Consider the following 57,671-nt stretch of genomic DNA (forward strand, 5'->3'; position numbering starts at 1 on the left):
ATTTGCTGTTTGCAACTCGAGAAACTGTAGAGACATCCATACCTATGGTATCTGCAATGTCCTTAAGTATCATTGGGCGCAGTTTGCGCTCATCTCCACTGAGGAAGTATTCATGCTGGTAATGCATGATGGCATTCATGGTTACCAGTAAGGTTTGTTGTCGCTGTCTGATGGCTTCAATGAACCACTTAGCGGCATCTAGTTTTTGTTTGATAAAGAGCACCGCATCTTTTTGAGATTTGGTCTTCTCTTTCGCGGCCTTATAGCCTTTGAGCATATCAGAATACTCTTTTGAAACGTGTAGTTCTGGTGCATTTCGGCCGTTTAAAGAGAGTTCTAATTCTCCATCTACAATGCGAATGGTAAAATCTGGAACTACATGCTCTACCATGCGGGTACTTGAAGAGTACGTCCCACCTGGTTTTGGGTTGAGGCCTTCTATTTCATGTATAGCATTGCGCAGCTCATCTTCAGTGATATTGAATTTGTGCTGCAGCTTGCTGTAGTGTTTTTTGCTGAAGAGTTCAAAGGCGTCTTCAATGATGTCAATGGCCAATTGCACTTCTGCGGTGGGAGACTTGCGTTCCAATTGTAAAAGCAAGCATTCCTGTAGGTTTCTTGCGCCTACGCCTGCTGGATCCAACTGTTGAACCAGTTCCAGAACCTCTTCGATCTTTTCCTCTGTGGTGTATACGTTTTGGGTAAAGGCTAGATCGTCCATGATGTCAATAATCGGACGTCTGATATAGCCGCTCTCATCGACACTTCCCACCAAGAATTCAGCGATCTCTGACTGCTCTTCATCCAAGCGGAAGGTATTGAGCTGGTTCATCAAAAACTGGGTGAAGGACGTCCCAGAGGCATAAGGCACCTGTTTGTCTTCATCGTCACTGCTGTAGTTGTTTGCAGAGAGCTTATAAGACGGAATCTCGTCATCGCTCAGATAGTCGTCAATATTGATCTCTGTTTCGATCTTCTCTGCGTCCGACTCGTATTCTTGCTCTCCTTCATAGGAATCTTCCCGCTCTTCACTGCGGTCCTTACCGCCTTCCAGTGCTGGATTTTCCTGCATCTCTTGAGCAATACGCTGTTCAAAAGCCTGGGTAGGCAATTGAATGAGCTTCATCAGCTGAATCTGCTGAGGAGATAGCTTTTGAGAGAGTCTAAAATTGAGTTGTTGTTTTAACATCTAAGCGAGTTGTACATAAAGTTAAAAAAAACGATCTTAAAAAGTAGTTAAGATCGTTTTCTATTAGCTTTTTCAGGGTCTAAAATTCGGCGTTCTTCGGCGTTCTAGGGTAAGGAATTACATCTCTAATGTTGCCCATTCCCGTAACAAACTGAACCAGACGTTCAAAGCCCAATCCGAATCCTGAGTGTACCGCTGTACCAAACTTACGCAGGTCTAAGTACCACCAAAGTTCTTTTTCATCGATCCCTAGATCAGCGATCTTTTGTTTGAGGACATCATAACGCTCTTCACGTTGCGATCCACCAACGATCTCTCCAATTCCCGGGAATAACACATCCATAGCGCGTACGGTCTTCTCATCTTCGTTCAGACGCATATAGAATGCTTTGATATTGGCTGGGTAATCAAACAAGATTACTGGGCATTTGAAATGCTTCTCCACCAAATAGCGCTCGTGTTCGCTTTGAAGATCTGCGCCCCATTCATCAATAGGGTATTGGAATTTCTTCTTTTTGTTCGGCTTGGAGTTCTTGAGAATATCAATGGCTTCCGTATAGCTCACGCGCTTGAATTGGTTGTTCAATACAAAGTCCAACTTCTCGCGCAGTGGCATTGGGCTGCGTTGATCTGCAGGTTTCATAGACTCTTCTTTGGTCAATCTTTCTTCCAAGAAGGCCAAGTCATCTTGACAGTTTTCTACCGCGTATTTGATCACGTATTTGATAAAATCCTCTGCCAGATCCATGTTACCGTCCAAATCACAGAAAGCAACCTCTGGCTCAATCATCCAGAATTCAGCTAGGTGACGCGAAGTATTTGAGTTCTCCGCTCTAAAGGTTGGACCAAAAGTATACACTTTGCTGAGTCCCATAGCATAGGTTTCTGCTTCCAACTGACCACTCACGGTCAAGTTAGATTCCTTGCCAAAAAAGTCTTCTTTGTAATCCACATCACCGTCCTCGGTTAGCGGTGGATTCTTAGGATCTAAAGTACTCACGCGGAACATTTCTCCTGCTCCTTCTGCATCACTCCCGGTAATGATAGGAGCGTGCATATAGTAATAACCATTGGTTTGAAAATACTCGTGAACTGCAAAGGCCAATTTAGAACGCAAACGCATAACCGCACCAAAGGTGTTGGTACGCACACGCAAGTGTGCCTGCTCACGCAACTTCTCTAAGGTGTGGCGTTTTGGAGAAAGTACCGTCAGTTTAACCTCTTCCGGATCAGCATCTCCTAAAATCTCCACTTTAGAAACAGCAACTTCAACAGCTTGTCCGCTACCTTGACTGGCCACTAGGTTTCCAGTTACGGCAATTGCAGATCCAGTCGTGATGCGTTTGAGTAATGCCTCGTCAAAATTTTCAAAATCAACGACACATTGAATATTTTTAATAGTAGACCCATCATTCAGGGCAATAAAGCGGTTAGAACGGAAGGATTTCACCCAACCGCGTACGGTAAATTCTTGTAAGGAAGGCTCGCTTTGGAGCAACTCTAATACTTCTTTATAGCTCATAACTTTCGCTTTATACGGGGCAAATATAGATGTTCGTCAAGACACCGACAAGCCCGCCTTTACTTATCCTTTAGGGATTCAATTTCTTCTTTGTCCAAGATGATTCTCAGCGATGGTTTTCGCATCGTATCCTGGTTGGCAATGCTGCGCTCCAAGGAAAGCAACAAAGAGGGGAGTAGCATGAGGTTAGACAGCATGGCAAAGAGCAAAGTGGCCGAAACCAATCCGCCTAAAGCCACCGTACCTCCAAAGCTGGAGATCATAAACACTGAAAAACCAAAGAACAGCACAATGGAGGTGTAGAACATACTTACACCGGTTTCACGAAGCGCTGCATAAACTGATCTGGAGATCTTCCATTTTTTGGCGATGAGTTCTTGCCTGTACTTGGCTAAAAAGTGAATGGTATCATCCACAGAAATACCAAAGGCTATACTGAATACCAAAATGGTTGAAGGCTTGATAGGAATACCAATGAATCCCATCATTCCTGCTGTTACCAATAGCGGCAGCAGGTTCGGTAAAAGGGATACCAAGATCATTTTTACACTGCGGAACATCCAGGCCATGAATAAGGCGATCAGCAAAATGGCCAAAGACAGGGAGATGATCAGGTTGCGAACCAAATAGCTTGTTCCTTTTTGGAATACCAAAGCCTTCCCGGTTAGGGTAACTTCATAGCGTTCCTCGGGGAAAATCTTGCCGATCTCCTCCAACAAGTCGCTTTCAATTTCATTCATCCTTTCAGTAGGCGTGTCTTTAATGAAAGTTGTGATGCGCGCATATTGACCAGTGGTGTCCACATAACTTTTCATCAGGTCTGTACTCTCTGAAGAGTTTTTCGCGTAGGATAGAATAAAGGTACGTTCCTGAGAATTCGGCAATTGATAGAACTCCGGATTGTTATTGTAGTAAGCCTGTTTAGAATACTTAACCAAGTTAACCACGGAAACTGGGTTGGAGAATTCTGGGATCTCTTCAATGATGGTGTGTAGCTTATCCATCCGTTTGATGGTAGCCAATTTCATTACCCCTTCTTCACGTTTGGTGTCGATGAGGATCTCTAAAGGCATTAAGCCCTCATACTCCTTTTCATAAAAGCGAATGTCTTGAAAGAAGTCGGCGCTTTTGGGCATATCTTCAATAAGACTTCCTGAGATCTCGATCTTGTAGATTCCAATGATACTCGCCGTTAAAAGAATGACCGAAACTGCATAAATCGCTACGCGGTGATGCTTCACCATATTTTCCATCCAGGATACAAAACTGCCTATCCAGCGTTTGTTTAAGTGCTTTAAGTGCTTGTATTTGGGGATCGCCATATAACTGTATACGATCGGGATGATACACAGGCAAAGCAAAAAGATCGCGATGATACAGATCGAGGCAACCGTACCAAACTCCTTAAGCAATTGGCTTTTGGTCAAAATAAAAGTCGCAAAACCGGAAGCCGTAGTCACATTGGTCATCAAGGTTGCGTTTCCAACTTTGGTGATCACACGTTGCAACGACTTGGCTTGGTTCCCGTGGGATTTAATTTCCTGCTGATATTTATTAATTAAAAAGATACAGTTCGGAATTCCGATCACAATGATCAAAGGTGGAATCAGTGCCGTGAGCACTGTAATTTCATAATGCAGCAAGCCCAAAATACCAAAGGCCCACATCACTCCAATGATCACGGTGATCATGGATATGAAAGTCGCTCTAAAGGATCTAAAGAAAAAGAAGAAGATCAGCGAGGTCACCAGCAGCGCGGCTCCAATGAATAACCCAATCTCATCAATGATGTTCTGAGAGTTTAGGGTTCGGATATACGGCATCCCCGATGTATAGACGGTAATGTCATAAGTGTTCTCAAACTTTTCGATCTCCGGGATCAGGTCGTTGATTATAAAATCGCGGCGGGCCGGTGTATTGACCAATTCCTTCTTGAGATAGATCCCTGTTCGAATCGATTGCTTGTTCGGACTGTATAAAAGGCCTTTGTAAAAAGGGAGTTTCTCAAAAAGACGGTATTTGTACCAGGCTAACTGCTCTGCTGTTGGAATGGAGTCCGTGATAAAGGGTTCCAAATCAAAACGCTCCTCGTCTTGATTCTTGTTCAAGACTTGTAGGTCACCAACGGACAAGGTCAGCTCAATTTCCGGGTATTGTCGAATTTTTTTAGAAAGTGCATCCCAGGCCAAGAAGTTTTCCGGTTGAAAGATCGCGGTGTCTTTCACCCCGATCACGATCAAATTACCCTCTTCTCCAAAAGTCTCTAAGAAATTGTTGTAGGCCATGTTGACTTCATGCTCGTCCGGGAGTAGGTTGGCTTCCGTATAGGTGAAACGCATATGTTTCCATTGCAGTCCCATAAAGACCGTCATCCCTGCAATCACCAATAGCATGAGCAGGCGATTGCGCAAAATGAAACGGGCTACGGCGCCCCAAAATCCTATACTGAAAAGTTTATCCACTACGACAGCTTACAATGCGCGCAAAGGTACTAAAATAAGAGGCAAAGCAGAGGATTTGCTGGGTTAATTAAATACTAAGGTAGAAGGTGAATTTTAAGGCGAGGTTGTCTTCGAATTCAGGCAGGTGGTAGGCACCATAACGGTAGGCAAAACTCAGTCCAAATCCGGAGAAAATCTTGTTGAGTTCCATCCCAATTTCATTATAACCTTGCTCTAAGGTGTCAAAGTCCAAACCGAGGTGTCTTTCCCGTTGAACTAAAGATCCTAAAGCATGTCGCGTTATAAATACCAACTCGGGTTTGATTCGATCTGAAATATAAAAACGACGCAGTGCGTGACGCACTTGTAATGAGATCAGCTTATCCGAGAAGAATTCTCCAAAATACATGGTCTCAAAACTCTGTCGTCCAGCAACAGAGAAGCGCTGCAGAATTCGATCTCGCGTCGGACTGTTTGGGAAGGCGTGGAACAAGTGGGTCAAAGGGATATCGCCAATTCCCAGCTTTCCTTCCAAAAGGATGTTGGTACTGGACAGATCCGTTCGTTTTAGGTAGTAGTCTAGTTTAAGGCCCAGCTTGATGTATTCAAAATCACCATCAAAGAAACTGCGCAGTCCTTGTGAAACCTGAGCCGTGATCTTTGGAAATCCGTCAAAGTATTCGATCTCTCCGTCTTCACTTAAAAAGAAGTTCGTTTTAGGACTAAACCTAAAAGAGGCTGTGGCCTCTGCAATTACGTAGTTAGAAAAGACCTCATTACCTATCTCAAATTGATAGTCTTCAATTTGGGTGATATTGCTTCGCGAGAGTTTGAATTCCGCCAATATCTTTGGAGTCAGCTGTTGCTGATAGTTGGTACGCCAAGTGCGGTGTTTGTAAAACTGTGAGATGTTCACCAAGCGTGGTTCAAAAACATTGTACACTCGGGCATCAGTCAAATAAAAGAAACTCCCCAGTTCTGAGATATCGTCTACATAGGTCAAACTAAGCCAAGACTTGGGTTCTTCTGCAAGTCGTACACTACCACCAAAACTAAACTTCCAGGCTTGGTCCTTAAAACCACGGGCAAAATAGCCACCAAACTTCAAGCTCTCAAAAAGCTTGTCGTTTGTGGTTCCTCCCATCCCCAAACGGATGCCTTCATAATTGTTGTATTTGACCAAATAACGCAGGTCAAAGTCAAAAAAAGAAAGCGGATAGAAGCCGGTTTTAAAGACTGAAGGTGGTTTCTCCGGGATGCTGTCTTGGGTAGTCACCACGGGTTGCTGAGCTATGGCCAGGGTAGTGGTCAGCAAAAACAACAGTATAAACGCGGCGGACTTTTGCAAATGAGGTATTAAAAAAGGCCCTTGCGGGCCTGTATTGACGAGGGCTTACACCGTCATGATCTCCTGCTCCTTCTTATCGAGGATAGAGTCGATCAAGGCAATGTGTTTATCGGTCATTTCTTGAATGTCAATCTCTAGATTCTTTTTCAAATCCTCAGAGATATCCAATCCTTTAAGGTCGTTATTGGCTGATTTTCTATCGTTACGAACTCCAATCTTAGCTTCTTCGGCTTCTGATCTGGCTTGTTTGGCCAATTCCTTTCTGCGCTCCTCTGTAAGTGGCGGTACATTGATGATCACGCTTTCCCCGTTGTTCATCGGGTTGAAGCCAAGATTTGCCATTTGAATTCCTTTCTCGATTTCCGGAATCAAAGATTTTTCCCAAGGCTGAATGGAAATGGTCATTCCGTCTGGGGTGTTTACGTTAGCCACCTGACTCAATGGAGTTGGTGTGCCGTAGTATTCCACCATCACGCTTCCTACCATAGAAGGTGAGGCTTTTCCAGCACGGATGTTGATCAGCTTCTTTTTAAGGTGATCTATAGATTTTTGCATCCCTTCTCGGGCTGCGTCAATAATAAAGTCTACTTCTTCGTCCATAAAACCAAATTTATATTGGGGATGTCAAATATCAGGCCAAAAATTCGTTAAATATTCACCTTGGTTCCGATCTTCTCTCCACTGATCACTTTATAGAGATTTCCTTGCGTATTCATATCAAATACAATGATTGGAAGCTCGTTTTCCTGACTCAAAGTGAAGGCGGTGGTGTCCATAACCTTAAGGCCTTTCTTGATAACATCGTCAAAGGAAATATAGTCAAATTTTGTGGCGTCGGAATCTTTTTCAGGATCGCTGGTGTAAATTCCATCTACGCGAGTACCTTTTAAGATCACATCGGCTCCGATTTCAATAGCACGTAGAACGGCCGCTGAATCTGTGGTGAAATACGGATTACCGGTTCCTCCACCGAAAATAACTACACGCCCTTTTTCTAAATGACGGATCGCCTTTCTACGGATAAACGGTTCGGCTACTTCATTTATTTTAATAGCGCTTTGTAAGCGCGTCGGAACCTGATTGTCTTCTAAGGCGCTTTGCAAGGCTAAACCATTAATCACAGTAGCCAACATGCCCATGTGATCACCTTGAACGCGGTCCATGCCTCGGGAAGCTCCCGCAACACCTCTAAAGATGTTTCCGCCACCGATAACAATGGCTACTTGTACCCCTAAATCCGTGATTTTTTTGATCTCTCTAGCGTAGTCGTCTAAACGCTCTGGATCGATACCATATTGGCGATTTCCCATTAGGGCTTCTCCGGATAATTTGAGTAAAATTCTGTTGTATTTCATGCCTTAGCGCGGGTTTGTGCAAATATAGTCAGAAAAAGTAATTTTTTATTTTGTTGAACGTTCGTATACTTGACCTCCGATGAAAAAAATCGGGAGATTAAATTCATCAAATCAAATAATACTATCTTTAGAAAAAATTAATTATGCAAAAGTTTCTATCTCTAGCTCTATTAGCAGCTCTAGTTTTTACAGGCTGTTCGAGCGACGACGACAACAACAACACTGACGATGGTGGAGGAGAAGGCGACAATCCGGTAACTGCCACTTACCGAGTCACCTTTAACCCGAATTGGACTGAAGCTCAGTTCCCAACAGATTATCCAGCCAATGCTGCATTTTCTAATATTTTGGTAGCGGTTCACGCACCAGGGAACAATGTTTTCAGGTTGGGTCAACAAGCAAGTGCCGGATTACAGGTATTTGCAGAGACTGGAGACAGTAGTGCTCTGGCCACGGAACTTACTAGTTCAGGTTCTGAAGACAGCGTTGATTTCTTTGTGACATCTTCTGCTGCCGGAGGAGGTCCAACAGCGGCACAGTCCGTAAACGTAACTGTAGATCCTGAAAAGACTTCGATTAGCTTTGTGGTTTCCATGACGCCGAGTCCTGACTGGTTTGCAGGAGTTGACAGTTTCTCTATTGTTTTGCCAAGCGATGCTTTGGTGAGCGAGGAGACTTTGACGCTTTCTGTGCTTGATGCTGGAACCGACAGTGGAGATACGTATAACGCTGCAGACAATCCAACGAGTCCTCAAGGCAATATCAGTATTGTCAATACGCCACCAATTGGAACCTCTGGAGGATTGACACCAGCTATCGGATCAATCACCATTACGCGTACTGATTTGTAAGCAAAGAAAAAAAGACCATAAAAAAACCCGCTTCCTTGGAAGCGGGTTTTTTATTTTATATCGTTGAATGCTTATGCAAGAGCAACGCGCTCAAAAGAAACAACGTCTACATCACCAATAGTCTTCACGTATTGGCTAACGCTTTGTTTGTTGTCTTTGATGAAAGCTTGGTTAACCAAAGTGTTGTCTTTAAAGAAACGCTTTAGTTTTCCTTTAGCGATGTTGTCCAACATCTCTTCTGGCTTTCCTTCTTGACGCAATTGATCTTTAGCGATCTCGATCTCTTTTTCAATGGTTGCCTGATCAACTCCAGACTCATCTAGAGCAACAGGGTTCATTGCAGCGGCTTGCATTGCAACATCTTTTGCTACAACATCAGCACCGTCAACATCAGCAGAAAGACCTGTAAGAACAGCGATCTTGTTTCCTGCGTGGATGTAAGAACCTACGAAAGGAGCTTCCAATACGCGGAAATCACCGATCTCGATCTTCTCACCGATAACACCAGTTTGCTCAGTCAATTTATCTTGAACAGAGATACCGTTGAAATCTGCAGCCAAGAACTCGTCTTTAGAACTGCTCGCCAATGCTAATTCAGCAAGGTCGTGAGCCAAAGAAACGAAAGAATCGTTCTTAGCAACGAAGTCAGTTTCACAGTTCAAAGAAACGATCACTCCTTTAGAAGCACCATCGTTTACCTTTGCAATAACAGCTCCCTCGCTAGAGTCACGATCAGCACGCTTTGCAGCTACTTTTTGACCTTTTTTACGAAGAATCTCGATAGCCTTGTCGAAGTCACCATCGGCCTCAACCAAAGCTTTTTTACAATCCATCATCCCCGCTCCAGTTGCTTTACGCAATTTGTTTACATCTGCGGCTGTGATATTTGCCATTTGTTTGTGTTTTAAGTGTTGAAAAACTCAAGCGGAAATCCGCTCGAATAAATTTATTCTTCTTCTTGTTTTGCAGCTGCTTCAGCTTTTGGGGCTGGTGCTGCTTTTGGAGCTGCTTCAGCCTTTGGAGCTGCTTTAGCTTCTCCTTCTTTAGAGGCTTTACGCTCTTCCAATCCTTCAATGATTGCCTCAGAAACTTGAGAAACGATCTTGTCGATACTCTTAGAAGCATCGTCGTTAGATGGGATTACGTAATCAACTTCACGAGGATCACTGTTGGTATCAACCATAGCGAAGATCGGGATGTTCAATTTTTGTGCCTCTTTTACGGCGATGTGCTCACGAGTCGTATCCACGATGAACAATGCACCTGGCAAACGGCTCATGTCAGAGATAGAACCTAAGTTCTTTTCCAACTTAGCACGTAAACGGTTTACTTGAAGCTTTTCTTTCTTAGAAAGAGAGTCAAAAGTACCGTCTTGCTTCATGCGATCAATAGATGACATCTTCTTAACCGCCTTACGGATAGTTACGAAGTTAGTCAACATACCTCCTGGCCAACGCTCAGTGATATAAGGCATGTTTGCTTTGCTCGCTTTGTCAGCAACGATATCTTTCGCTTGCTTCTTAGTAGCTACGAACAAAATCTTGCGTCCGCTAGCGGCGATCTTTTTAAGCGCCTCGTTAGCTTCGTCAATTTTTGCAGCAGTCTTGTAAAGGTTGATGATGTGGATTCCGTTACGCTCCATATAGATATAAGGAGCCATGTTTGGATTCCATTTACGGGTGAGGTGCCCAAAGTGCACCCCGGCGTCGAGTAATTCTTTTACTTCGATTTTCTTTGCCATTTTGTTTTAGTTTACGTTCTGTCTAGATAGCAACGCACCCATTGGGGTGGTTTAGATGCTAAACTAACTTCCTGCACTTAGGCAGAAATAACAGCTGTTTCAATAATAAATGAACGGATGGCACTTGCCTCAAGCGGCAAGTGCGGCCAATTAACGTTTAGAGAACTGGAATTTCTTACGCGCTTTCTTCTGTCCGAATTTCTTGCGCTCTACCATTCTTGGATCTCTAGTCAACAAGCCTTCTGGTTTAAGATTTGCACGGTACTCCTCGTTCACTTCGCACAAAGCTCTTGAGATCGCCAAACGAACAGCTTCTGCTTGTCCGGTGATTCCACCTCCGTATACATTAACGTTAACATCGTAGCTTCCTTCGTTGTCAGTTAACATGAACGGTTGGTTCACTTTGTAACGTAGTGCGTCTGTAGTAAAGTATTCATTCAATGAACGCTTGTTTACAGTGATGTTTCCTTTTCCTTGAGAAACATAAACGCGAGCAACGGCAGTCTTTCTTCTACCAATCTTGTGAATAACTTCCATTACTTTTCGTTAAAGATTAATTGTTTTTGGTTTTTGTGCTTCCTGTCCGTGTTCAGCTCCAGCATAAACTTTTAGGTTTCTAAATAATTGGGCACCTAGTTTGTTTTTTGGGAGCATGCCTTTTACAGCTTTCTCAACAACACCTGCAGGATTCTTTTCTTTCAACTCTTGAGCAGTAAGTGAACGCTGTCCACCTGGATAACCCGTATGACGGATATACGTTTTATCGGCCCATTTGTTTCCAGTAAGTACTACCTTTTCTGCGTTGGTGATGATCACGTTGTCACCACAATCCACGTGAGGGGTGTAGCTAGGCTTGTGCTTTCCTCGTAGCAATTTTGCAACTTCAGAAGCCAAACGACCTAACGTCTGTCCTTCAGCATCAACGTGCAACCACTCTTTTTTTACAGTGCTTTTGTTTGCAGATGCTGTTTTATAACTTAATGTATCCACCCTTTTAATTTTTTGTATTAAACATTCCTTATTTGGACAAAATCGGGGTGCAAATGTACTATTATTTATTTGAATAACAAGCAATGAAGACTTAAAATCCAAAGCCCGTTTTAGCGGGTGGTTGATGTTAAACTTCTATTAAAAAAATCTTAAAAACTGTCACGTTCGTAACTATTGACTGTCCTTTATTCAAACTAACTAACAATGTTGCGTACCCTATCACTAACCGCAGCCCTTTCTTTATTGGCTGTAAGCGCTCTTTTTGCGCAGGATACTACCTATCCCAAACGCTCATACACCACAACCTCTATCGGGGATACTGCTGCTCCTAAGATCGACGGTCTTATAGACGATCCAGCTTGGGATCTGGTAGAGTGGACCACAGATTATGTGGAATTCCAACCAGATGTCGGTACGCCGCCAACTGAGCAGACTAAAATGAAGATCGTTTACGATCAGAAGAATTTATACGTAGCCTTTAAGTGTTATCAAGAAGATCCCGCTACCATTGAGCGCCGTATGGGACGTCGTGATGATTTCCCGGGAGATTGGGTAGAGATCAACTTGGATAGCTTTGGAGATGATCGCTCCGGATTTAGTTTTACCATTTCTGCCAGTGGGGTAAAAGGGGACGAGTTCATTTCAGAGAACGGTAACTTTGACGATAGTTGGAATCCTATTTGGTACACCGATGTCAATGTAGATGATGAAGGATGGACTGCAGAGATTCGTATCCCGCTGAGTCAACTCCGCTTTGGAAACGACCACGAACAGGTTTGGGGCCTGCAATCCACGCGTCGCTACTTTAATAATGAAGAGCGTTCCCTATGGCAGCCATTACCAGCCAATCCTCCGGGATGGGTTAGTGAATTTGGAGAATTGCGAGGCCTGATCGGACTCACTCCGCAGAAACAATTAGAGATACAACCTTATACGCTTGCACAGTTAGACACCTATGAACCTGAGCAGGGGAACCCGTTCCGTGATGGCCAAGACACCAAGTTTACCGGTGGTTTGGATGCGAAGATCGGGGTGACCAATGATCTTACCTTAGACCTTACCATCAATCCAGATTTTGGGCAAGTAGATGCGGACCCTGGAGCTATCGCTTTAGATGGATTTGAGATCTTCTTTCAAGAACGTAGACCCTTCTTTGTAGAGAACAAGAATGTCTTTGACTTTAGATTGGGAGGAGGAGCAGACAATGTGTTTTTCTCTCGTCGGATTGGTCGCAGCCCGCAGGGCGGAACTACAGCGAGAGCTTCCAGAGGGGAATTTGTCGATGTGCCGATCAACTCAACCATATTAGGAGCTGCCAAGTTCAGTGGGAAGACCAAGGACGGCTGGGCCATTGGAATCTTAGAAAGTGTCACTGCACGATCCGTGGCAGAGATCACCTTGACGGATGATGAGGATGTTTTGGCCAGTATTGATGAGCTAGGAGAGGAGCGCGAAGAGGTCGTGGAACCCTTGACCAACTATTTTGTAGGGCGTATGCAAAAGGACTTTAATGATCGTAATTCTTATATAGGAGGAATCTTTACGGCGACGCATCGCAATATGGAAGATCGTTTAAACTTTCTGCATTCTCATGCCTATTCCGGCGGATTGGACTTTAAGCACAATTGGAAAGACAGAAAGTATTATGTAGAAGGAAGCGCTGTAGTGAGTACGGTGCGTGGAAGTAAGGAAGCCATTACCAGAACGCAACGCTCTTTAACGCACCTTTTTCAACGAGTTGATGCCGGACACGTAGCTGTCGATACCTCGAGAACCAGCCTTAGTGGAACTTCAGGTCGATTTGAGATCGGGCGTCAAAGTGGAGACTGGCGTTATAATTTTGGTGGAAACTTTCGTTCTCCAGAACTGGAACTCAATGATATTGGATTTTTACGTCAGGCGGATGATATTCGTCAATACGCGAACGTACGCCGCTTTTGGAACCGACCCACCTCTTGGTTTCGCGAGGCGAACCTTGGGGTAAATCAATTCACTTCTTATGATTTTGAAGGGAACTACAACCGTATTCAATACGAGATCAACGGATTTGTGAATTGGAAGAACAACTGGTTTACAGAAGTGGGTGCCGCTCATAAGCCGCGCATCTTTACCAATACTTTTTTACGCGGAGGGCCACGTTGGCGTTTTTCTGATGAGAACTTCTTCTTTATTTTCTCCGGAACTGATCAGCGGAAAAGACTCAGCGGGACTTTAGGTTATGTGCATTCAGACGCAGACAATCTGGATTTCCAGTTTAGACGCTATGTTTTGCGTTTGCGCTATCAGCCCATAAACTCTCTCAGTGCGTCTTTGAATGTGGAGTACGAACAAAACCCCAACAAAACGCAGTATGTGACTCAAACCTCCTTTGGTGAGACACCGCGTTACATTCTGGGAGAGATCGATAATGAATCTTTGAGTACGACTTTAAGAGTCAATTACAACATCAATCCAAACTTAACGATACAGTACTACGGACAGCCGTTTATCTTCAAGGCGAGTTTTACCAATTTCAACTATGTAAACGATGCTACGGCAGAAGACCTCAGCCAACGTGTGACTTGGTTTGATGAGCAGCAGATCTCCTTTGCAGACGGTTTGTATTCTGTGGATGAAGACCGTGACGGCACTACAGATTACGCCTTTGGCGATCCCGACTTTGCCTTTGTGCAGTTTAGATCGAACCTAGTATTGCGTTGGGAATATATTCCCGGCTCGGAGATCTTTTTAGTGTGGTCTCAAGGGATTACCGGCTTGGGTGATCCAAGCAATGATTTCAATACCATTATTGACAATCAACTGCTGCAGCAAAGACCGCAGAACACCTTTTTGATCAAAGCGACGTACCGCTTTGTACTTTAAGACTTAGTGGGCTTCGAGCCAGTTTTGGCCGAGGCCCATATCTACTACCAAAGGAACCGCTAATTTATAAGCAGCTTCCATTTCTGTGCGGATCATGGCGCTGACCTTTTCCAGTTCGGGTTTGTATACATCAAACACCAATTCATCGTGCACTTGGAGCAGCATTTTGGTCTTATAATTGTCTGCTTCTAGTTTTTTGTGGATGTTGATCATCGCTATTTTGATGATATCCGCTGCGCTTCCTTGAATAGGCGCATTCACTGCGTTACGTTCAGCGGCACCGCGAACCACAGCATTGCGGCTATTGATGTCTTTTAAGTATCTACGACGACCCAATACCGTTTGCACATAGCCGTTGTCGCGTGCAAAATCCACTTGGGCGCCCATATAGTCTCTGAGCTTTGGATAGGTCTTGTAATAGGTTTCAATGAGTTCTTTGGCTTCCGTTCTGTTAAGATCGGTCTGATTGCTCAACCCAAAAGCAGAAACTCCGTAGATGATTCCAAAGTTTACCGTCTTGGCGTTGGAACGTTGTTCGCGTGTCACTTCACTGGGGTCAACGCCAAAGACCTTAGCCGCTGTTGAGGTGTGAATATCCTCGCCTTTATTAAAGGCTTCAATCATATTGTCCTCCTCGCTCAAAGCGGCAATGATTCTCAGTTCAATTTGCGAGTAATCCGCTGCGAGTAGCACGTGCTCCTCATCTCTCGGGACAAACGCCTTTCGCACTTCACGGCCGCGTTCGGTGCGGATCGGAATGTTTTGCAGGTTTGGATTGTTACTGCTCAGACGACCAGTAGCGGCAACGGTCTGCATATAGTCCGTATGTACCCGTCCGCTTACCTCTGAAACCTGTAGCGGCAGCGCATCCACATAAGTGCTTTTGAGTTTGGTGAGTCCACGGTAGCTCAAAACATCACGAATGATCTTGTGATCTTTGGCCAGATAAGAGAGTACATCTTCTGCGGTAGAATACTGACCGGTTTTGGTCTTTTTAGGTTTGTCAACCAATTGCATTTTTCCAAAGAGGATCTCGCCTAATTGACGGGGCGAGGCAATGTTGAATTCTTCTCCAGCAGCTTCGTAAATGTCTGCTTCTAACTTTTTGATATCTGTATCTAAGGCTCCGGACAGTTGCGCCAGAAAGTCTTTGTTGAGATTAATCCCTTCCAATTCCATAGAAGCGAGTACACGCAAGAGTGGCAACTCAATATCTTTAAAGAGTTTTTGAGTATTGGCCTCATCGAGCTCTTTTACAAAATGCTCTTTGAGTTGCAAGGTGATGTCGGCGTCCTCTACGGCGTATTCGGTCTGTTTGTTTAAAGGAACGTCTCGCATAGAAAGTTGATTCTTTCCTTTTTTTCCGATGAGTTCCTCGATCTTGATCGGGGTGTAGTTCAAATAGGTCTCAGACAGCACGTCCATATTGTGGCGCATGTCTGGATTGATCAAATAATGCGCGAGCATGGTGTCAAAAAGAGGCCCGAGCACAGGCATATCATACTTGGCCAGTACCTTGATATCATACTTCAAGTTTTGCCCGATCTTTTCTATCCCTTCGGATTCGAAAAACGGACGGAATCGCTCCAATAAGGCTTTGCATTCCTTTTGGTCTGCCGGGAAAGGAACGTAAAAGCCCTTGCCTACTTCCCAGGAGAACGCAATTCCAACCAACTCGGCAATCAATGGGTCCAAACCGGTGGTTTCGGTATCAAAGCAAACACTCTGTTGCTTGAGGAGTTTATCTATCAAAAGGGAAACTCCTAATTCTGTGTCTACGCTTTGGTAAAAGTGATCGGCCACAGCCGCGGTTTGTCTGCTTGAACCAGTTGCTGCCGCTGCTGGAGCATCTCCTTGAGCATCAAATAGTGAGAACTGACCAGCTCCTGCAGTTTTGCTTGCTGAGGCAGTTGTAGCTGCCTTTGGCGCCTCTGTACCCGATGGTGTTTCTGTAGCTTGCTGATTGAAGGTCTTTAAAAAATTGTCGATCAAGCGTCTGAACTCCAGCTCTTCAAAAATTGCTTTCACTGCTTCGGTGTCGGGTTCTGACATTTCAAAGTCTTCAGCGTCAAATTCCACAGGAACGTCCAATAAGATCTTGGCCAATTCTTTAGACATCAGGCCTAATTCTTTGGCACCTTCAACCTTCTCTTTCATTTTTCCTTTAAGCTGATCGGTATTGGCCAAAAGTCCTTCCATAGAGCCGAATTGCTTAATGAATTTCTTGGCTGTTTTGTCACCCACTCCCGGAAGCCCAGGAATGTTATCTGCACTGTCTCCCATCATCCCCAAATAATCAATGACTTGTAAGGGGTCATCTACTTCAAACTTTGCTTTTACCTCTTCAACGCCCCAAGTCTCATATCCACCACCAAATACGGGGCGGTACATAAAAATATTTTCACTTACCAATTGGGCAAAATCCTTATCTGGGGTCACCATAAAGGTTTGGTAACCTTCTTTTTCTGCTTTTTTGGCTAGGGTTCCAATGACGTCGTCTGCCTCAAATCCTTGCTTGACCATAATGGGAATATGCATGGCTTCCAAGATTCTGTAGATATAGGGTACGGCAAACAAGATCGGCTCCGGAGTTTCATCCCGATTGGCCTTGTAGTCTGCAAACATTTCATTGCGAACGTCACTACCACCCTTGTCAAAACAAACCGCCAAATGGTCCGGGCGTTCGCGTTTGATCACATCCAAAAGGGAATTCATAAAGCCCATAATGGCAGAGGTGTTTTCTCCCTTGGAATTTACACGAGGATTTTTGATAAAGGCGTAATATCCCCTAAAGATCAGGGCGTAAGCATCGACTAGGAACAGTCTTTTGGAATCGGACATAATTGTGGTTCGTTGTTGCGTTTAAAGGTACAAAAACCGAGGCGTTGTACTTTTATAAGTTATGAACCATTCTGCTGAGAAACCAAAGGTCCTAAAAAGAAGAAAAGCCACTCCCCACAGCGGCTTTTCTACGAACTCACAACGTCCATCCCACTGTACGTTGTGGTTTATTTTTCGGCACTAATTGAGGCCTGATTGTTTTTATCTGAGGTGTTCCCTTCAAGAGCCGCAATACGCGCCTCCAAAGCTTGATATTGAGCAAGCGATGCTTTTAAGGCGTCATTCTCAGCTTGCAGTTGTGCCACATTTTCTTCTAAGTTGGTCACCTTTTCTTCCAGCTCTTGAATTCCTGCTGTCAGCAGAGGAGTGATTCTTCCGTAGTCTACCATCATGGGATTGGTCTCCGGATCGCTGTCTTCCTCTCCCGATACCGCATATGGGTAAATGGCGTTTAGTTCTTGCGCCAAAAAGCCCATTTCTTGATACCCTCTGTTGGATTTAAACTCATACCAAAGCGGATTGATCTCTGAGATCATACCTAGAGCATCATCCACCTCTTGGAAATTGGTTTTAAGACGCGCATCCGAGGTGGTCACGTATTGCACCCCGATTCCGGATGAGGTTCCTGCAACGCGTCCGGCAACCGTCACACCAACGTTTCTGAAGAATCCGACATAATAGGCTCCAGTGGTTGGTAGCGAAGCGGCTAAGCGTACACTGATCCCATCAGAAGAAACTCCTGTATTGGTATTGTAAAAATCACCCACATAGGTGGTGGTATTGTCGGTCACATCCAATTGGTTGTTCGGACTGGTCATGCCAATTCCTACTTCTCCGCCGTTAAAAAAGGAATCTCCATTACTATTGATCCTGGTGCGCACACTACTGTTGTAAAGGTCTAAGATCCCTGCACCACTGGAATCGTAATAGCGTCCCGTAACGGTTGCGGTAGTGGAGCCGTTTCTCCAATAGGTGTCACCTCCCACATTGACTAAACCGCCTGCAGTGGCTTCAAAAAAACGCGTGCCGCTGGCTGCAACAGCAAAGTCACCCGATGACGTTAAATCGTGAGTCAAATCATAAATGCTGTGATCTACACTGGTGGTTTGCGTGAGTGTTCCGCCCAGACCAACTCCAGAGCTTATTGCCGAAAGCCCATTTGTCGGCGACACAGCACTCGATACATTGACCCAGCTGGCATTACCTGAGCCGTCTGTTTGCATGAGTTGTCCATTCGTTCCGCGAGAGGCCGGAAGCGTATAGGTATTGGAAGTCGTTGTTCCTACGGTGAGATCTCCCAAAAAGTAGCCGGCATGTCCATTAGCAGTTAAAACACTGGAGTATATTCCGTATTCGGTGCCTCCAAAATCACTGCCAATGCTGGTTTGAATTCCGTAGAGGTTATTACTGCCTGTTTCAAATCGAGAAACCTGCGTAGCTACGTTCCCATAAGTGAGATTCGCAGCTATACCTGCTCTAGAACTGAGGGTGTAAGTACTGGTCAAGTTAATATCAATTCCATCTCCGGATTGATTCCCAGAAGTCATATCCAAGAGATCTGCGTTGGTGTTAGGGCCTAATTGAATATCTGCTGATAAGGCGTTGATGCCTAATTTATAATCGCTGCCAGTGGTAGTACCTAGAAGTAAATTTTCAGTAGTTCCATCGGCTGGATAGAGGTAGGAACCGCCGTCTGTAAACTGACTGTCAATAGAACCCCAGCTTATAGTTCCAGAACCGTTGGTTTGAAGTACCTGATTGGCTGTGCCATCTACAGCGGGAAATTCGTAACCGCTTCCTATCGGGTTACTTACTTGCAACGTACCGTTGATCCTAAAATCATTGGTAGCAAAATCGCCCCAAACCAATGGAGAAGAAGTTGCATTGTTATCAATATAGAGTTTGTTGGATCCAGACTCATTAAGTCCGGCGGCATAACCGATAAAGATATTACTGCTCCCGTTTGCATCGCGTCCAGACAGCGCCCCTAGGTAAGTGTTGTTTGACCCTGCCGTGCTGTTCCTTCCTGAATGATATCCAAAATATGTATTTGCACCAGTAGTTGTAATCCTATTGCCTGACTCATGACCGACTGCGGTATTGTTAATACCAGTTGTTACAGTGCCTAGAGTATTGTTTCCAACACCCACATTTGCATTTCCAGAAGTGTTGGTGTCAAGACTGCGATATCCAATTGCTACATTGTCTGCAGCACTTGTAGCAATATCCAAACTTTGTGTGCCAACCGCTGTATTTCTGGATCCGGTAAGACCAGACGAATTTCCTGAAAGAGCTCTATAACCAAGAGCTGTATTGGAAAGGGCTGTCCCATTAATATTATATAAAGCATCAAAACCAACCCCTGTATTGAAGGAGCCTACAGTGTTTTCGAACATAGCACGAGCTCCAACAGCTACGTTTGAGCCTCCGGTCGTGTTGGCATTTAAAGCAGTATAGCCAATTGCTGTATTGTAGGTGGCACTTGTATTATTTTGTAGGGCGCCATTTCCAATTCCCAAATTGTATGATCCGCTACTAATTGCTCTTAAGGCTTGATAGCCTATGGCGATATTGTCAGCTCCAGTAGCAATACTTCTTGCACTTTCGTAGCCTATTGCAATATTTCTGGAGGTTGTAACTCCAATAGAAGCTCCAATAAGTGCATTTCCACCTATTGAAATATTATATGAAGATGTTCCGGCAATATTAAACATTGAATTCCCTCCAATACCAATATTCCAAGCGCCTTCATCATGATAATAGAGTGCACGATTACCAATTGCAACATTTACAGCACCGGTAGTATTAGAAAACATCGATTCTTGGCCTATAGATGTATTGCTGCCGCCGGTGGTATTTGTAGCCAGAGAAGAGTAGCCAATGGCAGTGTTTCGTCTTCCAGAAGTATTTGCTTGAAGACTAGCGAAGCCAACAGCTGCATTGTTAGTCCCAGAAGTCACGGTACTTAAGCTTTGATCACCAATTCCCACATTGTTATTGCCACCATCATCATTGGCGCCAGCTCCGCTCCCTAAAAACAAGGAGGAACCGTCATAAATACCGTCTGAGAGTTCATTGATCTGCCCTGCGCCGTCACCAACGGCTTCCCAAGAGGTGGCGCCGTTGTTCCAGAAGTAAAAGCCCGGAAGGTTACCGCCGTCTGCAGTGGTCAAATAAATGAGCATGCCGTTTTGCGCTGCGCCAGGGTCTGAAGTTGGAAACTGATCAATGCGCGGAATCAAGATTCCATCGGTATTGGCGGGATCTGTTGCATCAGAAGCTGAAATATCTAAACTGGCGTTTGGGGAAACGTTGTTGATTCCTACTTGTCCGTAAATGGAGGAGGCAAATAGAAAAAGGCCTAATAGGCTCAATAGTGGTTTCATATCGACGGTTTTCCTTTGGTTACCGTCAATTGCAAAAGGTTAACATCGAATTTGAAAATAAAAAAAAAGCCGCTCCCCACAGCGGCTTTTCTTCTCAAAACACAATAATGCAATTGCACTATTGTTGACTATTCTTCAGATACAACTGGAGCTTGAGACTTGTTGGATTTATCACCTCCTTCAAGAGCGGCAATTCGCGCTTCAAGCGCTGCATACTGATCCAACTGTTGTTTCAATTGTGCGTTCTCTGCTTCAAGAGCTTGTACCTTTTCATTGAGTTCTTTGATACCAGCCGTTAGCAATGGAGTAATTCGGGCGTAGTCAACCATCATGGGATCTTCGTTGGGGTCACTGCTTTCATCTCCAGTTACAATCTGTGGAAAAACTTCTTTAACCTCCTGAGCAATAAAGCCTAGTTCCTTGAAACCCAGATTGGACTTAAACTCATACCACTGCGGCTCAATATCACTGATTAGATCCAGCGCATTTCCAATGGGCTCAAAATTGGTCTTTAAGCGACGATCAGAAGTCGTTACGAGTTGAACACCTGTGCCGGTTGTTGATCCAGAGATGCGTCCAGAAACTGTGCCGCCTGCTGCTCGAAAGAAACCAACATAATATGCTGAAGCATTAGGACTCGTTGCGTTGAGTCGTACACGTATTCCGTCCGCAAAAGTGCTGGTGCTTGTATTGAAAAAATCCGCTACATAACTTACGGTATTATCAACTACGTCTAATTGTTCATCCGGGTTAGTCATTCCAATTCCAACAGACCCTCCATTGAAGTAAGTGTCTCCTGTTCCTGCTATTTGAGTCCTAAGAGCACCGGCTGCGTAGACGTTTATTAGACCAGTTGAACCCGTGCCTGTCAGTTCAACTAAACGTGTCCCGGTTACATCTGATTGATTGATCTGTAGATCGCCTCCTACACGTGTATTACCCGTATTACTCACGCGGAATTTGGCCGTGCCTTCATCTTGCACCTCAAGGTATCCGGATCCGTCTAGATTATGGATAAAATTATTTGCGCCATAAGTAATGGTTGTTTCCTGGCTTAGAGACCCACCCAATTGGATGTCATCAGAGGATTCGCTCAGGCCATTGCTGGCCGTTGTTGCGTCAGTTAAACTCAAGGTGGACCAACTGAGATTTCCTGCGCCGTCGGTGACCATGACTTGACCATTTGTTCCTCGACTCGCTGGGAAGGTATAATTGTCAGTCCCTGAAGTTCCTATGGAAACATCGCCTAAAAAGTAACCTGCATAACTGCCGCTTTTTAAGGCAGAACTGTAAATACCGTAGTGGGTTCCTCCTGCGGTGCTCGCTATTGTAGCATAATAACCGTATTTGTCTCCTGAGCCTGTGTCGTTGAATTCCGTATAAGCGCCATATCGCAATCCATTACCGCCAGAAGAATCAAAAAGGTTGTGTAACCCATAAAAGGTCCCGTTATGGCTGCCGGTGATGTTGTAATTTTGAACTCCGTAAAAGTCCGTAAAGCTTCCAGCAATCAAGTTTCGGATTCCAGCTCCAGTGGTGGTAGTCCCTTGAAATCTATTGAGAAAACCAACGCTTATTGTCGATGTTGAGTTGCCGAATGAATTGTCAACTCCGTAAAGAAAACCAGAACTCGCTGTCGCGTCCGTATTGCTAAAACTATTTGACAATCCTGAAACAAGACTTTGATTGGTTCGAGTAATTGAATTGACAATCCCATAGGTACTGGTGGTCGATGCGCTCGGAGATGCTTCGTTGATTCTGTTAAAAACACCATATATAAAACCGTTTCCGGTGTTTTCCAGGTCGACAGTACGCGTTGCTGTGGCATCGATGTCGAGTGGATAAGTTACCGTTGAGGTACCTATCCCTACGTTTCCATCGGTAAAAATATCGTCGGATGACGCACTTGGTGCTCCCGTGGTTCCTTCTTCATACCAGTCAGCGTCATCGGTAAAGTCAACCCAACCTAAGCCTCCAGAGCCATTGGTACGCAATACTTGGCCAGTACTGCCGTCAGTACTTGGAAATTCATAGCCAGTTCCCGATGGATTTCCAACTTGGAGTTGGCCGTTGATGCGCAGATCATTGGATAGAAAGTTACCCCAGATCAGAGGATCAGCGGTGGCGGTATTGTCAATAAAAAGTAAATTGGACCCGGTCTCATTAGAACCTGCAGAGTTTCCGATAAATACATTGTTAGAACCAGAGACGTTCAATCCTCCAGCTAGATTACCAACGAAAACATTATTCGAACCTAAATTGGAATATCCGGCAGAGCTACCGAGCATGGTGTTAAAGTTTCCAGTTTCATTTGCGCTTCCCGCTATACTACCCATAAAGGTGTTGTTGTTTCCTGATGTAATATTTCTTCCGGCGAGATATCCATAAGCCATATTGCGCGCTCCTGAGGTTATATCCCTGAGTGCGGATGCACCAGTAGCAACATTAAAGCTTCCAGAAGTTACCGCTTCCATGACGTAGTCTCCAATACCGACGTTCTGTTCTCCCGAGGACAAATTGGCTAAAGCTCGGGATCCGATGGCAACATTTTGATTAGCATCTGTAGAGGTAGAACTGGCGGACAATGCGGAGCGGCCAATGGCAATATTGTATTCCGCATTAACAAGGCCAGAAAGCGCATTGTTTCCTAAAGCAACATTATAGTCTCCGCTAATATTGGCGGTCAATGCCCCGTTTCCAATTCCCACGTTGTCAATACCGTCTATGTTTCCAGCAAGAGCTGTGGTTCCTATAGCGGTATTTTGCCTACCCGTATTGTTTTGGCTCAAACTGGCATATCCGATAGCCGTATTGTCGCTACCCGTAGTATTAGCATCTAAACTAAAAGAACCTACACCAACGTTTTGACTTCCCGTTGAACTGCTTAGACCCGCTTGAAATCCGATCATGGTATTGTCATTCCCAGTAGTATTTGTAGGGAGTGACTGCCTACCTACGGCTGTATTTCCAATACCTGTGGTGTTATTGATCATAGCGAGTGATCCCACAGCGGTATTGGAATTTCCGGAGGTGTTGTTGGAAAGACTAAAGAGTCCAACCCCGACATTAGAATTTGCGCCGTCATCATTTATTCCAGAACTCGCTCCTAAAAATAAAGAAGAGCCATCAGTAATTCCGTCTGTGAGTTCGTTGATCTGTTGAGCGCCGCTACCAGAAATGCTATCCCAAGTTGTAGTGCCGTTATTCCAGAAATAGAATCCGGGAGGGTTGCCACCGTCTGTGGTGGTTAAGTAAACAAGCATGCCGTGTTGTGCAGCTGCTGGGTCTGAAGCCGGAAAGGCATCGATCCGAGGAATCAACAAACCGTCTGTGTTAGCAGGAGTTGCTTGATTACTAGCAGCAATATCTAAACTGGCGCTTGGCGAAAGATTGTTGATCCCAACTTGGGCCTTAAGATTAAGAGCCGATAGGGCAAAAATCACTAGGGGTAAAATTCGTTTCATGCGATTGTGTTTTGAAATTTTTACCGTAGCAAAAGCAGGAGTAGGTAGGGCAAAAAAAGGTGGGGATGACCTTTTCTGAACCCTAAAGTAGTGTGGCTTAACGCCTTGCCCAATAATTTTTAGTGAAGGCTACCGATTTTTTAGTGAAGCTAGCTCAGCAAGTTGAATTTTGTGATTTCAAGACTCGCTAGTGTACCCTGAGCAGGCGCCGGACTGAAGGTCAAGTTGGCCTTGAGCTTTTTGGAAAGGGCTTTCATGAGCTTAATTCCAAAAGAACTTTCTGCTACCTCGTCGGGCATACCTTGTCCGTTATCTTGAAGTTCTAAAACCAAGGAATCGCCTTTTTGGTCAAAGCGCAATTGCATCTCGCTGGTATCCTTAACCTCTGGAAAGGCATGTTTGAGCACATTGGTAATAAGCTCATTGAGGATCAATCCAATGGGAGTGATGGTTTCTATATCGAGCACCATGGGTTTGATGTCTGTCGCGTACTTAATGGGCTTACTTTTAAATTGATGGGATTCAAAAATGTCACGGGTAAGATCTTCAAAATACTCTTTGGTGTTTATGCCCACCAATTGATCTTTGTTGTACAGTTTTTGATGGATCAGCACCATAGAACGCACCCGGTTCTGCGCTTCTTTTATAGCGAGTTGAGCTTCTTTATCCTCTATGTTCTCAGATTGCAAATAGAGCAATGAAGACACAATTTGAAAGCTGTTTTTTACGCGGTGGTGGATTTCTTTGAGTAAGACGTTCTTTTCATCCAAAGTGGTTTCCAAAAGAGATTTTTGACGTGCTAGTATTTTGTTCTTTTGACGGTTCTTGTAAAAGAAATAAAGTACGAGTAGCAATACTACGCCACCTGCCCAAAGTAAGGCAGTCAAAAACTTTTTATTGGCTGCCGTACGCTGCAGCTCCATCTCTTTTTCTTGGGTTTGATATTTGACCTCATAGTCAGCAATCTTAGCGAGAACCTCAGAGTTTCTCAGACTGTCTTCCATCGCTTTTTGGTCCAAAAGGATGTTGTAAGCACCTTCATAATTGTTCATCGCTAAATACACTCGTTGCAACATTTGGCGCTCACTGGTATTCCCGTATAAATAGTTGGCAGCGGTTAGCTTTTCAATAGTGTTGTTTAGATAGGGTAGGGCTCTTTCTGGTTGGCCTGATTTTAAAAATGCTCTGGATATGGCGATGGTACATACAGAAAGTGCATTGTAGTTGGACAGGCTGTCGGAGACGCTAATAATATTCTCCAAATTAGCAATAGCCTCTTCCGAGGAGTCATCGAGCAATACTTGATCTATAGGTAAATGATAATCTGGAGTGTTCAGGGTCTTCTCCTTGTAATAGGCAGAGAGTTGTTCGGTGAAATAGGCCAAACGATCCACGCGGTCTACCTGCTTGTAGAAGTCTACCATCAGAAATAACAAAAACCCTCGCCTTCTGTGGTTGGGAATATCAGCAATAGCGCTCCATGCTTTTTCTAGGTACTCTCCTTGGGCTTCGTAATTGCCCAAAATATGCTCAATATCCGAACGCATACGGTAAACGATCTCATACAGATCCCTAGGAATATCCTGATACTGCGCCAAGATGTTTTCCGCTTGATTGTTGTAAAGCGAAGCAGAATCGACCTTAGCAACGTTGATATAATGCGCAGTTAAGGAAGATAAACAGTCAAAGGTCAACGTGGGATCCCCATAGGATTCAGACATCGCAAGACTTTGCTTGCGTAACTTTAAAGAGGCTGCTACATCTCCTTTACGCAAATAGAAGGGCGCAAAATTCAAGTTGGTGTTGATCATGACCTCTGGTAGATCTGAGATTGAATCCATGATTTGATGCGCTCGTATTGGATCTTTACTGCGGATGTAGGATCGAGATAAATCGTAGGAAGCATCAATAATCTGATCTTTGGGAAGTTCAAGAATACTATCTATTTGCTGCTTTATGATATCTGGGCTTATGGTCTGTGCATGTACTTGCCCGTTAAAAAGCGACAAGAAAATACTCAGGCCTGTGAGTGCCTTGGTGGGGGTATTGATAAATTTCATTTAACGTTGGCTCATCAAAGTTTCAACTTCAGATCGGTTCTTGGCGCTCATGGGTAAATCTTCTTCACCCAATAAAACGCTGTCTTTGGTCACAGCTGTGACCTGATCAATGTTCACCACATAAGAACGGTGAATGCGTACAAACCGATCATCGGTAAGACCTTGCATTTGTTTTTTTAAAGTGTGCGGTAATAAATAGGTCTGCTTTTCGGTTACGATATAGCAATAGTTGTCATAGGCCTTTAAGTACTTGATGCTTTCTTTGGCGAGTTTATGCGTGCGGCCATTAACTCGAATGATCAAGGGTGATGGTGGGGTTTGTTTTTTAAGTTGATGCCAGGCCAATTCTATATTGCTTCTCAATCCAGACTCTGTAAATGGCTTGGCAATAAATCCCAAAGGATGCACCTCTTTGATCCGATCAATAGTATTCGGATCTGTCTGTGAGGTGAGAAATAAGTATGGAATCCTTTGATGATCTAAATGAGCGGCCAGATCAATGCCGTCTTTCTCGCCGTCCAATTGAATGTCCAAAAGTACAAGATCAACCGAATTTTGGGATAAGACCTCTTGAGCACTGTCATAACTGTCGGCGTCACCAATGACCCTATAGCCTTGTTTCTCAAGGGCTGTTTCTATGGTCACTGCGATCAGTGGTTCGTCCTCTACAATTAGAATTTTAATTGACATTGTTGCTAAAACTCGCGTTAAGCTACTGAATCTAATTCGTTTGGGCCTAATTTTTTAGTTAGCGCGGCTGTTTTTTTAGTGAATGAAGAACAAAAATCAAGGGCAAAACAGCAAAAAATAGAAAAGCTGCCATAAATGACAGCTTTTCGCCCCAAATTTGATCGATTACCCGAAGGCATCAACCTACTTATGTAACTCAAAGATAATAAATTATTACGGCTAAACCGTAATAATTTGTGGACTTCTTATTGAAAAACAGGGTTTTACCTCTCTAAAAAGTAGGAAGACGCCGCGGCTGATTTTCTGAGTTTGCATTAAAGTCTGGCTTTAAGCTTCCTTGTTAAAGTAGTCAGACTCAAAGTTTTTATTCTCGGTAGCATTATGCTGAGTAGCCCAAAATCCTTTGTGAATTGCAAAATAGCCAGTTTCTCCTTTTTTGTTCATGGCGATATAGCCCACTTGGAAGTCTTTATAGTTGCTTCCCGGTTTTGAAACAATACGCTTTATTGCCTCTTCACAGGCTTCCTGAGGGGATTTGCCTTGTCGCATAAGCTCTACAATTAAAAAGCTCCCTACAGTTTTAACCACCTCTTCACCTAAACCGGTTGCCACAGCAGCTCCCACCTCATTGTCCACAAAGAGTCCGGAGCCAATGATTGGACTGTCTCCCACACGGCCTTGCATTTTATAGGCTAAGCCGCTGGTGGTGCATCCTCCAGCAAGTGTTCCATCTTTATCCATGACCAACATGCCAATGGTGTCGTGGTTTTCAATATTAATAATGGGTTTATACTGAGAGGTCTCTTTCCATTTTTCCCAAGCTGCACGAGACTCTTGAGTGAGCAGATCTTCCGCTTCTAAACCAATAGCTCTGGCGTGCATTTCTGCGCCTTGTCCAGCGAGCATTACGTGCGGCGTGTCTTCCATGACGGAACGCGCTACTGTAATAGCATGGGTAGTGTTTTTAAGATAAACCACAGATCCGCAGTTTCCCGTATGATCCATGATACAAGCATCTAAAGTCACATTACCATCCCGATCTGGCAGACCCCCTTTACCCACAGAGGAGTTTTTAACATCAGCTTCTTCTACTTTGCAACCGGCCTCAACGGCATCCAATGCAGAGTTTCCAGCAGCTAGACTTTCCCATGCAGCCTTGGTTGCATTATTGACATTCCAAGTGGCTAAAACTAGCGGTCCTCCAGGACCAGTCTCATCGGTTGGGGCTTCTTGTGGGTTCTCAGCACAGCTCATTGCTGCTGCTGGAATACCGAGAGCCAAACTGCCTAAAGAAGTATTCTTTAAAAAGGTTCTGCGTTTCATGGTTGTGGTTTATTCAATTACTATTTCGTCTACAAAGATCCAAGCCTTGCCGTTGTATGGAGCACCGAGGTGCCATGCAGGCAAATCTCCAAGGTTTTTGGCCACGATCTTTACGTATCGCGCGCTGTATCCATTCATGCTAAAGGCTGCGGGAGCGATTTCGCTATCGTCATCTCGAGTTGCTGAATCAAATTTTACCGGTGGAAGGTTTTTATTAAAGCTATTGGGGTTGTCAGAGACATAACATTCCACCTGGGTAGGTAAAAAGATCCAACTGCCTTGGTCTTGCAAAAAGCCTACTTTGATCGAATCAATGGCTTTAACACTACCCAGATCAACAATGGCAATAACGTCTTGATCTTGGTAGCCTTGCCAGGCTCCAGTACGGAAGTCTTCACTGCCTCTAATGCCGTCAATTAAGGCGTCATTACCGCCAGCATTGTATTGATTGGCAAATTCAGATTCTAACTTGATGCTTCGGCTAGGATCTACTTTATAGAAAGGTGTTCTTAGCACAGGGCTTTCTTGTCCGTTGAGGTTTGCATAGGTTTCTAAAACGACATCTTCACTAACTGTAAAAGGGGTGCTATACTCAGCAAAATCCGCCTCATTGAGTCGATAAAAGATTACTGCATCGGCATTGATATTCTGCAAGCTAACTTCTGTTTGATTTTTAAAGGCGATATCTCCTGCGGAGATAAACGGAGGTGTAACCACCAATTGATCTTCAATTCTCGCTGTTGGGAGCTGCTCGTCAGCAGTGCCCCAAGTTCCCGGTTGTGGCCCCATATCAAATTCGATCCATCCCCCGTCAGTCAACTCCTCATGCCACAAATAGGAACGCTCTAAAGGCTTTCCGTTCAATCGAACTGCTTGGATATAAGGACTGTCGTGAGAGAAATTATTGGCAATCACTGTAAAGCTTTTACCGCTTTCCAAATTGATGGTCGCTTTTTCCATAAGCGGTGTCCCAATGATGTACTGATTGCTCGCCGGAGTAACCGGATAGAATCCCAAAGCGCTAAACACATACCAAGCGCTCATCTGTCCGCAGTCCTCATTACCCGAAATTCCATCTGGAGTATTGGTGTAAAGGGTAGTGCCAATTTGCTGAACGTATTTCTGAGTTTTCTCTGGTTTGCCCACAAAGTTGTATAGGTAGGCCATGTGATGACTCGGTTCATTCCCATGAGCATATTGCCCAATTAAGCCTGTAATGTCCGCCTGATCACGCCCCGAAGTTTCCGTTTTGGCCGTGAAAAGCTGATCCAAATGGGCTTCAAAGGCCTGCGGGCCGCCCATAAGATCAATCAAGCCATTAATATCTTGTGGAACATACAAACTGTACTGCCAGGCATTGGCCTCCGTATAATTGAAATTGACCTCATAAGGATCAAAAGGAGTGAACCATTGATTTCTGAATCGGCCTTGCATAAATCCAGTCTCTGGATTGAACACGTTTTTGTAATTCTGAGCTCTGCGGATGTAATTATTGTAGTCCTCTCTTTCCCCCATTTCTTGAGCCATTTGTGCAATGGTCCAGTCATCATAAGCGTATTCTAGCGTTTTGGACACAGATTCACTCTCTTGCTCCATAGGGACATAGCCAAACTCTTTGTAGCCTTCAAGGCCCAAATGATCACGTGTAGCACTGTGTTTCATAGCTTCCAATGCCAGATCGGTGTCGTAATCGCGCAATCCTTTCATATAGGCGTCTGCAATGACAGGAATGCCGTGATAGCCAATCATACAACCTGTATAATTGGCGCTGAGATCCCAAATTGGAATTATCCCCCCTTCTTGGTATTTGGCGAGCATGGTCTTCACAAAGTCGTTGGTGCGCTCTTGTTCAATTATCGTGTAAAGCGGATGCGCAGCACGGTAGGTATCCCACAAGGAGAAAACCGTATAATAGTTGAAATCGGCTTGATGAACCTCTAAATCCATCCCGCGATAACGGCCGTCCACATCTTGGTACAAATTAGGGGCAAGCATGCTGTGATAAATGGAAGTGTAAAAATTGAAAAGTGCTTCTTCATTTTGGTTTTCAACCACTATCTTTTGCAGTTGTGCTTCCCATTTTTCTTCTGCTCGAGCGCGGAGTTGGTCAAAGGTCAGTTCACCTACTTCGGCCTCGGCGTTGGCTTTTGCACCTTCCTCATCAACGGCAGATATTCCCACGGTCACATAAAGCGGTTCTTCATCATTCTTGTCAAACTCTAAGGCCGCTTTGCGCTTTTTCAATCCATTTCTCAAAAAAGTTGATTGCTTGACTGGCTTGGAGAATTTAATGTAGAAGAATAGACGCTGATCTGTAGCCCAGGCTTCAGAGAATCGGTACCCACTGAACTCGGTCGTGGAGGTTTGCTCCATATCAAATTCCAAGAGTTTGTCTCTGTGGTCCAGATCAATGACTATAAACTGTCGTACGCCTTTGTCAAACTCATATTTGTGCATTCCGGCGCGTTCACTGGTGGTGAGGCTTACAGTAACCTTAGTGTCATCCAGTCTGACCTGATAAAACCCTGGTGTAGCGATCTCATTCTCATGAGAGAATTTAGAACCATAACCAGCCAAACCGTTAGCACCATTATTGAAGTTCAAAGAATTAGTAGGAGACAAAAGAAGGTCTCCATAGTCACTAACCCCGGTCCCACTGAGGTGGGTATGGGAGAAGCCGTAGATATAATCATCAGAATAGTGGTAGCCACTACAACCGTCCCAGCCATCTAAGCGCGTGTCTGGGCTGAGCTGCATCATTCCAAAGGGCAAGGTAGCTCCTGGGTAAGTATGTCCATGGCCGCCAGTTCCAATAAATGGATTGACGTAGGAAATTAATTTTTTCGCTTGTTTAGCAGGGGCTGGACCTTGAGGTGAGCAGCCTACAATGAAGGCTAGCAGGAAGTATCCAAGCAGTGATCGGTACATGCGGTAGTTTTGCACGTGAAGTTACGAAAACCGTTAAAAAAAAGTAAAGCCTTTTAACAAGGGCCTCAAAGCCAGTATCTTTGTTTTTATGAATATAGGATGGATCATCTTTATCGCCATTTATCTGGCGGTTGACGTATATACTTTTCAAGCCATTAAAACGGTAACCAGCAACCGCTGGATTCACATTGCGTACTTCGGCGTTTCTCTTATCATCTTAGGACTTTTTATTTATCAGATCTCCGCAATGTCCGGAAATCGAGTAATGACACCTCTTAGAATGTACAGTTTTGGGACGTTCATTGCGGTCTTTATGCCCAAACTCTTTGTTTTGGTGATTGTCTTACTAGGAGAAGATCTGGTGCGTATCACGGTAGGTTTGTATTCTAAATTCGGAAGTCATGAAGGCAGTTTCTATATGCCTTCTAGGCGGAAGTTTATCAGCACGATAGCTCTAGGTGCGGCTGCCATTCCCTTTGGGGCCTTGCTCTATGGAATGTTTAAAGGTCGATATAATTATCAGGTCTTGAAGTATGAAATGACCTTTGAAGACCTGCCAGATGCCTTTGATGGTTATACAATTACTCAGATCAGTGATATTCATTCGGGAAGCTTTAGTAATGCAGAGAAAGTGCAATACGCCGTAGACCTGGTCAATGAACAAAATAGTGATGTTATTCTCTTTACGGGGGACTTGGTCAATGATCTCGCGGCAGAGATGCGTCCGTGGAAAAAAGTATTCAGTACACTAACAGCTAAAGATGGTGTCTATTCCGTTTTGGGTAACCACGATTATGGAGATTACTACAACTGGCCCAATGCAGAGGATAAAAAGAAGAACTTGGAAGAGCTCAAAAACATCCAAGCAGAAATGGGCTGGGACCTACTATTGAACGAACACCGTTTCTTGGAGCGCGACGGTCAACGCTTGGCGCTTATTGGTGTGGAGAACTGGGGTAAAGGCGGATTCAAAAAGGCTGGAGATCTTCAAAAGGCAGTAGCTGCGGTTGGCGCTGACGATTTTAAGATCTTGATGAGTCACGATCCTTCGCATTGGCGCGCAGAGGTTATACCGCATGAGAATCACTTCCACCTAACCCTAAGCGGGCACACCCACGGAATGCAGTTTGGTATTGAGATCCCTGGATGGGTCCGTTGGTCTCCTGTCAAGTGGCGTTATGACGAATGGGCGGGCATCTATGAAGAGGCCGGGCAGTTCATCAATGTGAACCGCGGATTTGGATATATTGGCTATCCGGGGCGCGTTGGAATCTGGCCAGAAGTCTCTGTGATAACCCTTAAAAAAGGGCCTAGAACAGCATAGTTGCCCTAAAACACTATATTTGTAGTATTGATCACCAATCTCATACGGGAATCATATGTCAAAATTTGGAGAATTAATAGAAGCCGACATTCCTGTACTCCTCGATTTTTATACCGAATGGAACGAGCCGTCTACGGCTATGCATCCGGTGCTGCGCGATGTTGCAGCTGCTTTAGGCGATAAGGCCAGAGTGATCAAGATCGACGTGGACAAGAACAAGGAATTGGCTGACGCCCTGCGCGTTAAAGGCCTCCCAACCTTGATGATTTACAAGAACGGCGAAATGAAATGGCGTCAAAGCGGTGAGCAAGACGCAAATACTTTGATCGGACTGGTTAAGGAATACATTTAAACGCAAATCCCCGCTCACTAAACTCTTTTAAAACTGCTGGTAGGGCCACTTGGAGCCTCGGAGCCGCTTTTAGGCTATCGTGAAATACAACGATACTGCCTGCTTTTGCGTGTTTAATAACATTTTCCTTACACTTTTCTGGGGAAAGTTGAAGATCAAAATCCGCAGAGAGAACATCCCACATCACAATTTTGTAGCCTTTCTTTTGAAGTGCCTTGGATTGATTGGAACGCAGCTGACCGTAGGGAGGTCTGAACAATTTGCTTATTTCAGTAACATCGCTCGTTGCTTCCATGAGATTTTGGCAGCTTTCAGTTTCTCTGAGATAATCGAGCAATGGAGTTTTCCAACCTTTTACATGATGCATGGTGTGATTGGCCACTCGGTGTCCTTCTTGGATAAGTTCCCTGTAGATCTCTGGATGTTTGCGCACATTGTCTCCAATACAAAAAAAGGTTGCTTTGGCGTTAAATTGCCTCAAAGTTTCTAATACCCATGGAGTGATCTCAGGGATCGGACCGTCATCAAAGGTCAAATAAATGACTTTCTCTGAGCTGTCTAAACGCCAAAGGCGCTTCGGATAAAGCATCTGAAGCACCTTTGGAGATTTGACTGTATATTTCATGTATTTATTCTGCGCCGTCCAAGCCTGTGCTGTCCAGACCTGTAGTATCTGCTGGCATTAGCAATGGATCTTCATCATTATTGAAATCAAGATCGTCCGTGTCATCATCAAACAAGCCTTGACGTATATAAAGCGCTTTGAATTTCTCCAGATAGGAGTTGAAGGTGATGAATTCCTGTTCAATAAAGTCTTCATCCTCGCCTGGAACATTCAATTGATATACCAAGGCGCGGTAACGTTCTACATCTGTGAGAATTTCAGAAACCAATCGGTCTTGCTCTCTTGGGCTGAATTGATCAAAGAAGATCAGCTTTTCCTGATATTTCTGAGAAACCTCTTTAAAGATCTCACGGGCCTTTTCATTCTCACCTATGGCGTAATACGCTCTGATGTATGGATCCAACATGGTGTAGAATCCAAACTTCTCGACAGGCATTTTTTCCATGGCCAGATCAAGAACCGCCTTGGCCATATCATTCTTGCCTTCCACAATTAGGCTGTCTGCCAAACGTGAAATGTTTGAACGATACGTCAATGCATTTCTTCGAGTTTCAGGATCGTGATAGATGTCTTCACTACCGCTGTTACCCCAATCCCATTTGGTGACAATACCATACATCTTATCAGTATCTATACGTCCCATTTCATAAGGATTCTCTGGGTCACGCGGTGTTTTGATAGGAACCAGTTTGTAGGTCACCCCATCCAACTGTAGATAGTCTTTCATCCACAGATAATCGTCATCACCAAAACTACCACCGGTAAAGTAAATAGGACGTTCCCAGTTGTTGTTGGCAATGATATCTAGCATCAACAAACGGTTTTTATAAAGCACATCACCGTTGAGTTTAATGTCGATATAAGGAACGATCAGGTCTGCATCCTCAGGGTCTACAATACCGTTGCGCAATACCGTCTCTTTGTCAACTGGAATACGGATCATCTTAGAAGGGAAGGTGCTTATCTTTTGATTGTTGTCTGGTAAGGTCACCATGGTACGCGGATCATCAGATACAATCCAATTCAACCATTCTTTGATGTTCACAGGCTCGTCCGTTACTTCTTGAGCAAAGACAAAATCACGAGTACCTGTGCGGTATTGAGCGTGCGTCATTTGTGAAGGAATAGGCGCACTGGTGTAGGCGGCCTTCTTCATATCGTCTATATACCAATCCGTTTGGAAAAGACTCGTATTTACCGTTCGTATATCCTGCCTGTAACCTTCTATCCCTTGGGCGTACCAAAGGGCAAAGGTGTCATTATCACCAATGGTGAACAGTATGGCATTCTCATCACAGGAATCCAGATACATCTTAGCCATAGAGTTGGCCGTATAACGGTTCGAGCGGTCGTGATCATCCCAGTTTTGAGAGATCAGTAGGGCAGGAGCGGCCAACATTCCAATGACCACCACTAGCGGAGCCACCACGCGTGGTGTGCTGTATTCTTTGATGAGGTCAAATAAGGCGTAAACTCCAAATCCAATCCAAATGGCGAACATATAAAAAGAACCAACCAAGGCGTAGTCGCGTTCACGAGGCTCAAAAGGTCTTTCGTTCAGGTATACTTTAAGGGCGATTCCCGTAAAGAGGAAGAACACCAAGAGCACCCAGAAGTACTTCGGATTTTTGCTAGCAATAAAGAAGATCCCTAAGAGTCCAAGCAATAGCGGGAGGAAGAAATAAGTGTTTCTTCCTTTGTTGTTCACAGCATCACTAGGTAAGTTGTCTTGTGGCCCAAGGCGCCATTCGTCTAAGAACTTTATACCGCTGATCCAGTTTCCGTTCAAGACGGTTCCTTGGCCTTGAATGTCGTTTTGTCGGCCGGCAAAATTCCACATGAAATAGCGGCCGTACATATAACCAAACTGGTAGGAGAACATGAATTTTATGTTGTCACTAAAACTCGGTTTTTCAATATCAATAACACTGGCAAACTCTTTGAGGAAGCGGTGGTAGCCTTCTGCATCTACATAACCCAATCGGTAGGCTTCTTTAAACTGAGCAACTTCTTGACGGATGACCTCTTCACTGAGGTATTCGCGTTTAATGCTAAAATCAAGTCCGTCTGTATAGGCCAAATAGTTGGCGCTATGTTCTATACTCCACATCCGCGGGAAGATCGCTTTTTGACGATCGTCCGTATTTTGCTTGGCAAGTTTGTAATTGTTTACAATCTCGTAGCGGCCCAATTCTTCGTTCTTTTCGTATTTGGGCTTGTCGTCTACATAAGGGGTAATAGGATCTAAGCCCACATAGTCTTCAGAGAATTGTGGTCCATAGAACAGGTGTGTTTCCGGGTATTGCTCGCGGTTGTAATAGGCTAATAGCTCGCGGGCGTTGTTCGGGTTGTTTTCGTTAATTACTGTCCCGGCATTGGCGCGAATGGGCAGCATCAACCAGCTGGAGAATCCAACAAAAATAAAGAGCACACAAAGCGCCAAAGTATTGAGCTTGGCATAGCCTTTTTTGCGCGTGAACTTAAGAACGTAGTAAAAGATCCCGATATAAAGTAGGCCTGCAATGATGGTTCCGGAGTTGAATGGCAATCCGATTTGATTGACAAAAAAGATCTCAAAACCACTAAAGAGCTTCATACTCAAAGGCAAGAGCAACTTAAAAATGAAAAGCAGTATAGCCACTACCACCACATTGGCCACAATGAAATTCTTAACTGTGATCTTTTTGGTGTTTTTGAAGTAGTATAAGAAACCAATGGCAGGAATAGTAAGAAGTCCCATAAAGTGAACTCCAAAGGAAAGCCCCACAATCAGTGAAATGAGTATGACCCAACGGTCTCCGCCGGGAGTGTTCATTTCACGTTCCCAACGCAATCCGCAGTAAAACAGCACGGCCAGAATCATGTTGGCCATGGCATAAACCTCGGCTTCCACAGCATTGAACCAAAAGCTATCGGTAAAAGCAAAGGCAAGTGAACCAACAGCGGCGCTACCTAAAACAGCAATGGAGGTTCCGCTATCACTAAGTTTTTCTTTCCCAATCACATTGACCAATAACATGGTCAAAGACCAGAACATAAAGCCAATGGTAAAGGCGCTTGCAAAGGCAGACATCAGGTTAATGGTGTATGCAATATTGGCCGGTTCCATGGCAAACCAAGAAAAGAAGGCCCCTAACATTTGATAAAGCGGTGCCCCGGGAGGGTGACCGATCTCTAAATTAGAAGCTGTAGTAATGTATTCTCCGGCATCCCAGAAACTGGCAGTGGGTTCTAAGGTCAAGATGTAAACGATAAGTGAAACGCCAAAAACGCCCCAGCCCAACAATAGATTCCATTTTTTAAAAGCTGCCTCTTGCATAAACCTGTGGTTTTAAACTCCCAGCGAAGGTAATAATATTTATACTCTTGGGAATATTTACCCTAACGTTTCACACCAACTTTAGCGTATCTTTAAGAGGCTAAATTTTCCAGATTTTGTTTGTAGAAGACAAAAGTTGTCTTAAATTTGCGCACTCATTATGGAATTGGCCCATGGTGTAACTGGCAACACGTCTGATTTTGGTTCAGAAGAGTCTAGGTTCGAGCCCTAGTGGGCCAACATATTACGAAAGCCTTCAAGTTTTGACTTGAAGGCTTTTTTCATTTTCGATACTAGGGCTCTCACCCCCGCCCCTCAAATCAAAACACCCGCTCCGCGATCTGTCGGATGTTATCGCTTTTACCCATGGAGTAATAATGCAGCACTGGGACTCCGTGATCGAGTAGCTCTTTGCTTTGGGCACTGCACCACTCAATCCCCAATTGTCGCACAGCAGCGTTGTCTTTGCATTTTATGGCCTCTTTGATCAGCGCCTCAGGCAGGTCTACATGAAAGCGATGTGGGATGAGATTGAGTTGTTTTTTAGTGGCCAAAGGTTTTAATCCCGGAATAATGGGCACCTCAATTCCGGCCGCTCGGCAGCGTTTTACAAAATCAAAATACTTCTCATTGTCAAAAAACATCTGAGTCACTATGTACTGGGCTCCGGCTTCTACCTTTTTCTTTAAAAAGTGCAGATCGCTTTCCAAATTTGGGGCTTCCATATGCTTTTCCGGGTAACCCGCCACGCCGATACAAAAATCTGTACAGGCAGAATTCTGGAGTTCCACGTCCAAATAAGACCCATGATTGAGCTGATCAATCTGTTTGACCAAATCAACCGCATAGGTATGTCCGTCTTTTTCTGGAGAAAAGTAGGTCTCATTTTTTACAGCATCGCCGCGCAAAGCGACCACATTGTCAATTTCTAAAAAGTCCAGATCTATCAAAAAGTTCTCCGTGTCTTCTTTGGTAAAGCCGCCGCAGAGAATGTGCGGAATTGCATCTACTTGATATTTGTTCTGTATTGCGGCACAAATCCCCACGGTTCCGGGGCGCTTTTTCACCACTTGCCGCTTGAGAAGTCCATCTTCCAATGGGATATAAATGTATTCTTCCCGATGGTAGGTCACGTCAATAAACGGAGGTTTAAACTCCATCAAAGGGTCAATGCTCTCAAAGATCGCATCTATACTTTGCCCTTTCAATGGCGGTAAAATTTCAAAGGTGAATTGAGGGTTCCCTGCTGCTTTAGTTATATGGTCAGTTACTTTCATGTTCTATTTTTTGTTTTGGCGTTCCCTTGCCGCTGGCAGGTCGCGCTTTTCGCTGCAAGTCCTCGCAAGCTGTGGGCTTTTCGCTGCAATCGCTAACGCGACCCAATGGCGAGGTTGGGGTGCAACCATTTTTCTGCTTTTTCTAGCGATATGCCTTTGCGTTGGGCGTAATTGATAAGTTGATCTTCTGTGATCTTACCCAACCCAAAGTATTTGGATTCCGGATGCGCAAAATAATAGCCAGACACCGAGGCTGCGGGCCACATGGCCAAACTCTCCGTTAAGCTCACCCCAATATTCTCTTCAACCTTTAAAAGCGACCAAAGCGTCTCTTTTTCCAAATGGTCCGGACAGGCTGGATAACCTGGCGCAGGCCTTATACCTCGATATGCTTCTTGTATGAGTCCTTGGTTGTCTAAATCTTCTTGGGCGGCATATCCCCAGTGCTTCATGCGCACTTCTCGGTGTAAATATTCTGCGTAGCCTTCCGCAAAACGATCGGCCAAGGCTTGAACCATGATCGCGTTGTAATCGTCGTGCTCACTTTTGTAGCGGTCTGCTAAATCCTGTGCGCCAAAAATGCTCACGCAGAATGCACCAATATAATCGGTGATTCCTCGGTTTTGTGGAGCAATAAAATCTGCTAGCGCCAAATTTGGTACGCCATCACGTTTTTTAAGTTGCTGCCTTAGGGTTCTGAATCGTGCCAATTCTTGCTTTTGGTCACTCACTATAATGTCGTCGTGATCTATTGAATTAGCTTCAAAAATTCCAAAGATCGCTCGGGCTTCCAAGCTTTGGTCTGCTATCAATTGAGTAATCATTTCCTGAGCATCCGCAAAGAGTTGTTGGGCTTCTTGTCCAACTATATCATCCTCTAAGATCTCTGGAAACTTACCGTGTAGATCCCAACTTCTAAAAAAGGGACTCCAATCAATAAATGGAATCAAATCAGTTAGGGTAGTAGAGGTGATCTTTTTGATGCCGACAAAGTTTGGAGCCTCAGGCTTAAAAGTGCTCCAGTCAATCTCGTATTTTTTGTCGCGTGCCTCGTCTAAGGAAATATAGCTCTTCTGTTTACCGCGGTTTAAAAATTTGGTCCGGAAGCTTTCGTATTCCTCCTTGAGATTGGCCGTATAACTTTCAGCCGATCTTTTATTGAGCAAATCGCCAACAACAGTAACTGCTCTTGAAGCATCATTAACGTGCACGACGGCGTGTTTGTATTGGGTGTCTATTTTAACGGCCGTATGTGCTTTAGAGGTTGTGGCACCTCCAATCAATAGCGGAATTGCCAAATTATGACGCTCCATTTCTTTGGCTAAAAAGACCATTTCATCCAAGGAGGGTGTGATTAAACCAGAAAGGCCAATGGCGTCAACCTGTTGCTCAATAGCGGTTTCAATGATCTTCTCCGGAGGAACCATTACGCCCAGATCAATGATCTCGTAATTATTGCACCCTAAGACCACAGAGACAATATTTTTACCAATATCGTGCACATCGCCTTTAACCGTAGCCATTAATATTTTACCAAGTGACTGCTGTTTATCACTTTTCTCTTCTTCTATAAATGGATTCAAATAAGCCACTGCTTTTTTCATGACTCGGGCAGATTTGACCACCTGAGGCAGGAACATCTTTCCAGAACCGAACAGATTGCCAACCACACCCATCCCGGTCATTAATTGTCCTTCTATCACATCTAAAGGGCGCTCACTGAGCAGGCGGGCTTCTTCTACATCTTCCACTATAAAGGCATCAATCCCTTTAACCAAAGCATGGGTTATGCGCTCTTGTAGTTCTAGTTTGCGCCACTGCAGATCGACCGTTTTGGTCTTTTTTGTACCCTGAACGGTCTCCGCAAAAGCCAGCAAGCGTTCTGTCGCATCGTCACGTCGATCCAAAATAACATCCTCTACATGTTCCAAAAGATCTTTGGGAATACTGTCATAGACCTCTAACAAGGCTGGGTTTACAATTCCCATGTTCATTCCCGCTTTGATGGCGTGATACAGAAAGACGGAATGCATGGCTTCTCTCACGGTGTTGTTTCCTCTAAAAGAGAAGGAGACGTTACTCACTCCACCGCTAACACTAGCATGCGGTAAATGCGCTTTTACCCAACGAGTGCCTTCAATAAAGTCTACCGCGTTTTTACGATGCTCTTCCATCCCCGTGGCCACCGGGAAGATGTTCAGGTCAAAGATGATGTCTTGGGGAGCAAAGTTTACTTCATCCACAAGAATGTTATAGGAACGTTCGGCAATTTCTATGCGTCGTTGATAGTTGTCTGCCTGTCCAACTTCATCAAAAGCCATAACCACCACAGCGGCGCCATAGCGTTTTATCCTTTTTGCCTGAGCAATAAATTCTTCTTTGCCTTCCTTGAGACTTATGGAATTTACCACGCCCTTTCCCTGAATCACTTGAAGTCCAGCCTCAATGATCTCCCATTTAGAGCTGTCTATCATGATCGGTACGCGCGCTATGTCCGGCTCTGCAGCAATCAGGTTTAAAAACTTGACCATGGCTTTTTTTCCGTCAATAAGGCCATCGTCCATATTGATGTCAATGATCTGAGCTCCTCCTTCAACCTGGTGCCGAGCCACAGCTACAGCTTCTTCAAATTGCTCTTCCTTGATCAGTCTTAAGAACTTTCTGGAACCGGCAACGTTTGTTCGTTCTCCAATATTGATGAAGTTACTCTCTGGAGTTATCACCAAAGGTTCAAGGCCGGATAACTTTAAATATTTTGGGGTATCGTTCATTTATAGTTTAATTGGTCTAGGAGTCACTTGTTCTGCTACCTTGGCAATGGCTTTGATGTGCTCCGGAGTAGTACCACAACAGCCTCCAACTATATTTACAATACCATTGTCCAAATAACTTTTAACCTGTACCGACATTTTATCGGGAGTTTCGTCGTATTCTCCAAAGGCGTTGGGTAAGCCTGCGTTGGGATAGGCTGAAATTCCAATGTTAGTTTTGCTCGATATGGCTTCCAAATAGGGTTGCAACTTTGAAGCCCCTAAAGAGCAATTGAATCCAACGGTGATCAGATCCGTATGAGATATGGAGATCAGAAAGGCCTCCGCAGTTTGCCCCGATAGTGTTCTCCCAGAAGCATCGGTAATGGTTCCACTGACCATTACAGGGGTCTTGCTATTGCGCTCTTCTTTGACCTCTTCTATAGCAAATAATGCAGCCTTAGCATTTAGCGTATCGAATACGGTCTCTACCAATAGAATATCAACGCCGCCATCTAATAAAGCCTCTGCTTGTTGCTTATATGCCACGCGCAATTCGTCAAAGGTTATGGCTCTGAACCCAGGGTCATTCACGTCTGGAGACATGCTGGCGGTCTTATTAGTAGGGCCTATAGATCCCGCAACAAATCGTGGCTTGTTCGGTTGTTTTTTAGAGAATTCTTCTGCCTTTACCTTAGCTATTTTTGCAGATTCAAAGTTGAGTTCATAAACCAAGTCCTCCATTTGGTAATCGGCCATAGCTACTGTGGTGCCAGAAAAGGTATTGGTCTGTATGATGTCCGCACCGGCGTCAAGGAATTTATGGTGGACTTCGGCTATTGCCTCCGGTTGGGTAATGGACAAGAGATCATTGTTGCCCTTAAGGGGAATCGAGTAGTCTTTAAATCGCTCTCCCCGGAAGTCTTCTTCTGAGAAATTGTAGCGTTGCAACATGGTACCCATAGCTCCATCGAGCACAAGTACACGCTTTTGCAGTTCATTATGTAAATTCGGCATTCCTGATGATTAGGTTTTACTATTATCAGGAAAGAGGAAGAGTATTCTCCGTTATCTGTTCTGCTTCTCGCAGTAGAATTTAGCACCTTCTTTGCTTGTCAAAGGGTTGCTAAGGTTTCATAGGGTCTATTCCCTCCACCTTTCGTGATAACACAATTTGTTTTAGAACGTCAGAGCAAATATAGTTAAAAAAGTTTCTGATCAAATCAAAAGCCAACAGATGTCCGCAGGTTAGCAGATCTACTAGCGTTTGTATTTTAAATCCTGAGCTTTTATCTCTCGAGTCCATAAGGGCTGTCCATCCTTGTCTCGAATGGTAATGGTCAACACCCGATCAGTTCTGGGACCGCTAACATTGAGCAGTCCAAAATTGTGTTGGCCTACAAAAGTATCTTCTATGCCGTTTGTGTTCAGGACTTCTTTACTATTATTTGCGCCTGCGGTAAGCGAGGAGCAAGTTAAATCGTAAAGAGGATAAACACTTTGGTTCTCTTGTTGCTTGCTGAGGATGGTATGATGTCTGTCCCCATCCAAAAAGACTACTCCTTCAATACGAGCATCGCGAATTTTCTTGATCAGATAGTGTCTTTCATCTGCAAAAGTAGCATGGTTCTCAAACCAAGCTTCTGTGCTTAATACTTGTCCACCAATCACTATAAACTTAAATGGAGCGCGGCTTGAAGCTAAGGCATTAATAAGCCAATCGATTTGCTCTTTCCCAAGCATCTGCCGATCCTCGGTATAGTTCCTGTTTGATGTTCTGTGATAGCGGTTGTCCAACAAGAAAAACTCCAGATCTGCCCATTGAAAAGTACCGGTAATTCCACCTTCTCCCGTTACATCGTAGTTTGGGTTTGCCCAAAATAGTTTGAAAACTTCAGTGGCTGTTTCTTTCAGTGAGTAGCTTCCGTCTGAATTATTGGGTCCAAAATCGTGATCGTCCCAAGTTGCATAATGGTGAGTAGAAGCCAATAAGGGTTGCATCTCTGCAAGCGATCGCGTATGGGTATAACGGTGCAGAAATCCGGTGCGAGAATTCCAATCAGCTTCACGCAAATACGTATTGTCTCCCAACCAGATCATAAAATCTGGTTTTTGCTCGTGGATTGCGGTAAATATTTCATACTCGCTGCCGTATGGTTTCCCTGGACGATCAAATCGAGCTTCATTGACATAATTACAACTACCAATGGCAAAATTCACTTCCGGTGGGTCCGTGCGCCACTGCCATAATTCTTGACTTTGGAAAGTCATCGGGTAGTCTCGCTTTACGCGCTTGTTGTTGATATACAATTCGTAATTGTAGTTCTTGCCGGGAAGCACTTGGTCTGCAATTATTTGAGCGACATAGGCAGTGCTTTTTTGGGTTTCAACCTGCTCGGTTTTGAATCGGACTTTAGGATTTCCCTGCTCGTAATATTCAAAATGAACTTCTGCTTCCTCCGTGGTTTGTGCCCATAGCATAACCTCGCGCATTGTAGAATAACCAACCATGGGCCCAGATTGCAATAGATCTTGCGCCAGTTGTGCAGGAGAAAAAATAAAAAATACAGTCAGAAAGAGTAAGAATCGCATAGCGGTTGTTGGTTTTATGAAATCTTCACGGATAAACAAAGGTAGTTCATCTGTGGTTTTTTGTGTTTGAAAACCTTTAAGGGCTTATTATTTTTTTTGGTTTTGGTTCTTGTTTATGGCTAATTGTTAAATATTGGTAGTAACAATTAGTACCTTTAAGCAATTGAAAAACCACGGATAATGAAAAGATATCTTCCACTTTTGTTCTTGGCCGCTTTGATGACGGTCGTCTCCTGTAAAGAAAACAAACAGACTGATTCAGAATCGACAACGGTTTCAGAAAATGTGCAACCTAGCATCAAAGGAGAGGCAGTGAGTTACGCCTCAGATTCTACAAACCTAAAAGGATATATCGCCTATGATGAAAACCTAAAAGGCAAACGTCCGGGGGTCTTGATCATTCATGAATGGTGGGGTCACAATGACTACGTGCGGGAACGCGCAGATATGTTGGCCAAACTTGGCTACACAGCTATTGCTGTAGACATGTATGGTGATGGTAAACAAGCCAGTCATCCCGATGATGCCGGTAAGTTCGCCATGAGTGTTATGAGCAATCTGCCTGAGGCTAAGGCGAGATTCAATGCGGCCGTTGCCTTGCTTCAAGCTCATGAAACAGTGGATGCCGATAAACTTGCTGCCATTGGATATTGTTTTGGAGGTAGTGTAGCCTTAACCATGGCAAATTCTGGTGCTGACTTAGATGCCGTTGCGGCATTTCATTCCGGAGTCACCCTACCCGTAATGCCTAATGAGCAGCTCAAAGCTCGTGTTTTAGTCTGTAATGGAGGCGCCGATTCCTTTGTGAGTGAAGAATCTGTTGCGGTTTTTAAAAGTGCCATGGATTCTATAGGAGCGACTTATGAATACATCTCCTATCCGGGAGTGGTGCATAGTTTTACCTCCAAAGAAGCAGATGCCAACGGAGAGAAATTTGGTCTTCCTTTGGCTTATGATGCAGATGCAGATCAAAAATCATGGAACAGTTTGCAAGAAATGCTCAACGAGGTTTTTAAATAGAATCCCAACCCAATGTCAATGAAATTGAAAATTTATGGAGTGCTTTTAATCCTTTGTATTCAAGGGGTTTTTGCACAAGACAGAATTACAGGAGAAGCCTTTGCCACACGTTCTGTGGTTTTGGGTCAGAATGGGATGGTAGCCACCAGTCATCCTTTAGCTACTCAGATTGGTTTACAAATTTTGAAAGATGGCGGAAATGCCATTGATGCCGCAATAGCTGCCAATGCGGCTTTAGGGCTTATGGAACCCACGGGCTGTGGTGTTGGTGGTGATCTGTTTGCCATTGTTTGGGATCCAAAAACGCAAAGGTTATACGGTTTGAATGCTAGTGGAAGATCTCCAATGGGTTTATCTCTGGAGTACTTTAAGCAGAATGACATGACCAAGATTCCGTCTCACGGTCCTTTGCCAGTGAGCGTACCCGGAGCGGTGGATGGCTGGTTTGAACTGCACAATAGATTTGGTTCTAAACCTATGACTGATATTTTGGCCCCAGCCATTAGTTATGCAGAAAATGGTTTTCCACTTACCGAGCTTATTGCTTGGTATCTGCAGCGCAGTGTTCCGTTTTATGAATCAAAAGGATTCCTCAATATTGCCGATACTTATAAAGGGCAAAACGGAGGGCAATTGCCAATGGAAGGTCAGATCTATAAGAATCCGTATTTGGCTGAGACCTACAGAAAAATTGCTGCTGGCGGTCGCGATGCCTTTTACAAAGGTGAGATTGCCCAGGTGATTGGTGAATTTATTCAGCAGCAGGGCGGTTTTCTTTCTGCTGCGGATTTGGCGGCACATAAATCAGAATGGGTTGAACCTGTATCTGTTAATTACCGCGGTTATGATGTGTGGGAGTTACCGCCAAACGGTCAAGGTATCGCCGCTTTACAGATGTTGCAAATATTGGAAGGCTATGACTTTTCTCAGATCGAGTTTGGGAGTGAAAAGCATCTGCATTTGTTCACGGAAGCTAAAAAATTAGCCTTTGAAGACCGTGCGAAGTATTATGCCGATATGGACTTTTTTGATGTTCCAGTAGAACAGTTACTCTCTGACGCCTATGCAGAAGAACGTCGCGCTCAAATAGGTCAAAGAGCAGGCACTTACAATGCAGGTGAGATCTCTGCGGGTGAAACCATTTATATGACTGTTGCTGACAAGGACGGAACCATGATCTCCCTTATTCAAAGTAATTATCGTGGAATGGGCTCTGGAATGGTGCCGCCCAAATTGGGCTTTATGCTTCAGGATCGTGGCGAACTTTTCAGTTTGGTTCCTGGGCAGGCCAATACCTTTGAGCCTGGTAAAAGACCTTTCCACACGATTATTCCTGCTTTCATTACCAAAGATGGAAAGCCTTATGTGAGTTTTGGAGTTATGGGTGGAGATTTTCAGCCTATGGGGCATACACAAATTGTGATGAATCTTATTGATTTTGGCATGAATATTCAAGAAGCCGGAGATGCTCCACGATGGGATCACACCGGTGGTGCAAGTCCTATGGGAGCTACCACCACAAATACGGGCACCATTAGAACGGAGTCTGGAATTCCGTATTCCACTATCCGTGGTCTGATGGACCGAGGACATCGAATTGGTACGGCCAGAGGTGTCTACGGAGGATATCAAGCCATTCTTTGGGATGATGAGAACAAGGTGTATCACGGAGCTTCTGAGAGTCGAAAGGACGGCCAAGCGGCTGGCTATTAATTCTGCCGGATTATTATGTCAAAGAATCCCTTGAGTTCCTTGAGCTTGTTTAAACGAGTGCCGCACGCAGTCACTATGCTCTTTATCATTATCGTCTTGGTAACGATTTTGAGTTATGTGCTTCCCGCTGGAACTTATGAAAGAGAAGTGGTCAATGGGAAGAGTTTTGTGGTTCCGAATTCCTATAAAATTATTCCTTCCACACCCATTGGCTTGTTGGACATGTTTAAGGCGATTCCTTTGGGCTTTAAAGCTGCCTCAGAGATCATTTTCATTGTCCTTGCAGGTGCTATTATGTTTGGCTTTATGGAGCGTTCCAAAGCTGTAGAGAATGCGGTCGGTACTTTGGTGAAGAAACTAGGTTCTCGAAATAAAAACTTGATCATCGTGATCATGACCTTTGTTTACGGTTTGCTAGGGATAGCCGTGGGTTATGAGAACAATATTGCAATGGTCCCCATTGCCGCAGTTTTAAGCCTTGCTTTGGGTGGCGATTTAATTTTAGCTGCGGGAATTTCTGTGGGTGCTATGACCATTGGTTTTGGGCTTTCACCAATTAACCCATATACCGTAGGAACGGGTCATAAAATTGCAGAATTAGCCATGTTCTCGGGCTGGCTCCTTCGTGGCATTTTGTGTTTGGGAGCCTTGAGCGTGATGGCCTACTACAACGTCCGATACTTTAAAAAAATATCCAAAGACCCCGAAAAGAGCCTGTCTAAAGATCTAGATGTTTCTGACATGAAATTATCGCAGCCGCTTTCTGCCTACAAGGTAAGTGGCCAGAATTGGATTGTAATTTCAATTTTCCTCATTGGACTGCTCGTTATTCTTTACGGAGTGTTCAACTTGAATTGGTACATCAATGAGCTTTCGGCCATATTTTTAATGGTTGCCCTTATCTGCGGATTAGTATCCAGAATGGATGCAACACAAATGAGCAATACTACCCTTAAGGCAGTAGGAGTGGCAGCTCCTGGTGCATTTATGGTTGGGCTTGCCACCTCTATTAAAGTATTGATGGATACGGGAAATATCAGTGATACAATTTCTCATAATTTGGCAGAGCTTTTGGATGGATTGCCGCTTTATGCCTCGGCAGTCAGCATGGCCTTATCTCAATCGGTTATAAACTTTTTTATTCCTTCTGGCAGTGGGCAAGCCTTGGCTACTTTACCAGTAATGCTACCTTTAGGGGAATCCTTAGGACTTAGCAAACAAATAACCATATTGGCTTTTCAGATTGGAGATGGTCTCTCTAATCTTGTAAACCCGACCTTAGGAGGACTCATCGCTATGTTGAGTATGTGTCGTGTTCCTATTGATCGTTGGGTCCGGTTTATTTTTCCAGTTTTAATCACCTTATTATTGATGGCTTTTACAGCCCTAGTCGTGGCGGTAGCCATTAATTACGCATAAGTATGAGTGTTGAAGAAATTTTAGCAAAATTGGTGAGCTTTCCCGTATTGGGCGGGGAGAGTAACCTCAGTATTATTCATTGGATCAAGTCCTATATAGAGTCACATGATATTGAAGCCTACCTCGTCCCCGATGAGACTGGCGAAAAAGCATCATTACACTGTAGAATTGGTCCTGCAGTGGACGGCGGAGTGATCCTCTCAGGGCATACAGATGTGGTCCCAGTAGCAGGTCAAGAGTGGCATACGGACCCTTTTGTCTTGACAGACAAAGGCGATGGAAAACTTTACGGACGTGGTTCGTGCGATATGAAAGGTTTTGTGGCGATCTGTTTGGCGATGTTGCCAAAAATGAAGTCGGCAGCACTTAAAAAACCCATTTACTTTGCCTTCTCATATGATGAAGAAGTAGGCTGTTTAGCAGGACCAGAATTAGCAAAGACTCTGAGAACCTTTTATCAAGAAACTCCTAAATATGCTATCATTGGCGAGCCTTCTATGATGGAAACCATCGCAGGGCAGAAGGGTATTTACATTTTAGAAACCTACGTATACGGATCTGAAGGTCACAGCAGCAGAATCAAACAAGAGGTGAGCGCTATTCACGAATCCATGCGACTTATCCTTTGGTTGGAACAAAAAATGGATCGTCTCATTGAGGCTAACCGCACAGATGAGCGATTCCATCCGCCGCATTCCACCATACACATCGGGAAGGTTGAAGGTGGTATAGCGCCCAATGTCATTGCGAACAAAGCCCATTTTTATTGGGATTTAAGAACCATTCCTAAAGACGACATTTTTGAAATAGTCAAAGAGTTTGAAGCCTATTGCGAATCTCGTGAACAAATCTTGCGGAGCGTGTTCCCAGACTTTAAAATTGAGACGGTTGAAAATCACCCACCAGTACCTCATTTAGACACTCAAGCAGATGATGAGGTGGTAAGCCTCATTAACAGATTGACCGGAAATTCTGTACTCAATACGGTTTCTTACGCCGCAGAAGCGGGTCAATTTGCCAATGAAGGTTTTCAGACTGCGATCTGTGGTCCTGGCTCCATTGCTCAAGCGCATAGGGCCAATGAGTTCATCAGCAAAGAACAGTTGGAATTAGGAGCGCAGATGATGGAGAAACTCATCAAGGAGTTGTCTTCAGAGACTTTTAAGTAGAAGTCTACTTGGCCGCAATTGAGCTCCCAAAACTTGGCTGCAGGTTTGAAAAGGGATATTTGTCGTACATTTATTTGCAACCAATCAAAAATCACATCTCATGGGAAAATTTACCCTTAGCAGTCTGTTGTCGCTTTGTTTAATACTGGCTTTAGTTAGCTGTAAAGAAGAAACTGGACCTTCAGAAGCAGAGAAAGCAGAAGCAGAATTGATCGCCAAGGCGATGGAAATTCACAAACGAGTCCTGACCCTAGATACCCATGCAGATACACCACTACGTCTCATGGAGCCAGGCTTTGATCTAGCAGAACGGCACGATCCAAATGAAACCGGCTCTAAAGTAGATTACCCCCGGATGATTGAAGGGGATTTGGATGCCATCTTTTTTGCGGCCTTTGTAGCACAAGATATCAGGGATGTTGATGGAAACTCGCGAGCAAAAGCTTTGTGTTTGCAAATGATAGATTCCATAGTTGCATCTACAGAGCGCAATGCTGATTTGGTTGGTCTTGCATTGAATCCAGACGATGCCTATGCCTTAGAGAAGGCTGGGAAGCGCGCCATTTATATCGGAATTGAGAATGGTTATCCCATTGGGAATGATCCAGAAAATGTTTCCTTGTTTTATGAAAAAGGGGTACGCTATATAACTTTGGTGCACTCTGCCAACAATGATCTAGCAGATTCTGCCACGGACGATCAAGGTGAGGAGCACGGTGGTTTAAGCGACATTGGTGTTGAAGTGGTTAAGCGAATGAATCGATTGGGGATTATGGTGGATGTGTCCCACGGAAGCGACAGCTTGTTCTACGATGCGCTGAAGTATTCCAAGGCTCCAATAATTGCCTCGCATTCCAATGCCAGAAGCGTTACCAATCACCCGAGAAACATGAGTGATGAAATGCTGACGCTTATGGCCAAAAATGGTGGAGTAGTGCAGCTGACCATGTTGGCTGATTATTTGAGAGAAGCTCCCCCAAATCCTGCTAGAGATTCCGCCATGGCCGCCTTTAGAGCCAGTATGAAACCTATTTCAGAAATGACTGATGAAGAGCGTGAAGCCCTGCGCAAAACCTTTAATGAGATCAATGAAAAGTATCCAGCTCCACCCGCTACGGTACAGCATGTGGTAGATCATATTGATCACATCGTGAAAATTGCAGGGATTGACCATGTAGGTATTGGTTGTGATTTTGATGGTGGTGGAGGTATTGAAGGCGTTTTTGATGCCAGTGAAGTGATGAACATCACCATTGAACTTGTTCGTCGTGGTTATACGGAAGAGCAGATTGCAAAGATCTGGGGTGGAAACCTGATCCGTGTGTTTAAGGAAGTACAAGCCAAGGCTCAAGAAATCCAAGCTGCAGAGACTAATTCATAATTTTTCGATGTGTTTAGACCGTTATTGTTTGTAATAGGGTTCTTATTTACAACATCGCTCCTTGCGCATCCCTTGCGCTTATCACTATGTGAGATAGAGTATACCCAGTCTAAAGACCTGCTTACGGTAAATCTCAAGCTCTTTCTAACCGATGTAAATGAGGCAATCACCTTTGATCCTTACAGCAAAGAATTGGCCTTTTGTCAGTCTAATGAGGCTTCCAATGCGGAGCAGTTGCTGATGGAATACTTGAATAAATTCTTCTATGTCAAGGTCAACGGGAAACGGGTCAATCTAAAAATCAAAAGCAAACGCCTCAGTGGAGAAGGTGATAATACCGCGCTTTGGGTCTATTTTGAACAATCGCAATCGGAGCGAATTCAAGATTTGGAAATAAAGAATGCAGTATTCACTGATCTTTTTTTCGACCAAAACAATATCGTTTACATTCATGCAAACGGCGATTCAAAAAGTGTCATGCTCAATAAAAAAACCAAAACTCATCAAATAGACTTCTAATATGCATCCCTTTGAGTTCTATTTAAAACTCGGATTTGAACACATTTCTAATTTAGCTGGATACGATCATATCCTCTTTTTAGTAGTGCTTTGTGCGGTCTATAAAATTCATCAATGGAAGCGGGTTTTAATCTTGGTTACTGCCTTTACCATTGGCCATAGTGTTACGTTGGCACTGGTATCTTTTGATGTGATTACTATTCCATCAAACATTATAAAATTTCTGATCCCAACCACTATATTATTAACTGCATTACACAACGTAATTGGCCCAGATCAGTCCATGGAAACTCGAAAAATGGGTCGGAATTATGCCATGGCCTTATTTTTTGGTTTCATTCACGGGATGGATTTCTCCAATTATTTTAGAGCACTACTTTTAGATAATTCAGAAGTTGTAGTGCCTCTTTTGGCTTTTAATGTTGGTATTGAGCTTGGGCAGATATTGGTGGTTCTGATCATTGTGGCGATTGCTTATGTGTTTTTGAATCTTATAAATGTTAAGCACAGAGAATGGAATGTATTCATTTCAGGGGCAGCTGCTGGAATGGCTTTAATTTCAATGTTTGAGAATAAATTTTGGTAGTCGTTTTGCTGATTTTTAAGGGTTTAAGAGGATGTGATCCGCCGAAATTTTAAAGAAATAGCACCCAGCATTTTGACCATCCGATCAAAATCACGTCAGAAATCAATAAATTTGCAACTCAAAACAAAGCAACCTATGAAAAATCGCAACTCAATTCTCGTATTAGCTCTATTAGCCTTATTCACATTTACAACCAGCTGCAAGCAGAACGCAGAAGAAAATAAAGATGCCGAAACTGATGTAAAAACAGAAGATCTGACAGAGACGCCAGCTAAGATATCTATTGCTAAGTTGGAAGGTTCTCCTGCTTACGCCGATGCAGCCTTAATGTTAGAAGATCCAGCAGGGGCAGAAATCAGCAGTGGTGGTGCTATAGATTTTACGTTCAAGATTGAAAACTACGAGTTGGGTGCTCAGACCGATAGCCCAAATGCGGAAAAACTAGCCAATTCCGGTAAGGGGCAACACATACATTTTATTTTGAACAATCAGCCTTATTCGGCGCATTACGAACCGGCGTTCAACAAAGAAATTCCAGATGGAGTGCACCATTTAGTTGCCTTTTTGAGTCGTTCTTATCACGAATCAGTTAAGAATGAAAATTCTGTTGTAGTTAGAAAATTAATGGTTGGAGAAAACCCAACAGACTCTCTAGGTTTAGACATGGAGGCGCCAACGCTAATTTACAGCCGCCCAAAAGGAACTTATGCTGGAGCTGACGCCAAGAGCGTTTTACTTGACTTTTTTGTTTTGAATACTACTCTAGCAGCCGACGGCAACAAAGTAAAGGCGACGATCAACGGTGAAGAATTTATGATTACTGAATGGGCTCCACATGTAATTAGTGGTTTGCCAATGGGAGAGGTAAGTATTCAGTTGGAGTTGGTTGATTCAAATGGAGATGCAATCCCAGGGCCTTTCAATTCAGTAACTCGAACCGTTACCTTGACCGAATAAGAAAGATTTCTAAATTCAATATTAAAAAATACCGTATGCTGAATGCATTCAATATAAGTGTTCGATCCGACCTCTTTGGATCTGCTGCCAGTGCCCTTTGCTTGGCACACTGTTTGGCCACTCCATTTTTGTTTGCTGCTCATGCCGGGCATGTACATGGTCATGAGGCAAGCCCGTTTTGGTGGGGTGCTTTGGATTTGGTTTTTATTGCAATTTCTTGGTTGGCGGTCTATTGGTCAGCCAAGCATACTTCTAAAAAGTGGATGCGCCTAGGTCTATGGATCAGTTGGGTGCTTTTAGCCTTTGTGATCTTAAATGAAAAATTTGAGTTACTTCACATTCCAGAGGCGGCAATTTATATACCTTCTCTTGCCCTAGTCGGATTACACTTGTACAATCGTAAATATTGCCAATGTCAAGATGAAGCTTGTTGCGCGACAGACAGCTAGGCTTTTTGTGAAAATTAACAGAATTTTAGACTGGCTTAAACAATAATGCTTACTTTTACAAGTAGTGAGTTCTCGAACTAAAAATATCATCAGTTTACTGTTCTTATCGGCATTCTTGCTGTTAAGAGTGGGAAATGCACATGCGATTTCTCATATCGATGATGATCATGATGATCACCAATGTGAGTTGTGTGAACTTATTCAAATCACGGAAGATTCCAATAATCTGGAAATTCCTGCGACTTTAGAAGTCCCCCTACCAAACACTATAGAGGCCGTCTCAGACGATTTAAACAGCGATTATACTGCGCCTGTTTATCGTTTTGTCTTACCCGATAGACTCCGCAATAGGCCACCTCCTGTCCTTTAGGGATACTCGCTTTGTTTACTTGAGAAATCAGTTGTTTGACGTAGTCTAGAATTACGCCAATACCTGTAGATCATTAGTTCATGCTGCGGCAGATTACATAGCAACATCCCCCGTTCGTACGTATAGACCAGAACTTAGGTTCTCAGGGTCTACATAAAAATTGTTTTACAATTTGATTCCCACGAATGATAACTACAACCAATCTCACTAAAAAATACGCCGATCATTTGGCACTGAATAATTTAAATCTGACCGTTAAACCCGGTGAGATCTATTGTTTGCTTGGTGCTAATGGTGCGGGAAAGACTACCACTATAAATTTGCTTTTAGGATTTATAAGTGCAAGCTCTGGTACGGCAAGCATTGGAGGTATTGATGTATCTAAGGATGCATTGGCTTCCAAAAAGCTCTTGGCCTACATTCCTGAAAATCTCATGCTTTATCCGAGTCTGACAGCCGTTGAGAATCTCGACTACTTCTCAGGTATCGCAGGAAAAAAGTTCTCTAAGTTGGCATTAGAAGAGTTCTTAGAAAATGCCGGTTTACAGGCAGATGCCTTTCACAAGCGCGTGGAAGCCTTTTCTAAAGGGATGCGCCAAAAAGTAGGGATTGCCATTGCCTTGGCTAAAGATGCCAGTGCGCTCCTTTTGGATGAACCTACTTCTGGACTTGATCCAAAGGCGAGCAATGAGTTTGGTTTGCTGCTTCAACAATTGAAAGCTAAGGGCATTGCAACACTGATGGCGACCCATGATCTATTCCGAGCTAAGGAAGTCGCTACTCATATCGGAATCATGAAGAACGGAGAATTGATTCATCAATTCGTTTCTGACGAGATATCGCTCGCAGATTTAGAAAAAGTCTATTTAGAGGCTATGACCTATTAAGCGGATATTATGATTCTAAAAACATTTAAAAAGGAACTTAAAGAGATCACCAGAGACGGGCGAGCACGCATCGCCTTCTTAATCGTAATGGTCCTTTTGGGATCATCGGTTTGGATCAGTGCCAAACGCTATCAGGACACGAACAAGGAATACCAACAAGCCTTGAGCAGTGAAAGGGCAATGTGGGACAATCAAGGGGAGAAGAATCCGCATTCTGCGGCGCATTTTGGCACCTATGCTTTTAAACCAAAATACCCTTTGTCTCTTATTGATCAAGGGGTGGATAAATATGCCGGCACCTCTATCTTCTTAGAAGCTCATAACAGAAACGAAGCGCAGTTCAGCGCTGCGGCGGACCAAACAGGCTTGGCTCGTTTTGGAGAGCTTACTCCAGACTTTGTCTTGTTATTTATGGTTCCCTTGTTGATCATATTACTGGCCTATAATGTTTTTACCAAAGAGCGGGAAATGGGCACCTTGACCCTGTTAAAAAGCCAAGGGCTCTCCAGAGTGAAATGGTTTACGGGCAAATGGTTGGCCTTAATGGTTCCCATTTTGTCACTCACTCTGGTGGTGTTCATTCTTGCTGGTTTGGTTTTGAGTAATCTAAAAGACTTTGGAGAGTTTCAATGGAGTGCATTGGGAGTTTTGTTCCTAGTCTATGCAGCTTATTATATGGTGTTCACTAATGTAGTGATGTTTATTTCGTCTCGTGCACGCAAATCCGGGACCGCACTTGTCATGAGTTTATCGTTGTGGATATTGGCCTGTCTAGCGGCTCCTAAAGCCGCCAGCAATTTTGCTGAAAACGAGCATCCTTACCCGTCCAGACAAGAATTCTTGGCCATGGTCGCTGAAGACAAAAAACAGGGCCTTGACGGACATAATCCATGGAGTAAAGAAGCTAAGCTTTTGGAGCAAGAAGTCCTTAAAGAGTACGGAGTAGATAGTCTGCATCAGCTGCCATTTAATTTTGATGCTTATCGCATGCAAAAAGGGGAGGAACATGAGGCTGAGGTCTATTTCAAGCACTATAACTACCTCAAAGAGCAATACAAGAATCAATCAAAAACGTACAGAAGTCTCGCGGTGATCTCACCATTTTTACCAACCCGATTTATGAGTATGGCCATTGCCCATACCGATTACAATATCCATTGGGATTTTGCAGATGCTGCGGAGGAGTATCGCATTCTGACTCAAAAGTTCCTCAACGATAATTTCGCTGAGAATTCTAAGTTGGGGGAGTGGGGCTATCAGGCAGATGCCAGTTTGTGGCAAGAACTGCCTGCCTTTGAATACGATCCACCAGAATTGCAGCAGATCGTTTCTGACAATCGCGGAAATACTGCTGTCCTATCCCTTTGGCTTGTGGGTTCTTTTGTGTTGAGTTTGCTATCCATAAAAAGAATCTAGTATGCTGAAATACAATTTTACATACGAGCTTAAACTATTGCTGCGCAGTCGCTGGATTCAGTTGCTAAGTCTTTCTCTGATCGTTTTGTTTGGTTTTTCAACTTTTAACGGTTTGCAAAAACTCGATCAGCGCAAAGCCGTTATTTCTGAAGCCATAGCAGAAGTTGAGCAGGCCGATAAGGATATGGAGAAGCTCTTGGATTCTGTCGCACAAGGATTGCCTGTTAGTGCTTCTCGTTGGACCATTCCAACCAATCCTATGGCCGTTGGAAACTATTATCCTCGAGTGGCAGCCATGGAGCCTCCGGCCTTCGCCTTTATAGCTACAGGCCAATCCGATATGTATACTTCTTACGTGAAGCCCAAAGTATCTGAAGATGATTTTGCCCTGAATTTTACGGAAATGACCAGTCCTGTCCAGTTGTTGTTTGGAAGTTTTGATCTCGCCTTTGTTATCGTTTATTTATTGCCACTACTGATCATTGCTTTTTCATACAACATACTGTCAGCAGAAAAGGAACAAGGTACCCTGCGTTTGCTCGGCGCACAACCTATGAGTATTCGTCGTTGGATGCTTCAAAAGTTAGCTTTGCGTTTCTTCTGGCTTTCCTTAATGGTTGTTGTGGTTCTAATCTTGACTTTTACAGTCTTTGGAGCCGAGCTGACCACCAACTTAGCTGATTTTTTTGCCCTTACCGGATTGATCTTAGCCTACATGCTATTTTGGTTTGTTTTAGCCTTCCTTGTAAATCTAAGAGCTGGTAGCTCTGCAAAGAACGCAGTATCTATGCTTGGTTTGTGGGTGATTTTGGTTTTGCTGGTTCCTTCCGCATTGAATCAAGTGGGAAATACAGCATATCCTATTCCATCGCGTACCCTGATGATCAACGATATGCGTGCTAAAAAGACGGAAGTGTCTAAAAAGCAAGATGAGATCTTGGACGCCTATCTGAGAGATCATCCGGAATACGCCATCAATGATACCGCTCAAGCACGAAATTTTTACCACCGTTATATAGCCTCTCAGGAGCTCATTAAGAAAGAACTAGCACCTGTAGTCGGAGCCTTTGAAGCTCAGCTGGAAAAACAACAAGAGGTTTTTGAAAAGTTTAAATGGTTATCTCCTGCCTTGGTCACGCAGCAATCGCTCAATGCTATTGCTGGGAGCTCTACTGCGGATTATGAAAGTTACAGAAAACAAGTAATTGCTTTTGCGGGTACCTGGAGAGATCATCTCTCGCCAATGTTGTACAACAACCAGGAGTTTAAAGCCAGTGATATTTCAGAATTACCCCACTTTATATACAAACCTCCCTCACAAAATCTTAGCCTTACCACTTTGATTTTGGTAGGATTGTCTCTAGTTCTCATCGCTATAGGGTGGGGTTTTTCTCAAAAACGTCAGAAACAAAACGGTTTAATTGGAGCATAAGTGAAGAATCAAACACTAGACAAACTCGCAATCACCACCTCCATCTGTTGCGCCTTGCACTGCGCGGTGGTTCCTCTTTTACTAGGGATAACAGCTTTGACTGGCTTGCGCTTTTTAGAGAACCCGATGATTGAAATGGGATTCGTAGCTGTTGGGATCTTTTTGGCCGTATTCTCTTTGGGCAGAGGCGCTTTGAAGCATAAAAATCATAGCCCAATCCGAATGGCGATAATCGGTATTGTTTTGTTGGTGGTCAGCCGATTTGAGATCGGGGAGACCTTAGAAGTGGTTATCACCGTTATGGGCAGCTTGTTCTTAATTATAAGTCATTCCCGAAACATAAACGCATTTAAAGCATACGAACGCAGTATAGTTAGTGAAAATTGAGTGTTCGTATTTTTTGATTTAGTGTGTGGAGCAGGTGAATGGGCTCCACTGCGGACCCGGGCGAGAGCCCGGGTTTTTCAATTTGCTTGGTCTAAGTTACTAAATGCTACTTATATCATAAATGCTCTTATCTTAAATCAGTCTAAACAGAAATAAAACAGAATCAGTTATTTAAATTCAATCTAAAAGCTACTCTTTGTAAGTTTGAGTAAATCAACACTGAAAAAAGATGGCTATATCACTAGGAAACAGTTGCATCAATTGCGCAAATTTGGTGCTTAATGATAACTGTAAAGTACACGGAGTACAAGTAAGACAAAATTATACTTGTGAGCGTTTTGAAATGAAAGCGTCTCTCAATAATGACGCGAGTTGTGATTCCTGCGCAAAGTTTGGAAACTCTGCCTGCGCACACCCGTCACAAGCAAAATCAGGCGTGTTATGCTCCTCTTGGGCACCAGAACACGTAACCGCTTAGTTTAGTAAAAGCGTATAATCTATATCCAGAACCGTAAGTAAATCTTGCGGTTCTTTGTTTTTTAGGCATACCAATTCCTGAAGCGCATCAAACTCTTGTTTGCTGAATACCAGCGATAGATTCTTCTGCATGGTGTAAATAGGAATGACACGTTTGCGAGGGCTGTTCTGATACTTACAATCCCAGTAGTCCACATTAATGTTGGTCAGGTAGGTCTCAAAATTCAACAATTCTTCATCGTTGAATTCCATATAAAGG

Annotated in this window: 42 protein-coding genes, 1 tRNA gene and 1 riboswitch (1 of these 44 running past the window's edge); of the genes, 19 read left to right on the plus strand and 24 right to left on the minus strand. The window is 43.9% G+C overall.

The genetic code is table 11. From position 1 onward, the window contains the following. The 6 genes from rpoN to pyrH form a co-directional block, all read right to left on the minus strand. A partial coding sequence (rpoN, locus tag ACSLP7_RS04265; protein WP_435578171.1) for an RNA polymerase factor sigma-54 occupies nucleotides 1-1,189 on the minus strand: 1,189 nt, incomplete at its 3' end. Nucleotides 1,190-1,268: 79 nt separating this feature from the next. Further along, nucleotides 1,269-2,711 carry an asparagine--tRNA ligase gene (gene asnS, locus ACSLP7_RS04270; RefSeq protein ID WP_435578172.1) on the minus strand — a complete coding sequence of 481 codons (1,443 nt, stop codon included), beginning with the start codon at nucleotides 2,709-2,711 and terminating at the stop codon, nucleotides 1,269-1,271. A gap of 59 nt (nucleotides 2,712-2,770) precedes the next feature. Continuing rightward, the gene (locus tag ACSLP7_RS04275; protein WP_435578173.1) at nucleotides 2,771-5,173 is read right to left on the minus strand and encodes an efflux RND transporter permease subunit; all 2,403 of its coding nucleotides are present in this window, start codon (nucleotides 5,171-5,173) and stop codon (nucleotides 2,771-2,773) included. Nucleotides 5,174-5,240: 67 nt separating this feature from the next. After that, complete coding sequence (locus ACSLP7_RS04280) at nucleotides 5,241-6,467, minus strand: hypothetical protein (protein WP_435578174.1); 1,227 nt, start codon at nucleotides 6,465-6,467, stop codon at nucleotides 5,241-5,243. Nucleotides 6,468-6,545: 78 nt separating this feature from the next. Further along, nucleotides 6,546-7,100 carry a ribosome recycling factor gene (gene frr, locus ACSLP7_RS04285; protein ID WP_435578175.1) on the minus strand — a complete coding sequence of 185 codons (555 nt, stop codon included), beginning with the start codon at nucleotides 7,098-7,100 and terminating at the stop codon, nucleotides 6,546-6,548. A gap of 47 nt (nucleotides 7,101-7,147) precedes the next feature. Then, a complete protein-coding gene (pyrH, locus tag ACSLP7_RS04290; RefSeq protein WP_435578176.1) occupies nucleotides 7,148-7,855 on the minus strand; it encodes a UMP kinase in 708 nt (235 codons plus the stop codon). Between the two features lie 143 nt (nucleotides 7,856-7,998). Between pyrH and ACSLP7_RS04295 the strand changes: the two genes are divergently transcribed. Next, nucleotides 7,999-8,706: a spondin domain-containing protein gene (locus ACSLP7_RS04295; protein ID WP_435578177.1), complete on the plus strand. Its 708-nt coding sequence runs from the start codon at nucleotides 7,999-8,001 to the stop codon at nucleotides 8,704-8,706. 71 nt (nucleotides 8,707-8,777) lie between these two features. Here the strand turns inward: ACSLP7_RS04295 and tsf are convergent, their stop codons facing one another. The 4 genes from tsf to rplM form a co-directional block, all read right to left on the minus strand. Further along, nucleotides 8,778-9,599: a translation elongation factor Ts gene (gene tsf, locus ACSLP7_RS04300; RefSeq protein WP_291184648.1), complete on the minus strand. Its 822-nt coding sequence runs from the start codon at nucleotides 9,597-9,599 to the stop codon at nucleotides 8,778-8,780. Between the two features lie 53 nt (nucleotides 9,600-9,652). Further along, entirely contained in the window at nucleotides 9,653-10,447 is a 795-nt protein-coding gene (rpsB, locus tag ACSLP7_RS04305) for a 30S ribosomal protein S2 (RefSeq protein WP_435578178.1), read from the minus strand. 150 nt (nucleotides 10,448-10,597) lie between these two features. Then, nucleotides 10,598-10,984 carry a 30S ribosomal protein S9 gene (rpsI, locus tag ACSLP7_RS04310; protein WP_291184642.1) on the minus strand — a complete coding sequence of 129 codons (387 nt, stop codon included), beginning with the start codon at nucleotides 10,982-10,984 and terminating at the stop codon, nucleotides 10,598-10,600. Between the two features lie 9 nt (nucleotides 10,985-10,993). Then, nucleotides 10,994-11,437, minus strand: a complete 444-nt coding sequence (rplM, locus tag ACSLP7_RS04315) for a 50S ribosomal protein L13 (protein WP_272830380.1) — start codon at nucleotides 11,435-11,437, stop codon at nucleotides 10,994-10,996. Nucleotides 11,438-11,641: 204 nt separating this feature from the next. Between rplM and ACSLP7_RS04320 the strand changes: the two genes are divergently transcribed. Continuing rightward, on the plus strand, nucleotides 11,642-14,299 hold the full coding sequence (locus ACSLP7_RS04320) for a DUF5916 domain-containing protein (protein WP_435578179.1): 2,658 nt from the start codon (nucleotides 11,642-11,644) through the stop codon (nucleotides 14,297-14,299). A gap of 3 nt (nucleotides 14,300-14,302) precedes the next feature. Here ACSLP7_RS04320 and polA read toward each other — a convergent pair whose 3' ends face one another. The 7 genes from polA to ACSLP7_RS04355 all read right to left on the minus strand — a co-directional run bounded on the left by polA (nucleotide 14,303) and on the right by ACSLP7_RS04355 (nucleotide 30,991). Further along, nucleotides 14,303-17,140, minus strand: coding sequence for a DNA polymerase I (gene polA / locus ACSLP7_RS04325; RefSeq protein WP_435578180.1), 2,838 nt, complete (start codon nucleotides 17,138-17,140; stop codon nucleotides 14,303-14,305). Between the two features lie 167 nt (nucleotides 17,141-17,307). Further along, nucleotides 17,308-20,526 (minus strand): tail fiber domain-containing protein, encoded by a 3,219-nt coding sequence (locus ACSLP7_RS04330; RefSeq protein ID WP_435578181.1) that lies wholly within the window; start codon nucleotides 20,524-20,526, stop codon nucleotides 17,308-17,310. A 128-nt stretch (nucleotides 20,527-20,654) separates the two neighbouring features. After that, nucleotides 20,655-23,990, minus strand: coding sequence for a tail fiber domain-containing protein (locus ACSLP7_RS04335; protein WP_435578182.1), 3,336 nt, complete (start codon nucleotides 23,988-23,990; stop codon nucleotides 20,655-20,657). A gap of 149 nt (nucleotides 23,991-24,139) precedes the next feature. Continuing rightward, nucleotides 24,140-26,050, minus strand: coding sequence for a sensor histidine kinase (locus tag ACSLP7_RS04340; protein WP_435578183.1), 1,911 nt, complete (start codon nucleotides 26,048-26,050; stop codon nucleotides 24,140-24,142). Beyond that, on the minus strand, nucleotides 26,051-26,740 hold the full coding sequence (locus ACSLP7_RS04345) for a LytR/AlgR family response regulator transcription factor (RefSeq protein WP_435578184.1): 690 nt from the start codon (nucleotides 26,738-26,740) through the stop codon (nucleotides 26,051-26,053). A 327-nt stretch (nucleotides 26,741-27,067) separates the two neighbouring features. Next, nucleotides 27,068-28,063 carry an isoaspartyl peptidase/L-asparaginase family protein gene (locus tag ACSLP7_RS04350; protein ID WP_435578185.1) on the minus strand — a complete coding sequence of 332 codons (996 nt, stop codon included), beginning with the start codon at nucleotides 28,061-28,063 and terminating at the stop codon, nucleotides 27,068-27,070. A gap of 9 nt (nucleotides 28,064-28,072) precedes the next feature. Then, nucleotides 28,073-30,991: a GH92 family glycosyl hydrolase gene (locus ACSLP7_RS04355; protein WP_435578186.1), complete on the minus strand. Its 2,919-nt coding sequence runs from the start codon at nucleotides 30,989-30,991 to the stop codon at nucleotides 28,073-28,075. An 88-nt stretch (nucleotides 30,992-31,079) separates the two neighbouring features. Here ACSLP7_RS04355 and ACSLP7_RS04360 point away from each other — a divergent pair, with 88 nt between their 5' ends. Beyond that, a complete protein-coding gene (locus tag ACSLP7_RS04360; protein WP_435578187.1) occupies nucleotides 31,080-32,315 on the plus strand; it encodes a metallophosphoesterase in 1,236 nt (411 codons plus the stop codon). A gap of 55 nt (nucleotides 32,316-32,370) precedes the next feature. Next, a complete protein-coding gene (locus ACSLP7_RS04365) occupies nucleotides 32,371-32,667 on the plus strand; it encodes a thioredoxin family protein (protein ID WP_087523466.1) in 297 nt (98 codons plus the stop codon). On the opposite strand, the gene ACSLP7_RS04370 is transcribed toward ACSLP7_RS04365, so the two are convergent. Further along, on the minus strand, nucleotides 32,651-33,292 hold the full coding sequence (locus ACSLP7_RS04370) for a polysaccharide deacetylase family protein (RefSeq protein WP_435578188.1): 642 nt from the start codon (nucleotides 33,290-33,292) through the stop codon (nucleotides 32,651-32,653). The genes ACSLP7_RS04365 and ACSLP7_RS04370 overlap by 17 nt on opposite strands. A 4-nt stretch (nucleotides 33,293-33,296) precedes the next feature. Next, nucleotides 33,297-36,611 carry a glycosyltransferase family 117 protein gene (locus ACSLP7_RS04375; RefSeq protein WP_435578189.1) on the minus strand — a complete coding sequence of 1,105 codons (3,315 nt, stop codon included), beginning with the start codon at nucleotides 36,609-36,611 and terminating at the stop codon, nucleotides 33,297-33,299. 167 nt (nucleotides 36,612-36,778) lie between these two features. Here ACSLP7_RS04375 and ACSLP7_RS04380 point away from each other — a divergent pair. Continuing rightward, nucleotides 36,779-36,851 (plus strand) — tRNA-Gln (locus ACSLP7_RS04380). An 80-nt stretch (nucleotides 36,852-36,931) separates the two neighbouring features. On the opposite strand, the gene metF is transcribed toward ACSLP7_RS04380, so the two are convergent. The 4 genes from metF to ACSLP7_RS04400 form a co-directional block, all read right to left on the minus strand. Further along, nucleotides 36,932-37,888 (minus strand): methylenetetrahydrofolate reductase [NAD(P)H], encoded by a 957-nt coding sequence (gene metF / locus ACSLP7_RS04385; protein ID WP_435578190.1) that lies wholly within the window; start codon nucleotides 37,886-37,888, stop codon nucleotides 36,932-36,934. 92 nt (nucleotides 37,889-37,980) lie between these two features. Beyond that, nucleotides 37,981-40,659: a methionine synthase gene (gene metH, locus ACSLP7_RS04390; protein WP_435578191.1), complete on the minus strand. Its 2,679-nt coding sequence runs from the start codon at nucleotides 40,657-40,659 to the stop codon at nucleotides 37,981-37,983. Further along, entirely contained in the window at nucleotides 40,660-41,655 is a 996-nt protein-coding gene (locus ACSLP7_RS04395) for a homocysteine S-methyltransferase family protein (RefSeq protein ID WP_435578192.1), read from the minus strand. A gap of 48 nt (nucleotides 41,656-41,703) precedes the next feature. Beyond that, nucleotides 41,704-41,809, minus strand: a riboswitch (SAM riboswitch). Nucleotides 41,810-41,898: 89 nt separating this feature from the next. Next, entirely contained in the window at nucleotides 41,899-43,230 is a 1,332-nt protein-coding gene (locus tag ACSLP7_RS04400) for an alkaline phosphatase D family protein (protein WP_435578193.1), read from the minus strand. Nucleotides 43,231-43,410: 180 nt separating this feature from the next. On the opposite strand from ACSLP7_RS04400, the gene ACSLP7_RS04405 reads away from it, so the two are divergent. The 14 genes from ACSLP7_RS04405 (at nucleotide 43,411) to ACSLP7_RS04470 (ending at nucleotide 56,935) form a co-directional block, all read left to right on the plus strand. Continuing rightward, a complete protein-coding gene (locus ACSLP7_RS04405; RefSeq protein WP_435578194.1) occupies nucleotides 43,411-44,250 on the plus strand; it encodes a dienelactone hydrolase family protein in 840 nt (279 codons plus the stop codon). A gap of 18 nt (nucleotides 44,251-44,268) precedes the next feature. Then, a complete protein-coding gene (ggt, locus tag ACSLP7_RS04410) occupies nucleotides 44,269-45,963 on the plus strand; it encodes a gamma-glutamyltransferase (protein ID WP_435578195.1) in 1,695 nt (564 codons plus the stop codon). 15 nt (nucleotides 45,964-45,978) lie between these two features. Next, nucleotides 45,979-47,382 carry a YfcC family protein gene (locus tag ACSLP7_RS04415; RefSeq protein ID WP_435578196.1) on the plus strand — a complete coding sequence of 468 codons (1,404 nt, stop codon included), beginning with the start codon at nucleotides 45,979-45,981 and terminating at the stop codon, nucleotides 47,380-47,382. Nucleotides 47,383-47,384: 2 nt separating this feature from the next. Beyond that, complete coding sequence (gene argE / locus ACSLP7_RS04420) at nucleotides 47,385-48,551, plus strand: acetylornithine deacetylase (RefSeq protein ID WP_435578197.1); 1,167 nt, start codon at nucleotides 47,385-47,387, stop codon at nucleotides 48,549-48,551. Nucleotides 48,552-48,651: 100 nt separating this feature from the next. Next, on the plus strand, nucleotides 48,652-49,932 hold the full coding sequence (locus ACSLP7_RS04425) for a dipeptidase (protein WP_435578198.1): 1,281 nt from the start codon (nucleotides 48,652-48,654) through the stop codon (nucleotides 49,930-49,932). Between the two features lie 9 nt (nucleotides 49,933-49,941). Next, a complete protein-coding gene (locus ACSLP7_RS04430) occupies nucleotides 49,942-50,451 on the plus strand; it encodes a DUF6702 family protein (protein ID WP_435578199.1) in 510 nt (169 codons plus the stop codon). 1 nt (nucleotide 50,452) lies between these two features. Continuing rightward, nucleotides 50,453-51,037 carry a HupE/UreJ family protein gene (locus ACSLP7_RS04435; protein WP_435578200.1) on the plus strand — a complete coding sequence of 195 codons (585 nt, stop codon included), beginning with the start codon at nucleotides 50,453-50,455 and terminating at the stop codon, nucleotides 51,035-51,037. A gap of 135 nt (nucleotides 51,038-51,172) precedes the next feature. Further along, entirely contained in the window at nucleotides 51,173-51,994 is an 822-nt protein-coding gene (locus ACSLP7_RS04440) for a hypothetical protein (protein WP_435578201.1), read from the plus strand. 35 nt (nucleotides 51,995-52,029) lie between these two features. Beyond that, nucleotides 52,030-52,443, plus strand: a complete 414-nt coding sequence (locus tag ACSLP7_RS04445) for a MerC domain-containing protein (RefSeq protein WP_435578202.1) — start codon at nucleotides 52,030-52,032, stop codon at nucleotides 52,441-52,443. A 64-nt stretch (nucleotides 52,444-52,507) separates the two neighbouring features. After that, a complete protein-coding gene (locus ACSLP7_RS04450) occupies nucleotides 52,508-52,813 on the plus strand; it encodes a hypothetical protein (protein WP_435578203.1) in 306 nt (101 codons plus the stop codon). 185 nt (nucleotides 52,814-52,998) lie between these two features. Next, nucleotides 52,999-53,700 (plus strand): ABC transporter ATP-binding protein, encoded by a 702-nt coding sequence (locus ACSLP7_RS04455; protein ID WP_435578204.1) that lies wholly within the window; start codon nucleotides 52,999-53,001, stop codon nucleotides 53,698-53,700. 9 nt (nucleotides 53,701-53,709) lie between these two features. Continuing rightward, on the plus strand, nucleotides 53,710-55,116 hold the full coding sequence (locus ACSLP7_RS04460) for a DUF3526 domain-containing protein (RefSeq protein ID WP_435578205.1): 1,407 nt from the start codon (nucleotides 53,710-53,712) through the stop codon (nucleotides 55,114-55,116). Nucleotide 55,117: 1 nt separating this feature from the next. Beyond that, nucleotides 55,118-56,548, plus strand: coding sequence for a DUF3526 domain-containing protein (locus tag ACSLP7_RS04465; protein WP_435578206.1), 1,431 nt, complete (start codon nucleotides 55,118-55,120; stop codon nucleotides 56,546-56,548). Further along, the gene (locus ACSLP7_RS04470) at nucleotides 56,549-56,935 is read left to right on the plus strand and encodes a MerC domain-containing protein (RefSeq protein ID WP_435578207.1); all 387 of its coding nucleotides are present in this window, start codon (nucleotides 56,549-56,551) and stop codon (nucleotides 56,933-56,935) included. Nucleotides 56,936-57,409: 474 nt separating this feature from the next. On the opposite strand, the gene ACSLP7_RS04475 is transcribed toward ACSLP7_RS04470, so the two are convergent. Further along, nucleotides 57,410-57,671, minus strand: partial view of a DUF6686 family protein gene (locus ACSLP7_RS04475; protein WP_435578208.1) — the 3' portion only. Its footprint extends 92 nt past the window's final position; only the last 262 of its 354 coding nucleotides appear in the window; its start codon lies beyond the right edge, outside the window; the stop codon is at nucleotides 57,410-57,412.

This window comes from Gilvibacter sp., assembly GCF_965601605.1.
GTDB lineage: Bacteria > Bacteroidota > Bacteroidia > Flavobacteriales > Flavobacteriaceae > Gilvibacter.

Excerpts from the sequence above, each read along its gene's own strand:
- ACSLP7_RS04355 (WP_435578186.1), bottom strand. The coding sequence starts at position 30,991 with ATGTACCGATCACTGCTTGGATACTTCCTGCTAGCCTTCATTGTAGGC.
- ACSLP7_RS04455 (WP_435578204.1), top strand. The coding sequence starts at position 52,999 with ATGATAACTACAACCAATCTCACTAAAAAATACGCCGATCATTTGGCA.
- ggt (WP_435578195.1), top strand. The coding sequence starts at position 44,269 with ATGAAATTGAAAATTTATGGAGTGCTTTTAATCCTTTGTATTCAAGGG.
- ACSLP7_RS04460 (WP_435578205.1), top strand. The coding sequence starts at position 53,710 with ATGATTCTAAAAACATTTAAAAAGGAACTTAAAGAGATCACCAGAGAC.
- ACSLP7_RS04395 (WP_435578192.1), bottom strand. The coding sequence starts at position 41,655 with ATGCCGAATTTACATAATGAACTGCAAAAGCGTGTACTTGTGCTCGAT.
- ACSLP7_RS04445 (WP_435578202.1), top strand. The coding sequence starts at position 52,030 with ATGCTGAATGCATTCAATATAAGTGTTCGATCCGACCTCTTTGGATCT.
- ACSLP7_RS04370 (WP_435578188.1), bottom strand. The coding sequence starts at position 33,292 with ATGAAATATACAGTCAAATCTCCAAAGGTGCTTCAGATGCTTTATCCG.
- ACSLP7_RS04345 (WP_435578184.1), bottom strand. The coding sequence starts at position 26,740 with ATGTCAATTAAAATTCTAATTGTAGAGGACGAACCACTGATCGCAGTG.
- ACSLP7_RS04340 (WP_435578183.1), bottom strand. The coding sequence starts at position 26,050 with ATGAAATTTATCAATACCCCCACCAAGGCACTCACAGGCCTGAGTATT.
- asnS (WP_435578172.1), bottom strand. The coding sequence starts at position 2,711 with ATGAGCTATAAAGAAGTATTAGAGTTGCTCCAAAGCGAGCCTTCCTTA.
- polA (WP_435578180.1), bottom strand. The coding sequence starts at position 17,140 with ATGTCCGATTCCAAAAGACTGTTCCTAGTCGATGCTTACGCCCTGATC.
- ACSLP7_RS04440 (WP_435578201.1), top strand. The coding sequence starts at position 51,173 with ATGAAAAATCGCAACTCAATTCTCGTATTAGCTCTATTAGCCTTATTC.
- metF (WP_435578190.1), bottom strand. The coding sequence starts at position 37,888 with ATGAAAGTAACTGACCATATAACTAAAGCAGCAGGGAACCCTCAATTC.
- tsf (WP_291184648.1), bottom strand. The coding sequence starts at position 9,599 with ATGGCAAATATCACAGCCGCAGATGTAAACAAATTGCGTAAAGCAACT.
- rpsB (WP_435578178.1), bottom strand. The coding sequence starts at position 10,447 with ATGGCAAAGAAAATCGAAGTAAAAGAATTACTCGACGCCGGGGTGCAC.
- pyrH (WP_435578176.1), bottom strand. The coding sequence starts at position 7,855 with ATGAAATACAACAGAATTTTACTCAAATTATCCGGAGAAGCCCTAATG.
- metH (WP_435578191.1), bottom strand. The coding sequence starts at position 40,659 with ATGAACGATACCCCAAAATATTTAAAGTTATCCGGCCTTGAACCTTTG.
- rpsI (WP_291184642.1), bottom strand. The coding sequence starts at position 10,984 with ATGGAAGTTATTCACAAGATTGGTAGAAGAAAGACTGCCGTTGCTCGC.
- frr (WP_435578175.1), bottom strand. The coding sequence starts at position 7,100 with ATGGACGAAGAAGTAGACTTTATTATTGACGCAGCCCGAGAAGGGATG.
- ACSLP7_RS04320 (WP_435578179.1), top strand. The coding sequence starts at position 11,642 with ATGTTGCGTACCCTATCACTAACCGCAGCCCTTTCTTTATTGGCTGTA.
- argE (WP_435578197.1), top strand. The coding sequence starts at position 47,385 with ATGAGTGTTGAAGAAATTTTAGCAAAATTGGTGAGCTTTCCCGTATTG.
- ACSLP7_RS04405 (WP_435578194.1), top strand. The coding sequence starts at position 43,411 with ATGAAAAGATATCTTCCACTTTTGTTCTTGGCCGCTTTGATGACGGTC.
- ACSLP7_RS04295 (WP_435578177.1), top strand. The coding sequence starts at position 7,999 with ATGCAAAAGTTTCTATCTCTAGCTCTATTAGCAGCTCTAGTTTTTACA.
- ACSLP7_RS04435 (WP_435578200.1), top strand. The coding sequence starts at position 50,453 with ATGCATCCCTTTGAGTTCTATTTAAAACTCGGATTTGAACACATTTCT.
- ACSLP7_RS04415 (WP_435578196.1), top strand. The coding sequence starts at position 45,979 with ATGTCAAAGAATCCCTTGAGTTCCTTGAGCTTGTTTAAACGAGTGCCG.
- ACSLP7_RS04425 (WP_435578198.1), top strand. The coding sequence starts at position 48,652 with ATGGGAAAATTTACCCTTAGCAGTCTGTTGTCGCTTTGTTTAATACTG.
- ACSLP7_RS04465 (WP_435578206.1), top strand. The coding sequence starts at position 55,118 with ATGCTGAAATACAATTTTACATACGAGCTTAAACTATTGCTGCGCAGT.
- ACSLP7_RS04335 (WP_435578182.1), bottom strand. The coding sequence starts at position 23,990 with ATGAAACGAATTTTACCCCTAGTGATTTTTGCCCTATCGGCTCTTAAT.
- ACSLP7_RS04375 (WP_435578189.1), bottom strand. The coding sequence starts at position 36,611 with ATGCAAGAGGCAGCTTTTAAAAAATGGAATCTATTGTTGGGCTGGGGC.
- ACSLP7_RS04365 (WP_087523466.1), top strand. The coding sequence starts at position 32,371 with ATGTCAAAATTTGGAGAATTAATAGAAGCCGACATTCCTGTACTCCTC.
- ACSLP7_RS04400 (WP_435578193.1), bottom strand. The coding sequence starts at position 43,230 with ATGCGATTCTTACTCTTTCTGACTGTATTTTTTATTTTTTCTCCTGCA.
- ACSLP7_RS04350 (WP_435578185.1), bottom strand. The coding sequence starts at position 28,063 with ATGAAACGCAGAACCTTTTTAAAGAATACTTCTTTAGGCAGTTTGGCT.
- ACSLP7_RS04360 (WP_435578187.1), top strand. The coding sequence starts at position 31,080 with ATGAATATAGGATGGATCATCTTTATCGCCATTTATCTGGCGGTTGAC.
- ACSLP7_RS04330 (WP_435578181.1), bottom strand. The coding sequence starts at position 20,526 with ATGAAACCACTATTGAGCCTATTAGGCCTTTTTCTATTTGCCTCCTCC.